Source organism: Arthrobacter sp. TMP15, from assembly GCF_039529835.1.
In the GTDB taxonomy this organism is placed as follows: Bacteria; Actinomycetota; Actinomycetes; order Actinomycetales; family Micrococcaceae; genus Specibacter.
In genome coordinates this window covers 2,588,412-2,645,591 of sequence record NZ_CP154262.1, presented here as the reverse complement: position 1 = coordinate 2,645,591, position 57,180 = coordinate 2,588,412, and the positions used below count along the sequence as shown (strand labels likewise).

The 57,180-nt window shown below is 57.5% G+C and carries 52 protein-coding genes, 1 tRNA gene and 1 riboswitch; of the genes, 30 read left to right on the top strand and 23 right to left on the bottom strand.

The genetic code is table 11. The annotated features are described in order from the left end of the window. Nucleotides 1-95 precede the first annotated feature (95 nt). The 3 genes from AAFM46_RS11830 to AAFM46_RS11820 form a co-directional block, all read right to left on the bottom strand. Complete coding sequence (locus AAFM46_RS11830) at nucleotides 96-803, bottom strand: hypothetical protein (protein ID WP_283528327.1); 708 nt, start codon at nucleotides 801-803, stop codon at nucleotides 96-98. Then, nucleotides 800-1,534 (bottom strand): hypothetical protein, encoded by a 735-nt coding sequence (locus AAFM46_RS11825; protein ID WP_343317964.1) that lies wholly within the window; start codon nucleotides 1,532-1,534, stop codon nucleotides 800-802. Before AAFM46_RS11825 ends, AAFM46_RS11830 begins: the two co-directional genes overlap by 4 nt. A 102-nt stretch (nucleotides 1,535-1,636) precedes the next feature. Then, nucleotides 1,637-2,029, bottom strand: a complete 393-nt coding sequence (locus tag AAFM46_RS11820) for a hypothetical protein (protein WP_283528323.1) — start codon at nucleotides 2,027-2,029, stop codon at nucleotides 1,637-1,639. Nucleotides 2,030-2,318: 289 nt separating this feature from the next. Here AAFM46_RS11820 and AAFM46_RS11815 point away from each other — a divergent pair, with 289 nt between their 5' ends. The 3 genes from AAFM46_RS11815 to AAFM46_RS11805 all read left to right on the top strand — a co-directional run bounded on the left by AAFM46_RS11815 (nucleotide 2,319) and on the right by AAFM46_RS11805 (nucleotide 4,817). Next, nucleotides 2,319-2,618, top strand: a complete 300-nt coding sequence (locus AAFM46_RS11815; protein WP_283528321.1) for a DUF4193 domain-containing protein — start codon at nucleotides 2,319-2,321, stop codon at nucleotides 2,616-2,618. Nucleotides 2,619-2,693: 75 nt separating this feature from the next. Continuing rightward, on the top strand, nucleotides 2,694-4,406 hold the full coding sequence (locus AAFM46_RS11810; RefSeq protein WP_343317962.1) for an AMP-binding protein: 1,713 nt from the start codon (nucleotides 2,694-2,696) through the stop codon (nucleotides 4,404-4,406). Between the two features lie 15 nt (nucleotides 4,407-4,421). Then, a complete protein-coding gene (locus AAFM46_RS11805; protein ID WP_343317960.1) occupies nucleotides 4,422-4,817 on the top strand; it encodes a YrdB family protein in 396 nt (131 codons plus the stop codon). Nucleotides 4,818-4,863: 46 nt separating this feature from the next. Here the strand turns inward: AAFM46_RS11805 and AAFM46_RS11800 are convergent, their stop codons facing one another. The 8 genes from AAFM46_RS11800 to AAFM46_RS11765 form a co-directional block, all read right to left on the bottom strand. Continuing rightward, on the bottom strand, nucleotides 4,864-5,619 hold the full coding sequence (locus AAFM46_RS11800; RefSeq protein ID WP_343317959.1) for a metal-dependent transcriptional regulator: 756 nt from the start codon (nucleotides 5,617-5,619) through the stop codon (nucleotides 4,864-4,866). Between the two features lie 16 nt (nucleotides 5,620-5,635). Beyond that, nucleotides 5,636-6,907, bottom strand: coding sequence for an Nramp family divalent metal transporter (locus AAFM46_RS11795; protein ID WP_343317958.1), 1,272 nt, complete (start codon nucleotides 6,905-6,907; stop codon nucleotides 5,636-5,638). A gap of 137 nt (nucleotides 6,908-7,044) precedes the next feature. Then, nucleotides 7,045-7,812 carry a class I SAM-dependent methyltransferase gene (locus tag AAFM46_RS11790; RefSeq protein WP_283528310.1) on the bottom strand — a complete coding sequence of 256 codons (768 nt, stop codon included), beginning with the start codon at nucleotides 7,810-7,812 and terminating at the stop codon, nucleotides 7,045-7,047. A gap of 73 nt (nucleotides 7,813-7,885) precedes the next feature. Next, on the bottom strand, nucleotides 7,886-9,298 hold the full coding sequence (locus AAFM46_RS11785; protein WP_283528308.1) for an aminotransferase class V-fold PLP-dependent enzyme: 1,413 nt from the start codon (nucleotides 9,296-9,298) through the stop codon (nucleotides 7,886-7,888). 44 nt (nucleotides 9,299-9,342) lie between these two features. Next, nucleotides 9,343-9,456, bottom strand: a riboswitch (SAM riboswitch). Nucleotides 9,457-9,543: 87 nt separating this feature from the next. After that, nucleotides 9,544-10,359, bottom strand: a complete 816-nt coding sequence (gene hisN / locus AAFM46_RS11780; protein ID WP_283528306.1) for a histidinol-phosphatase — start codon at nucleotides 10,357-10,359, stop codon at nucleotides 9,544-9,546. A gap of 83 nt (nucleotides 10,360-10,442) precedes the next feature. Beyond that, complete coding sequence (gene rsgA / locus AAFM46_RS11775; RefSeq protein WP_283528304.1) at nucleotides 10,443-11,561, bottom strand: ribosome small subunit-dependent GTPase A; 1,119 nt, start codon at nucleotides 11,559-11,561, stop codon at nucleotides 10,443-10,445. Between the two features lie 3 nt (nucleotides 11,562-11,564). Then, nucleotides 11,565-12,917 (bottom strand): 3-phosphoshikimate 1-carboxyvinyltransferase, encoded by a 1,353-nt coding sequence (gene aroA, locus AAFM46_RS11770; protein WP_343317957.1) that lies wholly within the window; start codon nucleotides 12,915-12,917, stop codon nucleotides 11,565-11,567. Between the two features lie 6 nt (nucleotides 12,918-12,923). Beyond that, on the bottom strand, nucleotides 12,924-13,439 hold the full coding sequence (locus AAFM46_RS11765) for a DoxX family protein (RefSeq protein WP_283528300.1): 516 nt from the start codon (nucleotides 13,437-13,439) through the stop codon (nucleotides 12,924-12,926). A gap of 205 nt (nucleotides 13,440-13,644) precedes the next feature. Between AAFM46_RS11765 and AAFM46_RS11760 the strand changes: the two genes are divergently transcribed. Then, on the top strand, nucleotides 13,645-14,400 hold the full coding sequence (locus AAFM46_RS11760) for a sigma-70 family RNA polymerase sigma factor (RefSeq protein ID WP_343317956.1): 756 nt from the start codon (nucleotides 13,645-13,647) through the stop codon (nucleotides 14,398-14,400). A 2-nt stretch (nucleotides 14,401-14,402) separates the two neighbouring features. Then, on the top strand, nucleotides 14,403-14,693 hold the full coding sequence (gene rsrA, locus AAFM46_RS11755) for a mycothiol system anti-sigma-R factor (RefSeq protein WP_283528296.1): 291 nt from the start codon (nucleotides 14,403-14,405) through the stop codon (nucleotides 14,691-14,693). Here rsrA and AAFM46_RS11750 read toward each other — a convergent pair. Beyond that, a complete protein-coding gene (locus AAFM46_RS11750) occupies nucleotides 14,690-15,244 on the bottom strand; it encodes a group III truncated hemoglobin (RefSeq protein ID WP_343317954.1) in 555 nt (184 codons plus the stop codon). The genes rsrA and AAFM46_RS11750 overlap by 4 nt on opposite strands. 6 nt (nucleotides 15,245-15,250) lie before the next feature. Next, on the bottom strand, nucleotides 15,251-15,754 hold the full coding sequence (locus AAFM46_RS11745) for a hypothetical protein (RefSeq protein WP_283528292.1): 504 nt from the start codon (nucleotides 15,752-15,754) through the stop codon (nucleotides 15,251-15,253). 172 nt (nucleotides 15,755-15,926) lie between these two features. On the opposite strand from AAFM46_RS11745, the gene AAFM46_RS11740 reads away from it, so the two are divergent. Beyond that, nucleotides 15,927-17,081: an IS1249 family transposase gene (locus tag AAFM46_RS11740; RefSeq protein ID WP_343320440.1), complete on the top strand. Its 1,155-nt coding sequence runs from the start codon at nucleotides 15,927-15,929 to the stop codon at nucleotides 17,079-17,081. A 409-nt stretch (nucleotides 17,082-17,490) separates the two neighbouring features. Here AAFM46_RS11740 and AAFM46_RS11735 read toward each other — a convergent pair whose 3' ends face one another. After that, entirely contained in the window at nucleotides 17,491-18,090 is a 600-nt protein-coding gene (locus AAFM46_RS11735; protein WP_283528290.1) for a GDSL-type esterase/lipase family protein, read from the bottom strand. 84 nt (nucleotides 18,091-18,174) lie between these two features. Beyond that, the gene (locus tag AAFM46_RS11730; protein ID WP_283528288.1) at nucleotides 18,175-22,017 is read right to left on the bottom strand and encodes a multifunctional oxoglutarate decarboxylase/oxoglutarate dehydrogenase thiamine pyrophosphate-binding subunit/dihydrolipoyllysine-residue succinyltransferase subunit; all 3,843 of its coding nucleotides are present in this window, start codon (nucleotides 22,015-22,017) and stop codon (nucleotides 18,175-18,177) included. A gap of 335 nt (nucleotides 22,018-22,352) precedes the next feature. Here AAFM46_RS11730 and AAFM46_RS11725 point away from each other — a divergent pair, with 335 nt between their 5' ends. The 10 genes from AAFM46_RS11725 to AAFM46_RS11680 all read left to right on the top strand — a co-directional run bounded on the left by AAFM46_RS11725 (nucleotide 22,353) and on the right by AAFM46_RS11680 (nucleotide 31,457). Then, nucleotides 22,353-23,852, top strand: coding sequence for a GuaB1 family IMP dehydrogenase-related protein (locus AAFM46_RS11725; protein WP_343317952.1), 1,500 nt, complete (start codon nucleotides 22,353-22,355; stop codon nucleotides 23,850-23,852). 118 nt (nucleotides 23,853-23,970) lie between these two features. Then, the gene (locus AAFM46_RS11720) at nucleotides 23,971-24,513 is read left to right on the top strand and encodes a gluconokinase (RefSeq protein WP_283528284.1); all 543 of its coding nucleotides are present in this window, start codon (nucleotides 23,971-23,973) and stop codon (nucleotides 24,511-24,513) included. 16 nt (nucleotides 24,514-24,529) lie between these two features. After that, nucleotides 24,530-25,051, top strand: coding sequence for a redox-sensitive transcriptional activator SoxR (gene soxR, locus AAFM46_RS11715; protein ID WP_343317951.1), 522 nt, complete (start codon nucleotides 24,530-24,532; stop codon nucleotides 25,049-25,051). Nucleotides 25,052-25,235: 184 nt separating this feature from the next. Continuing rightward, entirely contained in the window at nucleotides 25,236-25,814 is a 579-nt protein-coding gene (locus tag AAFM46_RS11710) for a flavin reductase family protein (RefSeq protein ID WP_343317950.1), read from the top strand. Between the two features lie 200 nt (nucleotides 25,815-26,014). Beyond that, the gene (locus AAFM46_RS11705; protein WP_343317949.1) at nucleotides 26,015-26,251 is read left to right on the top strand and encodes a hypothetical protein; all 237 of its coding nucleotides are present in this window, start codon (nucleotides 26,015-26,017) and stop codon (nucleotides 26,249-26,251) included. Next, nucleotides 26,252-27,598, top strand: coding sequence for a hemolysin family protein (locus AAFM46_RS11700; protein ID WP_343317947.1), 1,347 nt, complete (start codon nucleotides 26,252-26,254; stop codon nucleotides 27,596-27,598). After that, nucleotides 27,595-28,653 carry a hemolysin family protein gene (locus AAFM46_RS11695; RefSeq protein WP_343317946.1) on the top strand — a complete coding sequence of 353 codons (1,059 nt, stop codon included), beginning with the start codon at nucleotides 27,595-27,597 and terminating at the stop codon, nucleotides 28,651-28,653. Before AAFM46_RS11700 ends, AAFM46_RS11695 begins: the two co-directional genes overlap by 4 nt. Nucleotides 28,654-28,729: 76 nt before the next feature. Continuing rightward, nucleotides 28,730-29,674, top strand: a complete 945-nt coding sequence (locus AAFM46_RS11690; protein ID WP_343317945.1) for a zinc ABC transporter substrate-binding protein — start codon at nucleotides 28,730-28,732, stop codon at nucleotides 29,672-29,674. Next, entirely contained in the window at nucleotides 29,671-30,588 is a 918-nt protein-coding gene (locus AAFM46_RS11685; protein ID WP_343317944.1) for an ABC transporter ATP-binding protein, read from the top strand. The genes AAFM46_RS11690 and AAFM46_RS11685 overlap by 4 nt, the downstream gene beginning before the upstream one ends. Further along, entirely contained in the window at nucleotides 30,585-31,457 is an 873-nt protein-coding gene (locus AAFM46_RS11680; RefSeq protein ID WP_283528268.1) for a metal ABC transporter permease, read from the top strand. The genes AAFM46_RS11685 and AAFM46_RS11680 overlap by 4 nt, the downstream gene beginning before the upstream one ends. Here the strand turns inward: AAFM46_RS11680 and AAFM46_RS11675 are convergent. Further along, nucleotides 31,447-32,559, bottom strand: a complete 1,113-nt coding sequence (locus tag AAFM46_RS11675) for an AI-2E family transporter (RefSeq protein ID WP_343317942.1) — start codon at nucleotides 32,557-32,559, stop codon at nucleotides 31,447-31,449. The genes AAFM46_RS11680 and AAFM46_RS11675 overlap by 11 nt on opposite strands. A gap of 38 nt (nucleotides 32,560-32,597) precedes the next feature. Further along, nucleotides 32,598-33,008: a Fur family transcriptional regulator gene (locus tag AAFM46_RS11670; RefSeq protein ID WP_343317940.1), complete on the bottom strand. Its 411-nt coding sequence runs from the start codon at nucleotides 33,006-33,008 to the stop codon at nucleotides 32,598-32,600. A 117-nt stretch (nucleotides 33,009-33,125) separates the two neighbouring features. Between AAFM46_RS11670 and AAFM46_RS11665 the strand changes: the two genes are divergently transcribed. Then, the gene (locus AAFM46_RS11665) at nucleotides 33,126-33,782 is read left to right on the top strand and encodes an MBL fold metallo-hydrolase (protein WP_343317938.1); all 657 of its coding nucleotides are present in this window, start codon (nucleotides 33,126-33,128) and stop codon (nucleotides 33,780-33,782) included. A gap of 48 nt (nucleotides 33,783-33,830) precedes the next feature. On the opposite strand, the gene AAFM46_RS11660 is transcribed toward AAFM46_RS11665, so the two are convergent. Next, nucleotides 33,831-34,940 (bottom strand): PLP-dependent cysteine synthase family protein, encoded by a 1,110-nt coding sequence (locus AAFM46_RS11660; protein ID WP_343317937.1) that lies wholly within the window; start codon nucleotides 34,938-34,940, stop codon nucleotides 33,831-33,833. A 70-nt stretch (nucleotides 34,941-35,010) separates the two neighbouring features. On the opposite strand from AAFM46_RS11660, the gene AAFM46_RS11655 reads away from it, so the two are divergent. The 4 genes from AAFM46_RS11655 (at nucleotide 35,011) to AAFM46_RS11640 (ending at nucleotide 39,263) form a co-directional block, all read left to right on the top strand. Then, nucleotides 35,011-35,874 carry a sulfurtransferase gene (locus tag AAFM46_RS11655; RefSeq protein ID WP_343317935.1) on the top strand — a complete coding sequence of 288 codons (864 nt, stop codon included), beginning with the start codon at nucleotides 35,011-35,013 and terminating at the stop codon, nucleotides 35,872-35,874. Continuing rightward, nucleotides 35,871-36,920, top strand: coding sequence for an NAD(P)-dependent alcohol dehydrogenase (locus AAFM46_RS11650; protein WP_343317934.1), 1,050 nt, complete (start codon nucleotides 35,871-35,873; stop codon nucleotides 36,918-36,920). The genes AAFM46_RS11655 and AAFM46_RS11650 overlap by 4 nt, the downstream gene beginning before the upstream one ends. Nucleotides 36,921-36,952: 32 nt before the next feature. Then, a complete protein-coding gene (locus tag AAFM46_RS11645; protein WP_343317933.1) occupies nucleotides 36,953-37,381 on the top strand; it encodes an HIT family protein in 429 nt (142 codons plus the stop codon). Nucleotides 37,382-37,496: 115 nt separating this feature from the next. Further along, nucleotides 37,497-39,263, top strand: coding sequence for a BCCT family transporter (locus AAFM46_RS11640; RefSeq protein WP_283528251.1), 1,767 nt, complete (start codon nucleotides 37,497-37,499; stop codon nucleotides 39,261-39,263). 164 nt (nucleotides 39,264-39,427) lie between these two features. On the opposite strand, the gene hrpA is transcribed toward AAFM46_RS11640, so the two are convergent. From hrpA to AAFM46_RS11625, 3 genes are read right to left on the bottom strand one after another with little or no spacing between them, the layout of a single operon-like run. Beyond that, nucleotides 39,428-43,405, bottom strand: coding sequence for an ATP-dependent RNA helicase HrpA (hrpA, locus tag AAFM46_RS11635; RefSeq protein WP_343317931.1), 3,978 nt, complete (start codon nucleotides 43,403-43,405; stop codon nucleotides 39,428-39,430). 13 nt (nucleotides 43,406-43,418) lie between these two features. Beyond that, nucleotides 43,419-44,249 carry a hypothetical protein gene (locus tag AAFM46_RS11630; RefSeq protein ID WP_343317930.1) on the bottom strand — a complete coding sequence of 277 codons (831 nt, stop codon included), beginning with the start codon at nucleotides 44,247-44,249 and terminating at the stop codon, nucleotides 43,419-43,421. Nucleotides 44,250-44,294: 45 nt separating this feature from the next. Beyond that, nucleotides 44,295-44,831 (bottom strand): MarR family transcriptional regulator, encoded by a 537-nt coding sequence (locus AAFM46_RS11625; RefSeq protein ID WP_343317929.1) that lies wholly within the window; start codon nucleotides 44,829-44,831, stop codon nucleotides 44,295-44,297. Nucleotides 44,832-44,876: 45 nt separating this feature from the next. Here AAFM46_RS11625 and AAFM46_RS11620 point away from each other — a divergent pair, with 45 nt between their 5' ends. The 3 genes from AAFM46_RS11620 (at nucleotide 44,877) to AAFM46_RS11610 (ending at nucleotide 47,233) form a co-directional block, all read left to right on the top strand. Next, nucleotides 44,877-45,839, top strand: coding sequence for an EamA family transporter (locus AAFM46_RS11620; RefSeq protein ID WP_343317928.1), 963 nt, complete (start codon nucleotides 44,877-44,879; stop codon nucleotides 45,837-45,839). Continuing rightward, nucleotides 45,757-46,248, top strand: a complete 492-nt coding sequence (locus AAFM46_RS11615; protein WP_343317927.1) for a GNAT family N-acetyltransferase — start codon at nucleotides 45,757-45,759, stop codon at nucleotides 46,246-46,248. Before AAFM46_RS11620 ends, AAFM46_RS11615 begins: the two co-directional genes overlap by 83 nt. A gap of 142 nt (nucleotides 46,249-46,390) precedes the next feature. Continuing rightward, nucleotides 46,391-47,233 (top strand): alpha/beta hydrolase, encoded by an 843-nt coding sequence (locus AAFM46_RS11610; RefSeq protein ID WP_343317926.1) that lies wholly within the window; start codon nucleotides 46,391-46,393, stop codon nucleotides 47,231-47,233. Between the two features lie 72 nt (nucleotides 47,234-47,305). Here AAFM46_RS11610 and AAFM46_RS11605 read toward each other — a convergent pair whose 3' ends face one another. Together AAFM46_RS11605 and AAFM46_RS11600 are read right to left on the bottom strand one after the other, a co-directional pair. Continuing rightward, nucleotides 47,306-48,685 (bottom strand): GH1 family beta-glucosidase, encoded by a 1,380-nt coding sequence (locus tag AAFM46_RS11605; RefSeq protein WP_343317924.1) that lies wholly within the window; start codon nucleotides 48,683-48,685, stop codon nucleotides 47,306-47,308. Nucleotides 48,686-48,824: 139 nt separating this feature from the next. Beyond that, a tRNA-Arg gene (locus AAFM46_RS11600) sits at nucleotides 48,825-48,897 on the bottom strand. Between the two features lie 171 nt (nucleotides 48,898-49,068). Between AAFM46_RS11600 and AAFM46_RS11595 the strand changes: the two genes are divergently transcribed. The 6 genes from AAFM46_RS11595 (at nucleotide 49,069) to thrB (ending at nucleotide 57,049) form a co-directional block, all read left to right on the top strand. Further along, entirely contained in the window at nucleotides 49,069-50,352 is a 1,284-nt protein-coding gene (locus AAFM46_RS11595) for an MFS transporter (RefSeq protein ID WP_343317922.1), read from the top strand. A gap of 115 nt (nucleotides 50,353-50,467) precedes the next feature. Next, entirely contained in the window at nucleotides 50,468-52,120 is a 1,653-nt protein-coding gene (gene argS / locus AAFM46_RS11590; RefSeq protein ID WP_343317920.1) for an arginine--tRNA ligase, read from the top strand. 4 nt (nucleotides 52,121-52,124) lie between these two features. Beyond that, nucleotides 52,125-53,576, top strand: coding sequence for a diaminopimelate decarboxylase (lysA, locus tag AAFM46_RS11585; RefSeq protein WP_343317918.1), 1,452 nt, complete (start codon nucleotides 52,125-52,127; stop codon nucleotides 53,574-53,576). Nucleotides 53,577-53,624: 48 nt separating this feature from the next. Beyond that, nucleotides 53,625-54,950 (top strand): homoserine dehydrogenase, encoded by a 1,326-nt coding sequence (locus AAFM46_RS11580; RefSeq protein ID WP_283528642.1) that lies wholly within the window; start codon nucleotides 53,625-53,627, stop codon nucleotides 54,948-54,950. Continuing rightward, nucleotides 54,950-56,053: a threonine synthase gene (thrC, locus tag AAFM46_RS11575; protein ID WP_343317916.1), complete on the top strand. Its 1,104-nt coding sequence runs from the start codon at nucleotides 54,950-54,952 to the stop codon at nucleotides 56,051-56,053. Before AAFM46_RS11580 ends, thrC begins: the two co-directional genes overlap by 1 nt. Nucleotides 56,054-56,080: 27 nt before the next feature. Then, entirely contained in the window at nucleotides 56,081-57,049 is a 969-nt protein-coding gene (thrB, locus tag AAFM46_RS11570; protein ID WP_343317915.1) for a homoserine kinase, read from the top strand. The last annotated feature ends 131 nt before the right edge of the window (nucleotides 57,050-57,180 follow it).

The following is a 57,180-nucleotide window of genomic DNA, read 5'->3' as shown; positions in this document are numbered from 1 at the left end:
CTGCTCCAGGACGTACTGTGTTCACACATTCATTAGTATGTCAGAATCTAATGGATCCGTGTACATTTTTCCAGAGAGATTACTAAACGTTAACCTTATGCAACCACCGTTTGTTGGGCGCGGCGCCGGATATAGGACACCCAGACCAGAGCCAGACCCGATGTTATACACAGAATTGATGAGAAAGAGACGACTTTTACCAGTGCGTCCACATAAATTACCGAAATTTGCAGCGGAACATCAACGCAGACCAAAATGAATCCTAGGCACATCAAAGCTGCTGCAGCCCGGTCTAAGAACTCCCGGGGGGAAAATACCGCCTTGGCTGTGGGAACAATGAGGCAGCCTGCTGCGTACCCCATGTAGAGGAAGCCAAGCCACCCATAAACGGTCAAAGATGTCTGCGCAGGGATCCCAGAGAGCCCTGTGCTGGATCCTTGCGTATCAGCGATGAAGTACGTGATCCAGATGCCCGCTGAACAGCCAAGAAGCACGGCCACGCCAATGGGGCCGCGAACCAGGTAGTAAGCAGACTGTGAGTTGTAGGCGGCGGCGACCTTGCCAGCGAGTAGGAAGAAGGAGCCAAACAAGCTCAATCGAAGGATGACGTTGGCAATGTTGGCGCCGCCCAAGAGACCGTCGATGGGCAAGTAGATGGCCGGCAAGCTCAGTGCCACAGCCGTGGACATCAAAAGGAACACCCAAAACAAAGTACGGTTGCGGCCCTTGAGCATAGCCGGGAAACGCCACATTGTGCAGGCGATACAGGCTGCCAGAGCTGACCACTGCAAAATACTAATCATCCGAGGTTCTCCCAAACAATTTGAACCGCCGCTTTATCCTCTTCCGTGCGCCGTAGCACGCGGCTCAACGATTCCAGCCGCGCAGACGCCAGGGACAGCAATGCACTATTGGCCGTTCTGCGCAACGCTTCTTCACGGGAGCCAGGTAACCAACCAGCCTCCGCGGGGGTCAGAAATCCTGTGGCGACAAGTCCGTTGGTAAATCCCACCCCGGCGATTCGAGCGCTCGCGATGGCAAGTTGGACTGTGAGTCGATTCGCGCTGATTTGCGCCGACAAATTCTGGGGTGCAATACCGGCTTCGCTGGCAATTCTCTGGCGCAGTTCAGCCCTGCCTATAGCGTCAAGCCAATTGCGGACAGATGAGCTCGGTGGTGCCGGCGACAACTGCAAGGGGCTGGGACTGGATAAACTGGCTGCGGCCGTATTCCGGTTCAAAATTTCCTGAAGAAGGTCTGTATCGGAGATTTGACTGAGCAGTTCGGCACTGGTGGGAGGCTTCATTCCGGATGACAGGTCATTGAACGCAGGGAATGCTGCCAGTGCACTCACCACCGGCAGGTCAAGCGACCGGCTAATAGCAGCCACCGTGGCCGTGGATACACGCCCGCGCACTAGTTGTTGGGCAAGAGTGGAGCGCTTTATGCCTGCTGCCCGGCACACGGCAGCATGGCTGGTGGAGCCGGCTACAGCGCCCAGCCATTGTTGGAAGAGTCTCGCAGGCACAGTCACGGCCTGAACTCTACCCGATCAAGACGTGACCTTTAGTGGTCAAGACAGAAAGTAGCGGCTTAGTGCATGGAAAAGCTCCCACATCGCAGACACGTTCTCTACTTAGGGGTCTTGGGAGTCGACGATCCCGCGGAATCTACTGCCCACGCCGTCGTACTCGCTACGTCTCCAACCGGCAGGGACAGCAGGAAGCTCATCGTTCTCATGGAAGTCGCAAATGACGTAGGTGAAATCCGGCCACCACTTTTTTGGCCGCGCAACTTCAAGGAAGTCGCAGAGGTAGCAGCGCAAATCCACCCAGATTGGCCGCTTCCCCGTAGCATTAGCGCGGGATTGTGCCAGCCAGGCAGGGGGATCCGCGTCAATGGCTGCCACATCAGCGGAGCTCATCCGTGAGGGAATACCGTTGCGAGCAGCCATTTCCGGTGGAATGTTCAATGCTTGTGCCACTTGGCGCCGATTCAGCGAGGAGTGGGAGGAATAGTTGTTTGCCATGTCCTTCAAGGATAAGGCGAAGCTTGCCAAGAGGCGATTCACAAGCCCTGTCAAGAGGCGCAAGAGTGGTGCAAAGTGCGTGCATTGAGGGTGATAATCACCACTAGTGAGGAAATATATGCGCAACATTCTACAAAAATTCGCCGAGAATACACTAAATATTCAAGCCGTCCCCTATGCTGTGGGAAAACAACAGGTAATTAAGAGCGCAATTTCAGCTTTCAGGGGCTAGTATGAGGCGCTGAAACACACAGCCGATACCACGAGTACTCAGGAGTTTGAAAACCGCATGGCAACGGATTACGACGCACCCCGCAACAAAGACGAAGACCACGAGACAGAGTCGCTTCAGGCGCTCCAGGTACAGCGTGGCGGTGCTCAGACGGCGCACATCGACGTCGAAGATTCAGACACGGCCGAAGGCACAGACCTGCCCGGGGCAGACCTCTCCAATGAGGAACTGATCATCCAGGTCATTCCGGCCCAGGATGATGAGTTCACTTGTTCCTCCTGCTTCCTGGTCCGCCACCGCACCCAGGTGGCACGCGAGAAGAATGGTCTGCTCTACTGCAAAGACTGCGAAGGCTAAACAGCGTTTAACGAGGCGGCGGGGCTTTTACAACACCGCGCCCTGTGGTGGTGAATCGAGGCGGGGATGCAGATCATGAGCGTACGTGTGCAAGAGCTTTTAGATACTTTCGCGGTGCCAGGGGCCAATGCGGCCGAGCTGCTCTGCGACAGGCACCCCGCCACCGACACGGCGTTCACGGTCATAGCCGCCGATCTTGAGTTTAAAGACATCAGCTACGGCGAACTGCGCCAGAAATCTACGCAGTTCGCCGCTGCCTTGCGGGACCTCGGTGTCAAACGTGGTGACCATATTGCCACGCTCATGGCCAAGTCCGCTGAACTTGTTATTGCGCTGCTGGGCATTTGGCGCCTGGGCGCGGTGAACGTACCTCTCTTTACCGCTTTCGCTCACGACGCCATCGAATTCCGGCTTCAGGCCAGCGGTGCCTCTCTTGTGATTACCGATTCTGACCAGCGCAACAAGCTTCTCCCTCCGGGTGAAGTTCCCACCGATGCTTCACGTCCTGTAGTTGTTGCCCGTGGCGAAGCTTTCGGGTACGACCATGCTTTCACTGAGATGGTCTCGGGAACGGGCGCTTTCACAGGTTCCGGATCGACTCGTGAGACCGGACGGGCCTCCCAGGAGGAAAGTCACGACGTCGAATCCGTTGCCGTTGGTGGGGATGGCTCGCTGGTGCAGCTGTTTACCTCCGGCACAACAGGGTCACCCAAAGGTGTTTCCATTCCGCTCAACGCTGTGGCGTCCTTTGTTGGCTACCACAGGTTTGGTTTGGATGTTCGCGACGATGATGTTTTCTGGAACGTCGCCGACCCGGGCTGGGCCTATGGGCTGTACTTTGCGCTGTTGGCACCTATGGCCGCCGGTCACCGCTCACTCCTGCTCAGTGCAGGCTTCAGTCCGGAACTCATGTGGTCCGTCCTGGAAAAATTCGAGGTGAGCAACTTTGCGGCAGCCCCCACCGTCTACCGTTCCTTGCGTGCTGGATCAACGCCAGAGAGAAGCCACCTGCTACGCCGGGCCTCAAGCGCCGGAGAGCCGCTGACCCCTGATGTCATAGCGTGGGGCCGTGATGCTTTCGGTGTAGAAGTCAGGGACCACTACGGTCAAACGGAGCTTGGCATGGTTGCTGGAAATGCTTGGGCAGAGGGACTGCGTCAGGAACTGCGTCCCGGTTCCATGGGGGAGGCGCTGCCCGGGTGGAGCGTGAACGTGCTTGGCGACGACAGCGCTGAACTCGCTGCCGATGGTGAACCCGGACGGATAGCCATCAACGTCAAGAAGAGCCCTTTCATGTGGTTTACCGGCTATGTGCAAGCCCCGGAAAAAACAGCCGAACGTTTCAGCGCCGACGGTACCTGGTACCTCACAGGTGATGCAGGGCGTCGAGACGGCGACGGCTATATATACTTTTCTGCCCGTGATGATGATGTTGTCATCATGGCCGGTTACCGCATTGGCCCCTTTGATGTTGAATCGGTGTTGGCAACCCACCAGGCCGTTTCCGAAGTGGCCGTCATTGGCGCCCCTGATGAGATCCGTGGCGAAGTCCTTGAAGCCTTTGTTGTATTGGTGAATCCGGCGCAGGCATCGGATCTCTTGGCCAAAGAATTGCAGCAACTAGTCAAAACTGGTTTTGCTGCTCACGCTTACCCGCGGCGGATCCATTTCGTTGATCAGCTTCCAAAAACACCCAGCGGTAAAGTCCAGCGCTTTATCTTGCGTCAGCAACGTGCTGCAATGTCAGAGAGCGTGGCGACACAGAATGTGGCCGCTGATAATGGCTAGGAACGTGGAGGGATAGTGGGACGTCGCAAAGGGTCTGAGGTGAAACGGGCGCGCATTGATGTAGCTGCCCTCACTCCTGTGCTGGAAGTTGCCCTCGGAGTATTGGGTTTCGTCCTTGAAGTGGCGATGGTTGCGGCATTCTTGTTTTGGGGTTTCAAACAGGACAGCCCCTGGAACCTGATTCTCGGCTTGGGGATTCCGGCCGTGATTGTGGTGGGGTGGGGAGTCTTTTTAGTTCCCCGCAGCAAGAAGTATGTTGGCGAGCGCATTGGCAGTTGGGTATCGCTTGGGCTGTTCTTCACGGCAGCGGTGGCGCTGTTCAGTGCGGGTTCAACGGTCCTGGGCATTCTCATGCTTGCCCTGACGGCAGCACACTTTGCCGCAGGGACGTTCCTGGCAAAGCAGCGCTGAGGCCAACTTCTAAAAAGTGGCCACGGACCCTTGTGTAGGACCTGCTTTAGTGAGAAGCCGCATGGTTACTCATCAATGAGCCGCCAGTTAGATCCTGAACCGTGCACGTTGAATGGGATCCTACAGAAGTTAGCCACAGCGAGGCCGCAACCTCGTCCCCAAGAGTCAAGTCTGCGGCGTCGTCCGTGGAATCCAGAAAGTGCACGCTAAAACCCGAGCCGAAAGGAAGCCGGCCCAGAACCCGAAGTTGGGTGTCGAGGCCGATGGACAGCTTTTCCAGGTGACGCAGAAGCTCGGGGTCGTGGTCACTGATGCGACTAATGCGCCCGGTATGTCCGGGATCCAGCTCGTCAAGGCGATGCGATGGGGCCATGGTGATGCGGCCTTCGGCATCAGGGATGGGATCCCCGTGCGGGTCTCTTACGGGGTGGCCAAGTTTGGCGCTCATGCGCTCTATGAAATGATCCGAAACGGCGTGCTCAAGTTGTTCGGCCTCGTCATGGACCTCGTCCCAAGTGTAGCCAAGCTCGCGTACCAAGTACGTTTCCAGAAGCCTGTGCCTGCGGACCATGGATAACGCCAGCGCCAAGCCCTGTTCCGTGAGGTGAATGGGGCTATACGGTTGGTGGTCCACCAGGCCTTGGTCTTTTAGCTTGCGAACCATCTCCGAGACGGAGGAGTTCGCGACGCCTAGCCGGTTCGCCAGAGCCGTGGAAGTAATGGGTTTATCCTGCCACTCCGTGTAGGCATAAATGACTTTGACATAGTCTTCGATGCTTGAGGAGGTCAAAGTTTGTTTCACACTCCCAGCCTACCCGCTAGAGATGGCCGCTGAAGGTCAGCCACAGCAGGAGGGCATTCAACGCCACGATCAGTACAACGCTAACCAGCGCCGATAGGCGTAGTACCAACGAGTCCCTGTGCTCTCCCATGATTCTTTTGCTGGCGGTTAGGCGCAGGAGCGGGACGAGTGCAAACGGGATACCAAAACTGAGAACGATTTGGCTAACGATCAGGGCCCAGGTGGGGTCAATCCCCACAGAGAGCAAAATGATCGCCGGTATGAGACTGACGAGCCGGCGGGTCTGCAGAGGAATGCGGACTTTCAGGAGTCCATTCATGATTGTTGCCCCGGCGTAGGCGCCCACTGAGGTGGAGGCAAGCCCCGAGGCGAGCAAGCCGACGGCGAATACCACGCCGATCACTGGCCCCAAGCTGTTCACGATCGCGGTGTGGGCACCTTCAATGGTGTCAGTGCCAGAGGTTCCGCTCAATGTTGAGGCGGCTAGTAGGAGCATGCCAATATTCACTGCTCCGGCGAGGATCAGTGCCACCACCACGTCAAGCCGGGTGGCCTTGACGATTTGCCGGAGCCGGGCAGGGGTACTTCGGGCATCCGGATGCCTGTCCTTGGCCAACTGCGAGTGGAGGTAGATGGCATGTGGCATAACAGTTGCGCCAAGCATCCCAGCCGCTAACATGACGCTGCCGGCCCCCTCAAAACGCGGCACAAGGCCGCTGATCACACCTGCCGGGTCCGGGGGGCTGAGTACCAGACCGGCCAGGAACCCAATAGTGATGACCACGAGCAAGAAGATAATGACGCTCTCAAAGGGGCGCTGTCCGTGGCGGTTCTGGACTGTCAGAAGACCCATGGACGCTAAGCCCACAAGTAGGCCGCCTACGGGAAGCGGCAGCTGGAAAAGAAGGTGCAGTGCAATTGCCCCGCCCACCACCTCAGCTAAATCCGTGGCCATCGCAACAAGCTCGGCCTGCGCCCAGAACAGGCGGCGGCTACGGGTTTTTAGTCTTTCCCCCAAGTGTTCAGGAAGTGATTTACCGGTGACTACACCGAGCTTTGCTGACTGGTATTGGACCAGCATAGCCATGATATTGGCGGCTACCAGGACCCAAACCAGAAGATAGCCGTAACGTGCCCCGGAGGTGAGGTTCGCCGCAACATTGCCTGGGTCAACGTAGGCAATGGCTGCCACGAAGGCAGGACCCAGCAGCAGAAAGAGTCCTCCGCCTGGCTTGCGCAGTGGCTTGCGCAGTGGCTTGTTCTGGGTGTTGAGCGTCTCGGGGACCATTCTTTCCTTCGCACGTCCTAAATCGATCACTTAGGCCTGCCGAAATCATAGTCATATTTTCGGGTTGTTGTCGAGCTAACGCCGGGTATGGCCCTGGGCTGTAGTGCATACGGAGCTGCGTTGCACTGAAGTGAGGTCTACGCTTTCTGGGTGCGCCAGGTCTGGGTCAGGTAGGGCAGGGCCAGTTCCTCCCCAGGGGCATGGCCCAAATGGTCAAATAAATACCACCGCAGATTCGCCATGACCTTGGCCCGGATCTGCTCTGAGGCTTTAAGGTAGTAGCTACGCGATGTGGCAAGTTCCATAATCTCCTCGGGCGTTTGTGGTTGGACCCACCGTGTGGTGTGGCGCAACGGCGTGGCGAACTCCGGGCCCAGGGTGGGGCGGAAATCCGGCTTGAGCACATCCCCTGCGTGCATGATCCGGGCCAACCTGTGAACCCACGGCTGCCCTACGTCAAGCTGATTCCACACCAGCCCCAAGGTGCCTTCGGGGCGCAGCACGCGGGCAATCTCCTTGCTGGCGGCAAAGGGTTCGCACCAGTGCCACGCCTGGGCCACGACCACCAGATCCATGGCCGAGCCGGGCAGTTCAAGGTGTTCGGCAGTGCCTACCATCGCGGTGGCTTGCGGGAAGTCGAGGATAAGCTGCGCCAGCATATCCGCTGAAGGGTCGACCGCGGACAGCGACCAGCCGTGCTCTGCCAACAGCTGTGTGTATTTCCCCGTTCCGGAACCAACATCCAACACATCATGGATATGGGTGGCAGTTTCCGTAAGCCACGCGAGGGATTCCGGCGGGTAACCGGGCCGGACCTTGTGATACCTGCCACCGCCCTCCAGGAATGCCGCTGCCATACTCTGGCGCCGTTCGGCGTCAAAAACGGGTCCGCCGATCCCTGCCATAACCGCTCCTGAAATGTTGTGCTGTGTGGCGTATAACTTTACCGCGTCCGGCTCAGAGCCGGACGCTACCGGGCTAGTCGGTCAGGCAGGGAGCCGCACCTGCTGTGCCGGGGGTGTTGGGCGCCCAGTCAGGATAGCTACGGTTATCGTTTGCCGGGACCCACCGGCCGGAATCGATCACGTAGTCCCAGGACATGCCATCACGCAGGAGGGTCGTGATGCCGTCAAGGAGTCGCTGAGAGTCCTCCACACGTGAGCCCACCCCAAAACTGGCCCGGAGCGAGCCTGATGGAAGTCCCAGCCTGTTGAGCAGCGGATGTGCACAGAATTTACCGTCACGGACACCCACACCGTGTTCTGCCGATAAGTACGCGGCGACCAATCCGGCGTCGTACCCGGTAATGGAGAAGTTGACGACGCCGATGCTGCCGCAGTCTGGGTGCGAGTGCGCATCACTGAACAGGGAGTGAACATTAACACCCGCTATGTTGTTCAGGCCAGTGACAAGGTGCTTGCGCAGGAGTTGTTCGTGGTTGTGCCAGTCCAAGGGGTCAAGGGAGCCCAAAATAGCCGCGGCTTTGGCCAGTGTGGCGGCGCCCAAAACATTGGGGGAGCCGGCCTCATGCCGGGCAGGGCCATCGGTCCAGGTGACGGATTCAAGCCGAACCTCTTTCACGGCACCCCCGCCGGCCAGGTGGGGCGTGCCGGCATCGAGCCAGTCGCGGCGTCCTACCAGCACTCCAGCCCCAAAAGGTGCGTAGAGTTTATGCCCGGAGAAAGCCAAGTAATCGATTCCGCTAGCGGACAGATCAATGCGGCGGTGCGGTGCCAGCTGAGCGGCGTCCACAACAATGCGCGCCCCGTACCGGTGTGCCAAGGCGGCCAGCTCGTTCACGGGAAGGACTTCCCCGGTGACGTTGGAGGCGCCAGCAACCGCCAGCAGAAGCACATTACCTGCACGCAATTGTGTTTCTACCCGGGCCAAGGTCGAGGCGATGCTGTCGGCCGCCACAACGGAACGGTGTGGCAGGCCCTGCCATGGCAGCAGGTTGGCATGGTGTTCGATGTCCAGGTAAAGCACCTCACCGTGAAGGTTGGAGCGGCCATCGGCATACCCGAGGCGCTTCAAGACGCTTTCCACACACGTTGCCAAAAGGTTTAACGAATCTGTGGTGTTTCGGGTGAAAATAACCAAATCATCAGAGCGTGCACCCACAAAATCCGCCACAATCCTCCGCGCGTTCTCATAAGCTGAGGTGCTGACCTGGGAGGCGAAGCCGGCTCCTCGGTGCACGCTGGCGTAATAGGGCAGCACCTCGTTCAAGTGGGCCGCTACCTCGTTGATGGCCGGTGCGGAGGCTGCGTAGTCAAGGTTGGCGTAGCGCACATGCCCGCCGTGGATCAGGGGAGCCTGCAATTCATCACCCACAACGGGCAACAACGGCGATTCTATGAGGGAGTTTTTTTCCAACAGGGCGTTGCTCATCAAGGATTCCTTCGACGGAAGGACGCCTGGGGGGGGTGCCAAGCAGTCCGCGCTTGCCAAAACCGTTCCGGTCTGGCCAGGTCGTCACCCGGGGCACCCCGCCGCGAAAGGAGGGTTGCCGGCCAGCAAACCGGGGTTTAGCGCTGGCACTCGTGACCTATGCACAAGAGATTAGCCCAAGAAATCAGATAGTGCATTTGTTACGTTACATAAAGCGCCGCACTCACCTGCGCAACCTCGAAAAGTTAACCCAGCAAGTCATCCCAATTGGGATTCAAGCGTCGCAGCACCTCGGTGTGCAAAATGGAGTTGGTCGCCAGGGCATTGCCGCCAAAGGGGCCGTCTGCGCCCTCTAAAGAGGTGAAGCGGCCACCGGCCTCTGTGACGATAGGAACCAGTGCGGCCATATCGTATAGGTTCAGTTCGGGCTCACAGGCAATGTCCACACTGCCTTCGGCCACCATGCAGTAAGACCAAAAATCGCCGTAGGCCCGGGTACGCCAGACGTCGTCGGTAAGTGAGATGAACTCGTCGCGGTTGCCGCGCTCCGCCCAGCCTGTCAGAGACGAGTAGGACAAGGAGGCGTCCTTGAGCTCCGCGACGTTGGAGACCCGGATGCGTGTTGCAGCGGCAAGGGATTTGCCCATGTAAGCTCCTGTGCCCTGAGCCGCCCACCAACGTTTACCCAGTGCCGGGGCGCTGACAAGGCCCACAACCGGGACGCCTTCCTCAACCAGGGCAATCAGTGTGGCCCAGACCGGGACGCCGCGCATAAAGTTCTTGGTGCCGTCGATGGGGTCAATAATCCAGCGTCGTGACCCATGCCCGCTGCTGCCAAATTCCTCGCCCAACACGGCATCGCGTGGGCGCACTCTGGAGAGCTGGCTCCGGATGGACTCCTCGGCAGCCTTGTCCGCATCGGTCACAGGTGTCAGGTCAGGCTTGGTTTCAACTCTCAGATCGAGGGCCTTGAAACGGGACATGGTCAGCGAATCCACGCTGTCTGCAAGAACATGCGCCAGGCGAAGGTCATCGTTATACGTTTGGGGTGCGATCGTCATACGCTTCACGCTATCTGTAGTGAGAGAAAAATCCGGGATGACGCGTAGTGGCAGCGACCCCAAAAGCAGAGGCAGCCAAAGAGTTACTCTATGCTGCCCAGTTCTTTCGCCTCGGCACGGCCTTCAGTTCTATCGCTTGTCCCTAGCAGGCGGCGCAAGGAAGCAAGGCGGGCGCCTCCGGCGTCACCGGCAAACCCTGCAGCCACATAGGGGTCCAAGCCGCAATTGACGGCTACGCTGTTGTGCTTGCAGCCCCGTTCGCAGTTGTCGGTGCCGGGTTGTAAGTCAGGGAAGGCGGCCAAAATTCTGTCCGGATTCACATGGGCTAAACCAAAGGACCGGATGCCTGGGGTATCAATGATCCATGACCCTGGTACGCCGCCTTGGAGCTGCAGTGCCAAGGCTGAGGAGGATGTGTGCCGTCCACGGCCCGTGACGGCATTCACGCCACCGGTGGCTCGTTGTGAACCGGTCAGTGCATTGACCATGGTCGATTTTCCGACGCCTGAGTGACCCACCATCACGCTGACCTTGCCGTCAAGGTAGCCATGCAGCTGGGCAACAGCACCGCCGGCAAGCAGAGCGGAGTCGCCGTCGTCGCTGCGGGCGTCAATACCCGAGGCGCCATCGGCAGCTGTTCGGCTGATAATGACAGTCATTTCCAAGTGCTCGTAGTTGGCCAGCAGCTCGGCTGGATCCTTGATGTCGGTTTTGGTGATCAGGAGCAGGGGAGAGATGCCTGAGTCATAGGCGGCAACCAGCGCCCTGTCGATAAATCCGGTGCGGGGTTCGGGGTTGGCCGCTGCCACAACAATCACAAGCTGATCGGCGTTGGCCACCACCACCCGCTCCACGGGGTCGGTGTCATCGGCACTTCGACGCAGCAGGGTGCGGCGTTCCTCCACACGGACCAGCCGGGCCAGCGTGTCAGGTTTGCCCGTCACATCGCCTACCAGCGCAACAAAGTCACCGGCCACCACTGGATTGCGGCGAAGTTCCCTTGCCCGCGCGGCAATGAGGATGCGTTCAGTGGGTAAATCTTCGTCCACAATGGCCGTGTATCTGCCACGGTCAACCGTCACGATCCGGCCAATGACTGCATCCTCGTGGGCGGGTCTGTCCTTGGTTCTTGGCCGGCTGCCCTTCTTATTTGCCCTGACCCGGACATCAGATTCATCCCAGTTGCTGTAATCCCGTGCCATGTTCTATGCCTTTGTTTCAACCGCCGCGGCGACTCCAACAGCGGTCTGCGACACCATGGCCGCCCACATATTTGGAAACTCGGGCATGGTCTTGGCAGTTGTGGCAATATTCTCAACCTCGACGCCGGGAACGGCAAGCCCGATGATGGCGCCGGCCGTGGCCATACGGTGATCATGGTAACTGTGGAACACCCCGCCATGGAGAGCTGCCGGGTTGATGATCAGTCCGTCTTCGGTCTCCACCGCATTGCCACCCAGAGCGTTGATTTCAGCTACCAGGGCGGCCAGGCGATCGGTCTCATGTCCGCGCAGGTGTGAGATGCCGCGCAGGCGTGAGGGTGTGGAAGCCAGAGCACAGATCGCGGCTGTGGAAGGTGCCAACTCACTAGTGTCGGAGATATCCACACCCTTGATTTCCGGGCCACCTGTGACTGTCAGGACGCCGTCTTCAAGGCTGACAGTGGCACCGAACTGGGGCAGGATTTCACGCCACTTATCGCCAACCTGAGTCGTTTGAGTGGGCCAGTTCGGGATACGGACTGTGCCACGTGTTGCTAGGGCTGCTGCCAGAAACGGGCCGGCGTTTGAGAGGTCCTGTTCCAACGCCACGTCAAAGGCGGCAATAGCTCCAGGGAGCACAACCCAGTGGTTGGGGGTGGAGTCATCAACTGCGACACCCATTGAACGCAGAATTTCCACTGTCATGGAAATATGGTCCACGCTGGGGACAGACTCACCGATGTGCTCAAGGTGCAGACCGTTGGTGAATCGGGGAGCGACCAGCAAAATAGCTGAGATGAACTGCGAGGAGTCACCCGCATCAACCTGTACGTGGCCACCGGCAACAGCACCTGTACCCTGCACTGTGAATGGCAGGAAACCGTCCTCGCCATCCTCCACCCGAACGCCAAGTCCTTCCAGTGCCGCCACAATGGGCGCCATGGGACGGCGAAGTGCGGCGGGGTCCCCGGTGAACTTCACCTGGCCGGCAACGAGGGCCGCTAACGGCGGGACGAAGCGCATGACAGTACCTGCAAGGCCACAGTGAACCTCTGTGGTCTCTGTGGGTTCTGTGGCCTCTGTGGTGGGGGTCAAATCCGTGGGAATAGGCGTGACCACCAGATCGGGTACCTCCTGCGCTCCGGGAACTTCTTTGATGATCGCTCCCAAGGCACGTAGTGCCCCGATCATGAGATCAGAGTCCCGGGATTGCAAAGGCGCACGCAAACGGCATTCACCCTCGGCAATGGCGGCCAGCACCAAATACCGATTGGTCAGCGATTTAGAGGCCGGAATGGTGACTGTGGCATCAAGGGGTGCGGTGGAGAAAGGTGCGGGCCAGTGGGAGCTGGTCATGGATAGTTACTGTCCTGTCACTTCGTGGGCCAGTGTGCGGACCGACTTATCCGCAGATTTAAGCTTGGATTTAGCGGTCTTTTTGCCACTCTGAAGCAGCTTCTCGGTACGCCACGCCAGTCCGGGACGCCCAGCCGTATCAACACTTGCCAGAAGCGCGCCGCCAATCAAACCAATGTTCTTGGTCAGTTGGTTGCGCCGGTGGGAGCGGTTTTCTTTGGTGCTTGTCTCAGCATTGCGGTACTCAACCACTGTGCCCAAACCAGCTGTCAAGGCCAAAGCAACGGCAGCGGGCCGCGAAAATTTCCCAAACGCCAGCAAAATCCCTGCACCTACTTGGGTGCCAGCAAGCACTCGGGCCAGGTTCTTTTCGCTGACCTCAACAGGCAGGGCCGCGCTGAGCGGGCGCAGCACCGGCGCCAACTGCGCCGTTGTCTGGTCTGCGTGACGCAGACGGTCAAGGCCGGACAAGATAAACGAAGACGCCAGCATGGGGCGGGCGAGTACGCGAACAATGGACAAGTGAGCCTCCTTATTGATGCTTTTAGCCTCCCTGAGTCACGGCCGGGGCCGCTTTGCGGAAGGCTAATGCTGTGTCTAAGTCTCCCACGACTCTTTCGCTGATGCGGTGTTTGCGGAATATACGACGCCGTTGCCCTGTTTACATCTGTAATGGCGGCCTGAGTTGAGGCTGGCCAAGAAACATTTGAAGCGAGGGAAGGCCGTAGTGCAAACACTGATCCAAGCTGCACCCGTGAAGCAGGGTCTGAGCATAGACTCAGGAGTGATGAACATTTCCGAGCCTGAGCAAACCACTAACTCCGAGCCCGCATCCACCACTCTAAGTGCCGTGGGTAGTACAGATGTGGCTGAAGTTGATGTTGCCAACGAGAGCGCTGATGCCAGGCGGGCGCGCTTTGAACGCGATGCCATGGTGTACGTGGACCAACTGTATTCAGCCGCCATGCGTATGGCCCGCAACCCCAGTGATGCTGAGGATCTGGTCCAAGAGGCGTACACGAAAGCATTTTCTGCTTTTCACCAGTACAAACCGGGTACAAACCTAAAAGCATGGCTGTACAGGATCCTCACCAACACCTACATCAACCTGTACCGCAAGCGGCAGCGCGAGCCGCTGCAATCGAATTCGGACAGTGTTGAAGATTGGCAATTGGCACGAGCCGAGTCACACACTTCGCGGGGGCTCCGTTCGGCAGAGGCCGATGCGCTGGATCATCTGCCGGACTCGGACGTGAAAAAAGCCTTACAGGCGATCCCTGAGGAATTCCGGCTGGCAGTTTATTTTGCCGATGTTGAAGGCTTCGCCTACAAGGAAATCTCAGAAATCATGAACACCCCCATCGGTACAGTGATGTCTCGCTTGCACAGGGGGCGGAAACTTTTGCGTGAAATGTTGGCCGACTATGCCGTGGAACGCGGATATGTCAAAGGAACCAACCAAATGACTGAAACGGAGAATTAACCATGGGCGACTGCCAAAGCCTGGGCGATTGCGACGACGAACGCATCGTGCGGATTTATGAATACCTTGACGGAGCGTTGTCCTGTGATGACCTCAGCGAGATCAAAGACCATCTTGACGGGTGTTCTGACTGCTCGCAGGAGTATGACCTTGAGTGCGTCATTCGCTCAGTTGTGAAGCGCTCCTGTAAAGAAGCTGCCCCTGAGACTCTTAAAGCTGCAATCCTTGCCCGCCTGCACGAAGGCAAGCTGCACGAAGGTAGGCCGCACGAAGGTAAGCCGGCCCAGGTTTAGCTAATACCGGCGGAAGGTTCCTGAATGTCTAGTTTGGGCTCTGCCGGGCGCATGGAAATCGTACTGTATTGACTTGCGGACCTGCCCGTCACACGACGGTGCAGGGAACCGCCAATCAGGTGCGCCTGGACCTTTGCCATCTCAGCCTTTTCGCCAATGAAGAGATCATCCACCGTGTTGGTCCACAATTGCAGCCACCGGTTGAAATGTTCAAGTGTGAGCGGTTCTTTGGCATGAATGTCAAAGTGGATTGCCAGTGCATTGCGCTTGTAAAGGCCCGCTTTGAACAGCACTGTTGTCCAGAAGTCGGCCATGATGGGCATATGCCGGGCTAGATCCATGTGAACAACATCCGTGAAGATGTAACCTATCAGCTCATCTGAGAAAGCTCTGGTGTAGAAGGTCTCTACAAGGAGCAAGGCGTCGGCCCTGTCCGTGATATCTCTGCGGGTATGGCCCAGTCCCGGATTGTTAGAGGGTTTTGGGTGCGCCGGGTTGTAAGCGTCGAGGTTTGAGGCCGTTCGGCCTGTATTCAAAGCAGGGTTATTCATGGTTTTCTAGCCCGCCACGGCCAAGATAATCAGTATCCCTGCCATGGGTAGGGAAACCGTTTTGAGGAATTCCAAGCCAATGTACGCAATGTGTGTCAGGGTAGCAACTTTGGCCTTTACGGCTGTAGTTCCCGTATGTGTCAAAGCCGTATCTGCCAGTGCACTTGTGCGCTTGTTCATGGCTGGCCGGAGAACTAACACCTGCAAAGTCAGGGCCAGTACCGCCAGAATAATGAAAATACCGGCAGGAACGCTCACGAGCTCTTGTTCTTGTGTCCAGGCACATAATAAAACAACCATCAGAGCCACCTCGATGAGATTCAGCACCTTAAACACCAACCGGCCAATGCCTACGCCTAAGGCATGAGTCATCCCAGGTGCCCGGAATTTAAGCGGTGTTTCAATGAAGGATATGCCGGTGATCAGGCCAAACCAGACGAATGGCACCATAGCGAGTAAAACGAGGGCGAGCATTTCTGAGCTTTCTACCGGCTGGGACTTTTCTGACAAGTCCACCTTATCTTTGAAACAGTTTTTTCCTTGTTTAATAAACTGCTTGTTTGCTCACATCACAATTGACGGCACTTCCGGGTTAGCGGCCATAATGTGTGTATGCAAAGTGGCTTTTGACCAGTAATCATATGGGATGCAGGGCCTTGTACATGCTTTGAAAGCATGTATGGTGACAGTTCCCAAGAACCACCCCCGTTGTGGTGTATGTGCTCAGAAGCTTGTGAAGAACGGTTCGACCAGTGCAGGTAAAACCCGGTGGCGGTGTAAATCCTGTGGTGCTTCCAGTACTCAATCCAGGGTTGATATGAGCAAGAAAGCAGAGTTCGCCGCTTTCCAGTCATGGATCACTGGCAAGACCCGTCAGGACGCCCATGCCAGCTCATCACGGACCTTTCGGAGACAGAGTGCTTGGTGTTGGAACGTGGCCCCACAAGCCCCTGTGACCGGGGAAATTCACCCGGTGCTCATGCTCGATGGAACGTACTTCAACGGCTGGTGCGTGCTCATTGCTTACACCGGTGATCACGTTGTTGGCTGGCAGTGGTGCGATCGGGAAAAACATGCTTCCTGGTCAGCGTTACTCAAGCAACTCCCGGCCCCTGCCATGGTCGTCATCGACGGGCACAAAGGCCTCGAGAGTGCGTTGGGTCAGCACTGGCCAGAAACAAGAGTGCAGCGGTGTTTGTTTCATATTCAACAGAACATCCGTACCCACCTCACGATGCGTCCGAAACTCGATGCTGGCAAGGAATTACTGGCCCTAGCGAAGGCTTTAACACCGATCCAGTCCCTGGATCAAGCCGCTGTGTGGGTCGGTGAGTTCGCGTCCTGGGAAGCACGCTGGGAGAAGTTCTTGAAGGACCGCACCTACGCGAAGAAGAACGGTGAAAGGCCCTCACACGTGCGGGCAAACCAGAACTGGTGGTTCACGCATCTTCGTCTGCGCCAAGCCCGTGGAACACTAGCCACAGTCCTGCAGAACGATCATCTGTTTACTTGGCTCACCCACGCCACCGAAGACCAGAAACTCCCTAGGACAACGAGCCCGCTCGAGGGTGGGATCAATGCTGGCTTGAAGCACCTTCTTCGGGACCATCGAGGTCTTAGCGATGATCATGCCAAACGAGCCGTGGACTGGTACCTCTACCACCACACCGAGGCCCCTAAAGATCCCTGGGACCTAGTGAAGGCCCACCACTGGCAACCAAAAAAGAAGAAACGACAAATGGTTCACGAGCCCATCGGCCCTGCCCTCTACGACACAGCCTTCAGCCCAGAAGACGGCAATGGAATTCAACAAGGATGGGGCGGAAGAAGCCACTGACACGCCCGGGCTGTACACACATTTTGGCCGCTAACCCGCAATGGAATTCAACAAGGATGGGGCGGAAGAAGCCACTGACACGCCCGGGCTGTACACACATTTTGGCCGCTAACCCGCACTTCCGGGCAGACTAGTGGGCGCACTGCCGAGAGGCCAAACAAAAAGCCCGCTCCACCAAGTAGTGGAACGAGCATTTGTTTTTTTAGTCAAGAATTAAGCGTTGGGACGCTTACCGTGGTTAGCGGCGCTACCCTTACGATCCCGACGCTTACGTGAACGCTTGGACATAGTAGTCTCCAATCATCTAGAAGATCTTTAAAAACGATCCTCACCAAGTTTCGCATATGTGGCGCAGACACACCTAACCGAGAAGGTAGTTGATGGTGAGCGCTACAGCCGGTTTGGCACTTTAAACCGCTTCAGGCAGATCAAGCCACTGGTACCAGCCACGGTGCAGTACCAGCCAGGCCATGAGCCCGTAGCCGGCCTGGCCGGGGGAGCCGGCGTTGGCCGCTACATCGTTACGCCACTGTTCGTGATTTTGCAAAGGGGCAAAAGTGTCAACGTAGTGGTGCTTGCGCCGCGTTGTGACGTCGGCAAAGGCGGCGTTGAGGTCTGCCAGCTTGCGGTTCAACACAGGATCAAGTGAGGGTGGCGGGCCCACCACAAACACAGGGATGTTCAGCTGCGTAGCTCCGTCAAGAATGTTCGCCAAGTTCAGCCGGGACCGTGCCGTGGACAAGCCGTACTCAATGTCCCGTCCGGACAGACCTATGACAAGACGGTTCTCATGGAAGTCATCAAAACGTCTGCCTGCTTCATGCAGCCACCGGCCAGCCAACGCTTCGGTGCCCTCCCGCGGGGCCGCCAACACAAAGGATTCGATCAAGACTGAGTCGGCAGGGGTTCTGGCAAGGACACGTCCAAGCCAGCCCAGGGCGCGAGGATCGCCCACACCTGCAACCAACTCATCCCCTACAGCCACTATTCGCAGTTCCCGCTTCTCCACGGCGCCCCTCTTCTTATTGCATAAATTTGGAATACAAATAACTGATGCCCGGTCTGATCGCGCAGACCGGGCATCACTATTGTTTTAGCTACGTTCAAACGCCTGTTTGACAAGCATCGTCAACTCGACTGCGTGGTTCTTAGCCGAACCCGTTGCAGTTGCGGCCGAAGCCGGACGCGAGACAAGGCTTAGCTTCTTCTCTAGCATGGGAGCCAAGTTCAAACCCATGAACGGCCACGGACCCTGGTTGGCTGGCTCATCCTGAGCCCAAACAACGTCAGCGTTGGGGTACTTGGCAAGTTCTGCCTTGATTTCTTCCAAGGGCAACGGGTACAGCTGCTCTACGCGGATGATGGCAAGCTTGTCATCCCCTGCCTTATCCCGTGCCGCCAGCAGGTCGTAATACAAACGTCCCGAGACCAGAAGAACACGGTCCACTGCGTTGTTATCCAACGCGGCGTGCTCACCTATCACCGTGCGGAAGCCGCCCTGGGTGAAGTCTTCAACCGAGGAAGCTGCTGCCTTCAGACGCAACAGTTGCTTGGGCGTGAAAATAATCAACGGCTTGTGTGGGCGGCGGTATGCTTGACGCCGCAGCAAGTGGAAGTGCGATGCCGGCGTGGTTGGGTTGGCCACGATCATGTTCTCTTCGGCGCACATTTGCATGAAGCGTTCAATACGGGCGGAGGAGTGGTCCGGGCCTTGGCCTTCATAGCCGTGCGGCAACATCAAGACCAAGGACGAACGCTGTCCCCATTTCTGCTCGGCTGAGGAGATGAACTCGTCAATAACGGTTTGGGCGCCATTGACAAAGTCACCAAACTGGGCTTCCCATACGACAAGCGCATCCGGTCGTTCAACCGAGTAACCGTATTCGAACGCCATGGCGGCATATTCGCTGAGCAATGAATCATAGATCCACAGTTTGCCCTGATCCTCGGAGAGATCCCTGAGTGGGGTCCACACCTTGCCGGTGGCGCGGTCGTGGAACACTGCGTGGCGCTGCACGAAGGTGCCGCGGCGGGAATCCTGTCCGGCCATGCGGACAGGGACACCCTCCATGAGGAGGGAGCCAAACGCTGCGAGTTCACCAAAGCCCCAGTCAATGTTGCCCTCGCGGGACATGGTTTCCCGCTTTTCCAGCAGTGGTTTGAGCTTGTTGTGGATCTCGAAACCTTCAGGAACAGCAAGGTGCACTGCTCCGATTCGGGCCAGCGTGTCCTTACTGATGGCGGTGACCGCCGGATCGTTCGCTGCCGTATCGGCTTGCTGGGCGGAGGGACGTTCCAGATCAGAAATGGACTGTGAATCCTTGGTGATGATCGGGATCGGAGAAGTTTGGGCGGCGTGGGTTTCAGCGAACACGCGTTCAAGGCGTTCCTGGTAGTCACGCAGTAACTGTGTGGCTTCCTCTTCGGTGATGTCACCGCGGCCAATCAAGGCTTCGGTGTACAGGCGGCGCACTGAGCGCTTAGCTTCGATGAGGTTGTACATCAGCGGCTGAGTCATGGAAGGATCATCACCCTCGTTGTGCCCGCGGCGGCGGTAGCAAACCATGTCAATGACAACGTCCTTGCGGAAGCGTTGCTGGAATTGGTAGGCCAACTGGGCTGCGCGAACCACAGCCTCAGGGTCGTCGCCGTTGACGTGGAAAACAGGTGCCTGGATCATCTTTGCCACATCGGTTGAGTACACCGAAGAGCGTGATGATGACGGCGCGGTGGTGAAACCGACTTGGTTATTCACAACTACGTGAATGGTTCCGCCTGTGCGGTAACCGCGCAGTTGGGACAGGTTCAGTGTCTCAGCAACTACACCCTGACCGGCGAAGGCAGCGTCGCCGTGGATCATGATGGGCAGAACCGGGAAACTCTCACCCTGATCCAGGCGATCCTGTTTTGCCCGAACAATACCTTCCAGGACACCATCTACGGCTTCCAGATGTGAAGGGTTTGCGGCCAAGTAAACCTTGGTCTCATTGCCGGCGTCGGAGGTGAATGTTCCTTCAGTACCCAAGTGGTACTTGACGTCACCGGAGCCTTGAACGCTGCGAGAATCTTGTGTGCCTTCGAACTCACGGAAAACCTGTGCATAGGTCTTTCCTGCGATGTTGGTCAGCACGTTCAAACGGCCACGGTGCGCCATACCTATGGCGACTTCATCCATTCCGTCATCAGCAGCATCGGAAATGATGGAGTCCAGAAGCGGAATCAATGACTCGCCGCCCTCCAGGGAAAAACGCTTCTGACCCACAAACTTCGTCTGCAGGAACGTCTCAAACGCTTCGGCTGAGTTCAGCTTGGAGACAATGCGCAATTGCTCTTCGCGGCTGGGCTTGGAGTAGGGGTGCTCAAGCTCATTCTGGAACCACTCGCGCTGCTCCGGCTCCTGGATGTGCATGTATTCAACACCTGTGGTGCGGCAGTAAGCGTCACGAAGGACTCCGAGGATGTCTCGCAGCAACAATTTTGCTTTGCCGCCGAATCCACCGGTGGGCCATTCGCGGTCTAGGTCCCAGAGTGTCAGACCGTAGCTGAGTACGTCGAGGTCGTGGTGCTTGCGCTGAACGTATTCCAACGGGTCGGTATCAGCCATCAAGTGGCCACGCACGCGGTAAGAGTGGATCAGCTGCTGGATGCGGGCAACCTTGTTGATCTGGTCTGCGGGGTCAACCTGCAGGTCAACGCTCCAACGAACAGGCTCGTAAGGGATGCGCAGTGATTCAAAGATCTCATCATAGAAGTTCTCGGCACCGAGCAGGAGCTGGTGTATCTTCTTGAGGAACTCACCGGACCCGGCACCCTGGATGACGCGGTGGTCATACGTGGAGGTCAGCGTCAGAATTTTCGAAACAGCGTTCCGAGCAATGATTTTGGCGCTGGAGCCCTGGTACTCGGCAGGGTAGTCAAGGGATCCGACGCCGATGATGGCTGCCTGGCCCTTGGATAGCCGAGGCACTGAGTGAACAGTACCGATGCCACCGGGGTTGGTGAGCGAGACGGTGGTGCCTGAGTGGTCATCAGCTGTGAGTTTTCCGGCGCGGGCGCGCTTGATCAGATCCTCATAGGTGTGCCAGAAACCAGCAAAGCTCAATGTCTCAGCTTTTTTGATATTCGGGACAATCAAAGAACGTGTGCCGTCCGGCTTTGGCATATCGATTGCAATACCAAAGTTCACATGCGGAGGTTGGACAGCTACGGGCTTGCCATCAATCTCATCGTAAGAAACGTTCATTGACGGGAACGCAGCCAATGCCTTGATGACAGCGAAGCCGATCAAGTGTGTAAAGGAGACCTTGCCGCCGCGAGAGCGGCCCAGGTTGGAGTTAATGACAACCCGGTTGTCGATCAAGAGCTTCGCCGGAATGGCGCGCACGCTTGTGGCTGTGGGTACTTCCAAACTGGTGACCATGTTGGCCGCGATGGCCTTAGCTGCACCACGCAAAACAGTCTTAACAGACTCTTCCGGGACGGACTTGTCCTTGGCGGTCTTGGGCAACTGAGCCGGGATGGGTGTGCTGCCAGTGCGTGCGGCATCCTTGGCAGGTGCCGGTGGACGCGAAGCCGTGGGTGCCTTGGGTGGGGACGGCGGTGCTGCCGGTGCGGCGGGAGTTGGCGCCGGGGTGGTACTGGGAATTGGAGTGCTTGGAGCCGAGGCGCTTGAAACCGGTGTACCGGTAGCGCCAGCAGGTGCGTCCGGGGCAGTCTTTGCGCCGACTACCGGAATTTGGGCCGTTACCGGGGTGGAACTCTTGGCGGTGTGGCGCCCGTTGCCGGCTGCGTCATCAGCGGCGAAACCTTCAAAAAGTGGCCACCACTTTGTGTCCACGGAATTCTTATCGCTCTTGTAGCGCTCATACAGTTCATCGACGAGCCACTCGTTGCCGCCAAATTCTTCGGGTAGACGGTGGATGGATTGCTCTGGCACGTGTATTACGCCTCTTCCATGAGTTCTTGTTGCCCGCTGAACAAGGTTGCAAAAAACTAGCGACACCCGAATCTGGCGGATGCTGACTGCGCAACCCTGCGTAGCCTATTCGAAAGTGGGTGGGGTCCAACAAACCCTATCCGCGTGTAAGTCTAGTAAGCATGGTGGCCTGTAGGCCAATCTACGCCGCGGCGCGTCTCTTAGATAAGAAAAAAGGTGCAAATTTTTGCGGTGAACGGTATCGCTTCGTGGCTAGACTCTTACGCGGGCGCCCTGTTTGCGCCCCGTCAGCCGCTGCCGGCACTCAGCAGGGGCCCTTTTTCCCAGGGAGTGTCATGCGTTTTCTTAACCAGCCTGCAACAGAGTTGACCTATTCAGACGTGTTTTTGATTCCGTCGCGTTCCACCGTAACCTCGCGTTTGGATGTTGACCTTGCCAGTGGCGATGGTACTGGCACCACTATTCCGTTGGTGGTGGCTAACATGACGGCTGTCGCTGGGAAGCGAATGGCCGAGACCATTGCCCGGCGCGGCGGGATGGCCATTTTGCCCCAGGACGTTCCCTTGGAAGTGCTTGAAAGTGTTAGTGCTTGGGTGAAGACGCGAGACGCTTTATTTGAAACGCCGCTGGTCATGACAGCCGGAGACATTGTTATTGATGCCGTGCACCTGATGAGTAAACGGGCCCACAATGCGGTGGTGATTGTTGATGGTCTTGATTTTGTTGGTGTTGTGCGTGGCGTTGACTGCGAGGGTGTGGACAGGTTCTCCTCTCTGTCTTCGGTGATGCGTTCAAACGTACTGACGCTGGACGCTGCACCGTTCGATGAGATCCGGGCGCATGCGGATGCCGGCGATCTTGATTTCGCTGCCGCGAAATCGCTCACTGATGAGGCGTTGCGTGAAGCATTTGCTGTGTTGGATGCGGCGGGAACAGACTACGCGCCAGTTTTGCGCGCGTCGCAGGTTGTTGGTGTGCTGACCCGAAGCGGTGCCCTGCGCTCAACCATCTATCAACCGGCACTGGACGCATCAGGGAGGTTGCGGTTGGGCATGGCCGTGGGTATCAACGGTGACGTTTCAGCAAAAGCCGCTGCCCTGCTCGAATATGGGGTCGATGCGCTGGTTGTGGACACGGCCCATGGGCATCAGGAAAAGATGATGGACGCTGTGCGCGCCGTGCGTGCGCTCTCACCTGCTGTGCCCGTGGCGGCTGGCAACGTGGTGAGCGCCGCCGGGGTACGCGATCTGGTCGAGGCGGGAGCGGACATCATCAAAGTAGGTGTTGGGCCCGGTGCCATGTGCACCACGCGGATGATGACGGCGGTTGGCCGGCCCCAGTTTTCGGCTGTGCTGGAATGCTCCACGGCGGCTGCCGGGCTGGGGGCTCATGTCTGGGCCGACGGCGGCGTACGGTATCCGCGGGACGTTGCCCTGGCGTTGGCTGCGGGGGCCAGTCAAGTCATGATCGGGTCTTGGTTTGCCGGTACCTATGAGAGTCCTGGTGACCTGCAGGTAGATGCGGGTGGCCGCCAGTACAAGGAGAGCTTTGGTATGGCTTCTGCACGGGCCGTGCAAAACAGAACATCCCGTGAAGGGGCGTTTGAGCGGGCCCGCAAGGGATTGTTTGAGGAAGGCATCTCCACTTCGAAAATGTATCTGGACCCCGCCCGTCCCGGCGTGGAGGATTTGTTGGATATGATCACCGCCGGTCTGCGCAGCTCCTTTACTTACGCAGGAGCCGCCTCGCTGGCGCAGTTTAGGGAGCGTGCCATTGTGGGGGTGCAGTCCGCCGCCGGTTATGAAGAAGGACGGCCGCTGCCACAGAGCTGGTAGACTCGCCGGCCGTTAGTGTTGGTGCAATCTCAACCCGTGGCGTCGCAGTGACAGCCAGGCATTCCGGCAAGAGCCGGGGTTAACGTGATCTGCATCAACATTTGATATAAAAGTGACTATGGATACCTCGGAGTCTGCTGTTAAAACTGTTGCCGTAAAGCCCCAAGTTGTTGTCATGGGAGTCTCCGGCTCCGGCAAAAGTACGATTGGCGCCTTGGTTGCGGACGCCATGAACATTCCCTTCCTAGATGGCGACTCGCTGCACCCCATCGCCAACATTAAAAAGATGGCCGACGGGGCCGCTCTGACCGATGAAGATCGGTGGCCGTGGCTGGAAATTGTCGGGGACGAATTGGCGCAGGCTTCTGCCAAAGGAGTGGTGATCGCTTGCTCTGCCTTGAAGCGCCGGTACCGCGACGTGATCCGCGCCAAGGCGCCAGAAACAATTTTCCTGCATTTAAATGGCTCCTTGGACGTCTTAAGCTCCAGGCTCGAGGGCCGCTCAGGCCACTTCATGCCACCGGCCCTGCTGGTTTCCCAACTCGCTGCGCTTGAACCGTTGGAAGCAGATGAAAATTCTGTTGTCATTGACATTTCCGCCAGCGTCACGGCGATTCTTGCGCAGGCGCAGGCGGATATCAGGCAAGTTTTGGCCCAGTGATTCGGAGGTATCTCTTGTGGTGAAGGCTAACTCTGTGGTGAAGGACGACGACGAGCATGCCGTCAGTACTGACGAGGAGTTAAGCGTGGGTCAAGTTGCCCAACGTGGCGCAGTTAGTGTGTCTGCCTTGCACTTCTATGAGCGGCAAGGACTGATCTTCAGCACAAGAACGACCGGAAATCAACGTCGCTTTCGACGATCGGTGCTGCGACGTGTCGCAGTCATCAGGGCCGCCCAGCGGGCAGGCATCCCGCTTTCCTTAGTTGCGGCCGTTTTTGAAGAATTACCGCATCAAGGAGTACCTTCTCAGGCTGATTGGCAGCGCCTGTCCGAGCACTGGCAAGGCGAACTTGATGCCCGCATTGCCGCCTTGGAAAAATTGCGTGGAAGTTTGGGTGGCTGCATAGGGTGCGGCTGCCTGTCATTAGCGGAATGCCGTTTCGTGAACCCGGAAGACCACGTTGCGCAGAAGGGACCAGGCGCCCGCGCCTTCGATCCCACGTTCGGCCATGAAACACCAGAGCCGCCTCGACTCTAGCGTCCGGCTGCGCGTCCAGACCGGCTGCGCGTCCAGACCGGCTGCGGCCAGACCCATTGCAGACCAGTATGGGTGTGATGGGCGTCATGGCAACCCGGCTTGACCTTAACTAAGGTTGAGGTTCTATCCTCGAATGAGGATCTTGCCTTTTCGGCTGGACACGGTGAGAGGATTTTAATCAATCATGACTGTGCAAGCACAGAGAGTCCCTGTAGTAGCCACGTTTGTGGAGAGCGTGGACTCCACGGTTCTTACACACACCCGAGATTTGGCACATGATTTCAAAGCTGCTTTTGGCGGCCACCCTGCCGGAGTTTCTATTATCACGGCCGATTCTCTGACCGGCCCCGTAGGGATCACTGCTTCATCGGTGGCCTCGGTGTCCGCGGAACCTCCGCTGCTGGCCTTCTCCCTCGCTGCCGCCAAGGGTTCCGCGGCTGCTCTTGCCGTAGCGGACACAGTGGTGGTCCACCTCTTGACATCCGATGACTTGGAACTCGCGAAAACCTTTGCAAATTCTGCTGCCGAGCGTTTCGGCGAAGCAATGGCGTGGTCCACTCTGGCAACCGGAGAGCCCTTGCTCTTGCACGGCGGATACGCGCTGCGCTGTAAAGTTCTGAGCCGCACACCTGCCGGAGGATCATTATTGTTGGCGGCGGAAGTGGTGGAGATCATCGCACCGGAAAACACTGGCACACCCATTGTTTACCACAGCCGCACCTTCCATGCGTTGGGGCAGCACAGCCTCCTGCCCGGGTACTAACGCCTTGCACCTGTCAACGGATAGGCAAGATATTCACGGCAGGTAAGTAATACTCAAGGCTGGCAAGATAGTCACGGCGGGTAAATACGGCTAAGAAGAAGTACGCCGTATCCTCACTGCAATTTCCCAGCTGCTGTTCATGCACGCTTCATGCCAGCTTTTGCTGAGGAGGCGGGGTGCTGAGGTAGACTTGAAATCCTATGAAAAGTAAATCTAGGGGCCGGCGCAACGGCTTGCAGAGCATCGAAATTGCTTCCTGTAACCGCGTTGACAATGCCGGCACCCCCCGCACCAGTGACCACAGTTCAGAGACGCCGGCAGCAACTCCGGCCGCGGTCGGCCCCAGCGCCGACCACCCTCCGCCGGCGGCCAACCCCCGCCTTCGCGCAGTAGCGCAGCTCGCGTTAGGCAACGCGATCTCTCGGGGGGAGCTGTAAATGGAATGGATACTTTTGGCAGCAGGTCTGCTGCTGATCCTTGGCACCGGATTCTTCGTTGCCGTTGAATTTTCCCTTGTGGCCCTTGATCAATCAACTGTCCAGCGCGCCGTCAATAGCGGCGATAAGGCAGCCCAGCCTCTTCTGCACTGTTTGAAATCGCTGTCCACGCAACTTTCCAGTTGCCAGTTGGGTATTACCTTGACCACCCTGCTGACTGGTTTCCTCATGGAACCCTCCTTGGGCGTCTTGTTGGCTGGACCTTTGGGCGCAGTTGGCGTTCCGGAGCCGGCAATTACTGGCGTTGCCCTTGCCCTTGCCATGCTGATTGCCACGCTTTTGTCGATGCTGATTGGCGAGCTTGTCCCAAAGAACATGGCCATTGCCAAGTCTCTTGAAATTGGCAAGCTAGTTGCCAGGCCTCAGCTGGTTTTCACTGCCATCTTCAAACCGGCAATCGTGGTTTTGAATGGCTTCTCCAACAAGGTCTTGAACCTCTTTGGAATGGAGGCCAAGGAAGAAATTTCAGGCGCACGATCTCCTGCCGAACTTGCCTCCTTGGTCCGCCGCTCGGCAGCTATGGGAACACTGGATGTGGGAACGGCAACTTTTATAGCCCGTACCTTGAGCTTTTCCCAGCGCACAGCCGCTGATGTCATGACCCCTCGCATGCGGGTTGAAACTATTGAAAGTACCAAATCAGTTGATGAGATCATTGACGTCGCCAGGCGCACCGGATACTCCAGATTTCCCGTCATCGGGGAGTCAGCTGATCAGATCCTCGGTGTTGTGCACCTGAAAAAGGCTGTCTCGATTCCATTCCACAAAAGATCAGACATTGAAGTGGGCGCCATCATGACTGATGTTTTGCGCGTCCCCGAAACCGTGCATCTTGACGCACTGATCCTTGAACTGCGTGAAGGAAACCTGCAGATGGCTGTTGTGCAGGATGAATACGGCGGCACGGCCGGGGTCACCACACTTGAGGATCTAGTGGAGGAGATTGTTGGGGAAGTTTCCGATGAACACGACAGGGTCAAACCCGGGATTCTTTTGGCGGCCGACGGCACGTGGTTCTTCCCAGGGCTTATGCGTCCGGATGAGGTCTCCGAACGTATTGGCCCGCTCACCGTCCCTGATGAGGCCGGCTATGAAACTGTTGCCGGCTTCATGATGGCTGAGCTGGGCCGCATCGCCACTGTTGGTGACACCGTGGCAGTAGAAGGTGGACTGTTGGTGGTTGACAGGGTGGAACGACGCCGGATAGATAGGATCCGTTTTATTGCGGCGCCTTCCCCCGATGCGAACGAAGTAGACGGCTCGGCCGGAGCAGGTGATTCCCTGTGAACCCCTGGGTAGGAATTCTCTGGCTCATAGTGCTGTTGTTCGGCAATGCTTTCTTTGTGGCAGCTGAATTTGCTGTCATGACAGCCCGGCGCAGCCAGATTGAGCCGCTGGCGGATGCCGGCTCCAAACGTGCCAAAGTCACCCTGGGTGCTATGGAAAACGTCTCCCTCATGCTGGCCTGTTCACAATTGGGTATCACTGTGTGTTCCCTCTTGATTCTGAACGTCTCCGAGCCTGCCATTCATCACCTGTTGGCTGCTCCACTGCATACAGTGGGCGTGGCGGATAACGTGGCCAGCCCCGTCGCTTTTGTCATCACGTTGGCTTTGGTGACCTTTTTGCACGTGACCTTTGGGGAGATGGTTCCCAAAAATATGAGCGTGTCAGCGGCGGACAAGGCAGCACTTTTGTTGGCTCCACCACTGGTGCTTATCAGCAAGGTGGTGCGCCCCGTTATTGTGGCTTTGAACTGGACCGCGAACCATATAGTGCGGTTGTTTGGCATTGTTCCCCAAGATGAGGTCTCCTCCAGCTTTACTTTGGAAGAGGTGCAGTCAATTGTGCAAGAATCGACGCGAACCGGGCTGGTAGATGACCAGACGGGGCTCATCACCGGCGCCCTTGAGTTCTCCTCTCAAACTGCGCGCGGCATCATGGTTCCACTGACAGATTTGGTGACCCTGCCTGCCGCCGCTACCCCCGTCGATTTTGAGCACAAGGTTGGCAAGACCGGGTTCTCGCGGTTCGTCTTTACGGATGCAGAAGGGGCCTTGCTGGGATACCTGCACTTGAAAGACGTGCTGCGGATTCCGGTTGAACGGTATCAAATGCCGATCGGCGAAGCCCGCGTACGCTCCATGGTGAACTTGCAATCCAATGAAGAAATTGAGGATGTGCTGGCAACCATGCAGCGCACCGGTTCTCATATGGCACGGGTTATTGACGAGCACGAGCAAACCATGGGTGTCTTGTTCCTGGAGGACGTCATTGAGCAGCTGGTCGGTGAGATCCGTGATGCCACGCAGACCCATATTCAGGAGCGCAGAAAAGCTTGATGCGAATGATTCCTAATATGCGCTATGCTAATTGTTATTAGTAACAGTTCTCATTAGCGCTCTTTGAAGGAATCTTATGCTCCACAACCGCCGCACACTGCTTCTGCTGGGCGCCTCCCTGGCCCTGACCCTGACTGTGGGGGCTTGCAGTGGCGGCGGAGGTGGAGGCGGCGCAGGTGGAGTCGGCGCTGACCAAACTACTGATGGCACTGTCTCGGTGGTGGCTACAACCAGTGTGTACGCAGATGTTGCCCAAGCCATCGGTGGTGAGTACGTGCGCGTCCATGCCATCATTTCCAGCGCCAATGCTGATCCGCACGGATACGAGGCCAACGCACAAGACAAACTAGCTGTCTCCAAAGCTCAGATTGGCATTGAGAACGGTGGCGGTTATGACGATTTCTTCCCCCAGCTAGCCAAAGGGCAGCTGGATGCGGAAAACATCATCAACGTCAGCGAGCTTTCCGGATTGGATAGTGGAGCAGACTTTAATGAACACGTCTGGTACTCACTACCCACCATGTCCAAACTCGCCGATCAGCTTGTGCAACGCTTTTCCGCTGCTCTGCCAGCAGAGGCAGCCAGCTTCGCCACGCACGCTGATGAGTTCAAAGCACAGTTGAAAGAGCTTCAAACACGTCTCATCGATGTGAAAAAGGCGTACAGCGGAACCGCTGTTGCCATCACTGAGCCTGTGCCCATGTATCTGCTCGAGGAGGCCGGTTTGGTCAACACGACCCCGGCTAAATTTACCGAAGCAGTTGAGAATGGCGCGGACGTTCCTGCAGCGACAGTAGCGGAAGTCCTCTCGCTGATCGCGTCTGGAAAAATCGCGTTGTTGGCTTACAATCAGCAAACCGAGGGGCCGCAAACCAGCCAGATTAAGACGGCATGCGAGGCCGCAGGAATACCTGTCGTGAATTTTGCTGAGACCCTCCCGGAAAACACCCACTATGTAAACTGGATGCTTGCCAACGTCTCACATTTGGAGCAGGGACTGAAAACCATGGACGCCAAATGAGCGCACCGGTCCAACCCGTGATCACGCTCAAACGTGGCACCTTGAAATACGGGACGCGTACCCTCTGGCAGGACCTGAACCTAGAGGTACGCCCCGGTGAATTCCTTGCCGTTCTAGGCGCTAATGGAAGCGGTAAAACCAGTTTCCTCAAAATCCTTCTGGGACTAACTCCGCTGAGTTCCGGGCTGCTAACAGTGGATGGAGCGCGCGCCAAACGTGGCAATCGCAGTATTGGTTACGTTCCCCAGCAAAGAAATTTTGCGCTCGATACTGCACTGCGAGCCCGTGACCTTGTAGGGCTTGGCGTGGACGGTGATAAGTGGGGTTTTCGCATCCGCGGCAAGGCGTACCGCAAACGTGTGGATGAGTTGCTTCAAAAAGTGGGTGCAACCAGCTACGCACATATCCCTGTGGGAATGCTTTCAGGCGGTGAACAGCAGAGACTGCGAATCGCCCAGGCCATGGCAGCTAATCCCAAAGTCTTGCTGTGCGATGAACCGCTGCTCTCCCTTGACATGCATCATCAAAAGGCAGTCAGCGCTTTGGTGGGTAAACAAGCCAAGGACAACGGAACTGCCGTGGTCTTTGTCACCCATGAGATCAACCCGATCTTAGAACACGTGGACAGGGTGCTGTACCTGGCCGGTGGCCGGTTTACGCTGGGCACCCCCGAAGAAGTTATGCGCTCCGAAGTGCTCTCAAAGCTGTATGGCACTCAAGTGGAGGTACTTAATGTGGCAGGCCGGCTGGTTGTTGTGGGCCGGCCCGACTCAGTCATTGATGGACATACCCAAGGCCAACACGTGGAGCATGCGCATCGAGAAGCTAGCCATATCGCAAGCACTTCACCCGACGCGGGCAGCCCTGACGGCTTAGCACGGGTAGAACGCATGCATAGGCAGGAAAATTCATGAATTGGCTGGATTTTAGCGACGCAGTTTTTAACTTCACCAACTACGGCGAACTCCTTCCCCTGTTCAGGGACACTTTGCTCGCCGGTGCCATTCTGGGCGTTGTAGGCGGGCTCATTGGCACATTCGTCATGATGCGCGACCTTGCTTTTGCCGTTCACGGGATAGCAGAACTTTCTTTTGCCGGAGCAGCTTTTGCGCTGTTGATCGGCGCGGATGTCATCTTTGGATCCCTTGTTGGCTCAATCCTTGCGGCTTTATTGCTGGGAGTGATGGGGGTCCGGGCTCGTGAAAAGAACTCTGTCATTGGCGTCATCATGCCTTTTGGGCTGGGACTTGGAATCCTATTTTTATCCCTTTATGAGGGCCGCGCCGCCAATAAATTTGGTTTGCTCACAGGTCAGATTGTCTCGGTTGACACCACCGCGCTCTCCGTTCTGGCTGGCACGGCGCTTGTGGTTGTGGCAGGGCTGGCGCTGATCTGGCGGCCGCTGACCTTCGCTAGCGCAGACCCAGACATTGCTACGGCGCGTGGGGTTCCCGTACGGAGCCTTTCGCTGGCCTTCATGTTCTTGCTGGGCATCGCCGTTGCACTTTCGATTCAAGTGGTTGGGGCGTTGCTTGTACTGGCGTTGTTAATTACCCCAGCTGCAGCCGCCCTGCAGGTCACGGCGGCGCCGCGTATGGTGGTGCTGCTGAGCGTGGCTTTTGCCATGATCTCAACTGTTGGCGGCATCATGCTGGCACTGGGTGGCAGTATCCCCATCAGTCCCTACGTGACAACGCTGTCCTTTGTGATTTACCTGATCTGTAAAGTGGCCGGTGCCTGGCGCAGGCGTCGTGGTTGGGCAACGCGAGCGGTTAGCGCCTAGCCCGGGCTGGTATCACCACTTCACGAATGATCAAGATGATCCCGGCTGAGATGGGGATCGCCACCAGGGCCCCGGCCAGGCCAAGAAGTGTGCCCCCGGCCAATGCAGAGATCAGTACGATTGAGCCGGGCACATGAACGGCTTTACTCATGACTTTTGGCGTAAATACATACGCTTCAAGCTGCATGTAGACAAGCATCGCAATCAAAACGATCAGGGCAGCAGTGGGTGAGGTGAACAAAGCCACGATTGTCATCAACGCCGTGGTCAGCACCGTTCCCACTAAAGGAATCAAGGTAACGAAGAGGGCCAGGGTTGCAATGATGACGGCATAGGGGGAGCCCACCACCGTAAGCAGAATAAAACTATAGACGGCGTTGATCGCGGCAAGAACCGCCATGCCGCTAAGGTAGCGGCCAATCGAGTCCATGATCCGCTCGGCATAGCTGATCACTGTTTCGCGCTTGGATGCGTCGATGAGCGAGTAGCCGGCTTTCTTCATGGTATCCAGCGTTGCCACAAAGTAGATCGTTAAGATAAAGATGAATAGACCCGTAGAGAAACCACTGGCAAGCGCCACGCCTACGGCAAGCGCACCTCCACCAACCTGAGCCCAAATCTTCGGGTCAGTCAACAAGGAGTTGACCCAGACAAGGGCCTGCTGAGCCATTCCGTTGGTTTTCTTATCAAGGTCATCGAACCACCCATCCGTTTGCATCGCCTGAACCTGTCCCGGCAGGGTAGCGACTAGATGGTTTGACTGTTCAACAATGAGAGGGGTGATCAAGGCAACAAGGCCCACAACAACGAGTATGAAGAGCAGGATCACTGTCAGCAGCGACATGGCCCGGCTCAAACCCTTGCGTTGAAACCAGCGGACAAGCGGGTCCAAACCGAGGCTAATGAACAGGGCAGCAAAGACTGCAAAAAGCACATTGGTGAGGTTGCTGATTGTGAACGCCAGCAGCAGAGCTACTAGCACCCCAAGAGTCACTGTGAAACCCCAACGGAAAGGGCTGCTGACAAACATCGACGGCGCTAGGGTGCGCGCTCCTTTGAGCTCGGTAGCCGAGGTTTTGTGGGAACGTTCATTGCGGTTCATGGCATTAGTATGCCAGTTCACATCAACGCCTAGCGAGTCTATCTCTTGGCCGAGCACTCCGGGCAGAGACCGTAGATTTCCACTGTGTGCTGAACTTGGGTGAAACCGTTTTCTTGGGCGATCCTGGCCGCCCAGCTTTCCACCGCCGGCGCCTCAACCTCTACGGTTTTGCCACAGTTTCTACATAGCAGATGGTGGTGGTGGTTTGTGGCGTTGCAGCGACGGTAAACGGCCTCACCGTCACTGTTGCGCAGGGTATCCAGTAGTCCCTCTTCGGCCATGGACGCCAAGATCCTGTAGGTTGTGGCCAGGGAAACCCGGGTACCTTGCCCATGCAGTTTACGGTGCAGTTCCTGCGTGCTGACAAAGTCATCCAAGGTGTCCATGGCGGCGCTGATAGCGATGCGCTGCTTGGTGACGCGCTGCTCCTTCACCGGGACATCTGACATTGTGCCAACTCATTTCCTCGTTGCGGGATTCAATCAACCAGCCTAGCGCACCTGCAGGGGAACATTTGTGCGGGCATTCCATGGTGGGGCGGGGGGAGTCAGGCATATGCTGGCAGCATGTTGCTCACAAAGTACACCCACGCTTGCGTTCGCCTTGAGCAGGATGGCCGCGTGTTGGTCCTGGACCCGGGTGTTTTCTCCGAGTCGGCCACAGCCCTTGAAGGCGCCGACGCTGTGCTCATTACCCACGAACACGCCGATCATTACGACGGCGAGGTGCTGGCTCACGCTCTGGCCAACGCACCAGCGTTACTGGTTTACGCCCCGGCTGGTGTGGCTCGGGACCTGAGGATACGGGCCTCTGGCTATGAAGGACGGATCCTTGACGCCGCTGCCGGTGATACTTTTGCTGTTGCAGGATTCGCCGTGCAATGTTTTGGCGGTCAACACGCAGTAATCCATCCCTCGATTCCGGTTGTGGCCAACGTGGGGTACTTAATCGACGATGACCTCTACCACCCCGGAGATTCGCTGATAGTCCCCCACGGGGTGAGTGTGGGTACGCTTTTGGTGCCGGTTCACGCGCCCTGGTCAAAAGTCTGTGAAGTGGTTGACTTTGTTGTCTCGGTCCGGGCCCCGCACGCCTTTCAGATCCACGACGGGCTGCTTAACGAGCAGGGATTGGCGTTCACGGAGTCCCATATCGCCAGGATTGGCGGACTTCATGGAGTGAAGTTCCGGCACCTGCACGCCGGGCAATCGGTGGAAATCTAGCCTGAACACTTCAGGAAAGCACGCCGAGGATCCTTGAGCGGCAGTGGCTTAGCCGTGCCAAAGACCACTGGCAAAAAAGTCCTCGATGGCCTGCAGATGGGGTGCCGGATCCAGCCCCTTCTCGCCCAGCCATTGCGCGTTGTTGTAGCTGCCACCGTAGCGTTCGCCGCCGTCGCACATCAATGTCACAATGCTGCCACCTTCACCCTTGGCAATCATCTGCGCCACCAGCTGCCATACGCCCCACAAATTTGTGCCGGTGGAGGGTCCTGCATGCAACCCTGTCAGGTGTTCAAAGTGCATCATGGCTGCCACGGATGCGGCGTCAGGAATTTCCATCATGGTATCAATCACGCCAGGGACAAAACTGGGCTCCACTCGCGGGCGCCCAATGCCTTCGATCCGGGAAGAGTTTCCTGTGACAATGGAAAGATCCCCAGATTTCCACGCCGGATAAAACGCTGAACCCTCGGGATCAACCACGGCAAGCTGGGTGCTGTGGCCGTGGTAACGAATGTAACGGCCAATCGTGGCCGAAGTACCGCCAGTGCCGGCACCAACAACCACCCAGCTGGGATCAGGGAACCGCTCATGCTCCAACTGATTGAAAATGGATTCGGCGATGTTGTTATTGCCACGCCAATCGGTGGCCCGTTCGGCATAGGTGAATTGATCCATGTAGTGGCCGTTGTGTTCGGTGGCAATGGCTGTGGCTGCCGAATACACCTCATCGGCCTGATCAACCAAGTGGCAGCGCCCACCAAACTGCTCAATTAAGGCAATCTTTTCCGGGCTTGTGGAACGGGTCATCACGGCAACGAAGTCCAGGCCAAGCAGTTGCGCAAAATAAGCTTCAGAAACCGCTGTGCTGCCGGAGCTCGCTTCCACCACTGTGGTGCCCTCATGAATCTGCCCATTTACCAGTGCAAACAGGAACAGGGACCTGGCCAAGCGATGCTTTAAGCTGCCGGTCCTATGGCACGACTCATCCTTCACATACAGGTCAACGCCCCACTGCGCAGGCAGCTCGATCTTGTACAGATGGGTGTCAGCTGAGCGGTTGTTCTCGGCCTGTACTTTACCAATCGCGGTACGGGTCCACACCCTATCCGCGTGCGCTGTGGACACGGCGGAAGTGTTCGATGCTGTTGGGTTCATAAAACCAAGTGTATGCACTGGCGTAGATTTGTTCGTGGAGTCCGTTTCCTCAACGACCAAGGAGCCGCAAATGTCAGTTCTGATCAGTGTTGCAAACCTCAACGACCGGTTGAGTCAAAACAAACGAACAGTGCTGCTGGATGTGCGGTGGGCGCTGGGGGACCCGCACGGCCATGAGCATTACCTGGCCGGGCACATTCCCGGTGCCGTCTTCGGGGACATGAATTCTCAACTGGCATCCCACGGGGTTCCCCAGGATGGCCGCCACCCTTTGCCCGCCGAGGCTGACTTTGCCCACACAGTCCGCATGTGGGGCATCAATGAAAATGACACAGTCGTGGTTTACGACGACTCCGGCGCCACCGCGGCTGCCCGTGCCTGGTGGCTCTTGCGCCACGCGGGCTTGGCGAATGTTTACTTGCTCGACGGCGGGCTGGCAGCTTGGCGTTTGGCTAAACTGCCGCTCGAAGACGGTGAGGTACAGCCGGAGCCGGGCAACGCCGTCGTACATTTTGGGGCGATGGAAACCATCGATAGTGATGGTGCAGCTAACTTCGACGGGGTGTTGTTGGATGCCAGGGCAGGGGAGCGGTACCGGGGCGAAGTGGAGCCGATTGACCCGAGAGCCGGGCATATTCCCGGCGCTGTCAGTGCGCCAACAGCCGAAAATTTGGCGCCGGATGCCTCATTTTTAGCGGCGGATAAGCTGCATGTCAGATTTACGGCATTGGGAGTAGCCCCTGGAAGTTCCGTGGCTGTTTATTGCGGTTCTGGCGTCACCGCCGCGCATCAGATCGCTGCCCTTGAAATAGCCGGCTTCAAGGCGGCACTTTATCCGGGGTCGTGGTCTGCCTGGTCAAACCAGGGCGAGCGGGCGGTAGAAACTGTTCCCACTGTTGGGATGGACACCAACGGCGATAGGCTTGGTCCATGACCCACGTAAAAGCATATGCAGCTCAATCACCCACCTCCGGGCTCACGCCCAGCACCATCGAACGCCGTGAACCAGGTGCCCACGATGTTGAAATTGCTATTGAATTCTGTGGACTGTGCCACTCTGATGTGCACAGCATCCGCTCGGAATGGGGAACCACAAAGTACCCGCTGGTACCCGGGCATGAAATTGTTGGCATTGTTAGCCGCGTTGGCGATTCCGTGGAGGGCTTCACTGTGGGCCAGCGCGTTGGTGTTGGCTGCATGGTTGATTCCTGCCGGGAATGCGACTCATGCTTGGAAGGCTTTGAGCAGTACTGTGAAGTTGGCATGGTTGGTACCTACGGTGCACCGGATAAACGCAATGGTTCAGTCATCACCCAAGGCGGCTATTCACAAGCCATTGTTGTGGATGAAAACTATGTTTTGCACATTCCCGAAGGCATGGACCCGGCAGCTGCAGCACCTCTGCTATGTGCCGGCGTCACCACCTACTCACCACTGCGCTACCTGGATGTCCAGGACGGAGACAGTGTGGGTGTGATTGGTTTGGGCGGTCTTGGCCACATGGGTGTGAAGATCGCCAAGGCACTCGGGGCCAAGGTTACTGTTTTTACAACCTCTCCGGCGAAGGTTGATGCCGCTCTGGCCCTTGGTGCAGATAACGTGGTGATCTCCACCGACAGCGATTCAATGGCCGGGGCAAAGCATACATTGAACGCCATTTTGGACACTGTGGCTGCGGTTCACGATCTTAACCCTTACCTGCGAACGCTGGCCCGTGACGGTGCGTTGATCCAGTTGGGTCTGCCGTCGGAAGAGATGCCGGCTGTGGAACCGGGGCTGCTGATTCGCAAGCGTCTCGCTTACGGCGGTTCCTTGATTGGCGGGATTGCTGAGACCCAGGAAATGCTTGACTTCTGTGCCGAACACGGTGTTGTCTGCGATATTGAAATGGTGTCAGCCAGCGAATTGGACAAGGCCTACGACCGGATGGTTGCCGGTGACGTCAAATACCGATTCGTGCTTGATGCAAGCACTCTTTAACTCTTCTTTTCACCTTCTTTAGGGAGTAATTCTTGAGTACTTTGTTCAGTAAAATCATCAATGGCGAGATTCCCGGCCGATTCGTCTGGAAGGACGCAGACTGCGTGTCATTTCTGACCATTGGTCCTTTGACTGATGGACACGTGCTGGTTGTGCCCCGGTTGGAAGTGGACAAGTGGACGGATGCAGCACCGGAGCTTGTGAGCAAGCTAATGCTGGTTGCTCATACGATTGGCCAGGCCCAACTAGCCGCCTTCGACGCTCCTCGCTCAGGACTGACCATCGCCGGCTTTGAAGTTGAGCACCTGCACGTGCACGTCTTCCCGGCCTACGGTATGGAGAACTTCGATTTCGAAACAGTTGATAACGCTCCGGAGCCAGCGGTTATGGACGCCAACGCTGAGAAGATTCGTGTTGCGCTGCGCGCGGCCGGTCACGAGGAGTTCGTTCCAGCTTCCTAGGTGAGGTGAAACGGCTCACTTGAGGGAGAAAGAAATCCCGTCATGGCGGTGGTGTGAGTATTTCTCCTTGTTTTAAACTTGGTATGGCGGAAACAAATTCGCTTATGCTGGAAAAATGTCAGAAACAAAATCTAAGCCTCGGGTCCATCGCTGGGTCTTTTGGCCCACAGCCGTGATCGTCATATTTTTCACGCTGTTTGCCATCATCACCCCCAACGCCGCAGAGACACTGTTTTCTGGGATCCAAAGCACAATTGTCGGCTACTTTAACTGGTACTACGTGCTGCTGGCCACCGCTTTGGTGATCTTCTGCCTCTGGGTGGGTTTCGGTAAGTTTGGCGATATTAAGCTCGGCAAGGACGACGACGAACCGGAATTCTCGGTTGGTTCCTGGTTTGCCCTGCTCTTCGCCGCCGGAATGGGAATCGGTTTGGTGTTCTACGGGGTCAGCGAACCCTTAAGTCACTATGCCTCCCCCAAACCGGGCACCACCGGTTCCCCCGGCGAGCTGGCTCAGCACGCTCTCTCGCAGACCTTCCTGCACTGGGGAGTCCACGCCTGGTCCATCTACGTAGTCATCGGGCTGGCCTTGGCTTACGCCATCCATCGACGCGGACGGCCAATATCGATCCGCTGGACGCTGGAACCTCTGCTCGGAAGCAGAGTCCGCGGAGGGCTGGGCAACGTGATTGACGTTATCGCTTTAGTCGGTACGATCTTTGGTGTGGCCACTTCACTGGGCCTTGGCGTGCTGCAAATCAGCGCGGGATTGGAAAGCGCCGGGCTGATCACTTCTTCAATGTTCATTGACCTTGTCATCATTGCGGTGGTGACCTGCCTGGTGTTGTTCTCGGTTCTCTCGGGTGTGGGCAAAGGTATGAAATGGCTCTCGAACACCAACCTCATCCTGGCCGGTGTTTTTGTAGTCTTCCTGCTGGTGGTTGGACCCACACAGTTCCTGCTGCGCAACTTTGTGCAGTCCACGGGCAACTACCTGCAGAATTTTGTGGGGATGGCTTTCAACGTTAGTGCATTCACCGGCGCGGAGGGCGAAGCCTGGCAGTCAACGTGGACCACGTTCTACTGGGGCTGGTGGATATCCTGGGCACCTTTTGTGGGTATCTTCATTGCCCGGATTTCCAAGGGTCGCACGGTGCGCCAATTCGTGGCCGGAGTGATTCTGGTACCGACCCTACTCACAATGCTGTGGTTCAGCGTGCTCGGTGGAACGGCGCTGTATTCTGAGCTCTCCGGCAAGGGCGGGTTGGTGGGCCCTGACGGAACAGTTGATGCCGCTGGTGCACTGTTTGCCATGCTGGCTGAGGTACCTGCAGGAGGGGTGCTTACCATCGGAGCGATCCTGATGATCGTGATCTTCTTCGTGACCTCAGCCGACTCCGGCGCTTTGGTCATGGGCATGATCGCCAGCGGTGGGGAAGTGGAACCAAAGCCGTGGATCCGTATTTTCTTCACCTTGGCCACATCGCTGCTGGCCAGTGCATTGCTGCTGTCCGGTGGACTGAACGCCTTGAAAACGGCAGCGATCATCATCGCCTTGCCTTTCAGCTTGGTGCTGATCCTGATTTGTTGGTCAACCTACCGGGCGTTCTCCCGTGAGTCCCGCGCTTACGAGAAGGCTAGGCGCATGGCCTTCCTTGAGCACATCGGAGATTTCTATGGCCTGGAAGTTGAAGGCCCTAACCAGGATTCGCCACTACTGAACTTGCGTTCGCTCACCACCCGGATTCGTGGACGTCTTCAACCAGAACGGCGGCCGCGCATGGACCCGTTTGGTCATCAGTCTCAGGACTTGAAACCCACCGATGCAGTGGAAGCTGACGCTGGGGCCCTTAGCGGTGATGTTTCTGAACAGGAACAGTAGCGTCACCGTTCGGCACTGATCCACTGATGCACTGAAGGATTCAGGGATGCACTGAAGGATGAGGGCTGGCGCTTCGCGGAAAGCGAAGTGCCAGCCCTTTTGGCTGCCTCAAAGGTCTATCCACTCTGGCTCAGGACTTGGGTGGCTGCGCAGCACACGTGAAACTAGGCCATTGCTTTGCCCAGTGCCACCCGGATTCGTTTCTCGGAAACCGAATACGCTGTTCCAAGCTCCACGGCGAACAAACTAACCCGCAACTCCTCGATCATCCACCGCACGTGTTCCAGCCCGGCTGTTGAACGCTGCCCGGGCAGCAAAGCTGCCATGGCGTCGTCGTACTCGTCTTCAAGACGTTGCACGGCAGCCATTGAGGCCGTGTCGCGAGGAACGTTGCTGGGTAGTCGCTCCAATCGGCGCTCAATCGCTGTCAGATAACGCGGCAGCTGGCTGAGTTGGGAAAAACCTGTCTTTGCCACAAAGCCGGGATAAACCAGCAGATCAAGCTGTTCGTTGATGTCATTCAGGGCGCTGATGAGGGGCAAACTGGTGGAATCCCGGAGCGCCTTGCGAATGCGTAGATTGGCCGCCAAAACCCTTTCCACCACGGCAGTCACCGAGAACACCGAGTCGAAAAGCTCCGCCCGGATCACTTCATACAGGGCGTTGAATTCCTTGTCCGTCCACGGTAGCTGTGCAGGGGTGAGCTTATCTATGGTGGCCAACGTGCAATCGGCAATCAGCTCTGTGACGGAGCCGTGTGGATTTTGGCTGAAGGTGAGTTTTTCCGTGTTGCTAAGGTGGTCCAGCACATAGCGGTCAGGAGAAGTCACACGCAGTGCCAACAGTCTGATGACGCCGCCGCGCATGGCAGATTCCTGCACGTCCTGACGCTGGAAAACGCGCAGTCCCGCTGTTGCCCCCTCGTCTACCAAAGCTGGATAACCCGTCACGGTATGCCCGGCCACCAAACGCCTGACTTCGCGTGGCAAGCTTCCAACACTCCACTCGGTGAGCCCGGAACGTTCCTGGATACCCGTGCTTTCTGACCCAGGTTTATCTGACCCAGAGCCACCTGGTACCGTGCCCGCTGGCACCGTTGGCAGATTAGCTGCACCGTTCTTTCCGGCGCTGGCAGCGCTGGCCGGAGTGTTCAGCGGAGCCCGCCCAGCCTGCGTGGTCTTGGGCGTGGCACCCAATGATTCGGCGATGGCCCGACGTGTGGCTCCTGCCAGGGTTGACGCCAATGCTGAGAGGTCCTGGCCCTCCTCCAAGATTCGATTATTTTTATCCACCACGGAAAAGGTCATGCGCAAGTGCGTGGGCACGGCATCCCAGTTCCACGACCCCGGCGGAATAACATGACCCTTGATGCGCCGCAGTGCTAATTCCAGCGAGGGCTCAAGAGCGTCCACCGACGGATCGAAGTCAGCTGCCAGAGCGGCCGCTGCCTGCCGGGCCACATCAGGGGCGGGGATGAAGTTCTTCCGAACCGCCTTGGGTAAGGATTTGATTAACGCCGTCACAAGTTCGGCGCGCAACCCCGGAATCTGCCACCTAAACGGCGCCTCAGGGAGTTGGTTAAGGAACAACAACGGTACCTGGACGGTCACGCCGTCGGACGGATTCGGGGCTGAGCCTGGCGCCGTAGGGTGAAATTCATAGGACAGCGGCAGCTCAAACCCGTCCTGGTTCCATAACTTGGGGAATGCCGCTTCATCAAGTTCGGGTTCCTCCGCCATGACCAAATGGGAGTCAAGGTCTAATAGCGCGGGGGACTCATGCCGGGCCCCTTTCCACCACTTGTCAAAGTGCCGCTCGGAAACCACCTCCGAACCCACACGCTCGTCATAGAAATCAAAGAGCGTCTCATCATCCACACGTAGATCACGCCGGCGCATGCGGGTTTCCATTTCTTCAACCTCAGCCAGCACAGCCTGGTTGCGGTGGAAGAACTTATGATTGGTGTGCCAATCGCCCTCCACCAGTGCATGCCGGATGAACAGTTCACGGCTGAGTTCGGGATCGATCCGGCCATAGTGAATGCGCCGGTCGGGGACAATGGGCACCCCATATAGCGTGACCTTTTCATGCGCCATGACAGAGCCCATTTTCTTGGACCAATGTGGCTCACTGTACGTATGCTTGACCAGATCCGGAGCTACCTGCTCAGCCCACAGCGGATCAAATTTGGCTGCTACACGAGCCCAGAGTCGGGAAGTTTCCACCAGTTCTGCAGCCATGACCCAGTCTGGGGATTTCTTGAACAGGGCAGAGCCCGGAAACACCACGAACTTTGTCCCGCGAGCGCCGGCATATTCGCGTTTACGCTGATCATAAAGACCAATATGGCTCAGTAAACCTGTCAGCAGACTCATATGGATAGCGTCATGGTTGGCCACCGGGTCAATGTCATTGCCTGATACTTTGATCTCCAACGACTTCGCCATTTGCTTAAGCTGTGTGAACAAATCTTGCCACTCACGAACCCGCAAGTAGTTAATAAATTCGGCCTTGCACAGGCGCCGGAACGCGCTTGAGGAAAGCTCTTTCTGCTTTTCCTTGATGTAGCGCCACAGGTTCAGGAAACCGGTGAAATCAGAATTCTCATCCTGGAAGCGTTTGTGTTTCTCGGTGGCCAGTTGCTGTTTGTCTGTGGGACGCTCGCGGGGGTCCTGGATGGTGAGGGCTGCTGCAAGGACCATGACCTCGGCAGCCACGCCCCGTTTGGCGGCTTCAACAATCATCCTGCCCAACCGTGGATCCACCGGCAGTTGGGAGAGTTGCCGGCCCACGGCGGTGATGGAACCTTGCGCGTTGACGGCACCGAGTTCGCGCAGCAACGTTACACCGTCAGTGATGGCACGGGAGTCTGGCGGTTGTACGAACGGGAACTTTGCCACATCCTTGGGTCCTTGCGCCACACCCATGGCCGTCATTTGTAAGATCACGGCAGCCAAGTTGGTGCGCAGGATTTCAGGATCCGTAAACTCACTGCGCGCGTTGTAATCTTCTTCGGAATACAGGCGGATGCAGATACCATCCGAGACGCGGCCGCAACGCCCTGAGCGCTGGTTGGCGGAGGCCTGCGATACGCGTTCAATAGGAAGGCGCTGAACCTTTGTTCTGTGCGAATATCTGGAGATGCGGGCCGTACCCGTGTCAATGACGTATTTGATTCCAGGCACGGTCAGTGAGGTCTCGGCAACGTTGGTGGCCAACACAATTCGCCGACGGCTGCCCGGGGTGAACACAGCATGCTGTTCGGCCAGTGACAGGCGTGCAAAAAGTGGCAGAATTTCAGTGTTGCGTAGCCTTGGGTTGGTTTTCACCCGTGCCGAGAGCGCATCTGCGGCATCACGGATTTCGCGCTCGCCGGAGAAGAAGATCAAAACATCCCCGGGCGCCTCTTTGGCTAATTCATCCACCGCATCGCAGACGGCATCCAACGGATCCCGGTCTTCCTCACTGTTGCCGCCGTCCAACTGGGGGTCGGTACGCGAGTCCTCCCCGTCGAGGTCCTCCCCGGTGGCAGGGCCACTCAACGGCCGGTAGCGGATGTCAACCGGGAAAGTGCGCCCGGAGACCTCGATGATGGGTGCCGGAGCTGTGGGGGAGGCGAAGTGGGTGGCGAAGCGCTCCGGGTCAATCGTGGCGGAGGTGATAATAATTTTCAAATCCGGGCGCTTGGGCAGAATCTGGCGTAAATAGCCAAGAATGAAGTCAATGTTAAGTGAGCGCTCATGAGCTTCGTCAATGATGATGACGGAGTATTTGCGCAGAAGGCGGTCGCGCTGGATCTCTGCCAACAAAATGCCGTCGGTCATGAGTTTGATTTTGGTTTTGGGGCCAACATGGCCGGTGAAACGAACCTGGAAGCCCACTTCCTCGCCGATCTCGACGCCAAGTTCGCTGGCAATGCGTTCCGCCACCGTGCGGGCGGCGAGACGGCGAGGCTGCGTATGGCCAATCAAGCCCTGCTCCGCGAGCCCTAGTTCCACACACATTTTGGGGATCTGGGTGGTCTTTCCGGAACCCGTTTCCCCGGCGATGATGGTGACCTGGTTGGCGGCGATGGCAGCCATGATGTCCTCGCGGCGCTCAGAGACAGGCAGCGCGGGATGATAGGTAATAGTGAAAGTCATGGTGCCATCCAGTTTATGCCGATTGTGTTCCCGGAGCCGCTTCCAGGGTTTTGGCACGGATACTCAACCCGTCCTTGGCCGCCAACCCCAGTTGCACAGCCCCCGCAAGTGCGAAGGCCCCGCCGCCACCAACGCAGGCGATTCCCCACCAGGTGGAGGTGGGTGTGAACAGGTCTGGACCGGAGAAGATTAACGTTCCACCTAAGTAGGCAAGCAGTGAGCCGCTGGTGAATCTGGCCGTGATCGTAGCGGATATTGCCCGCCAGCGAAGGTCGAAGGCAGCCATCCGGGGATCTGGCAGCGAAAGGGTGGTGGAGAGCCTGCGTAGCGCCAAGAGCATTGAGCCCAGCAACGCCAACCCGGCCAGCCCCAGCGCAATGCTGTTGCTCCACGTGGGAAACGTGGATGAGGCAAGAGGATGGAGCACCAGGTACGCGATGAAGAGAATAAGTGCCGCGATAGGCAAGAGCAGTATGTGCCCGGCGGCTAATGGTTGTCCAGGAGTTTCCGGGAGCTTTCCGGCAGGTAAGGCGGAATACATCAGGAGCCCGCCGCTGGCAGACAATCCGGCAGTGAGGGCGATTGTTAAACCCGCTTGGCCACTCAAACCGACAGAGACACGGACCAGGGCTGCAAACATGACCAAGGCAAAGATGATGGCGGCTACAGCACGCAATTGTGCACGCTGCATGGCCTTATTTAGCTGTACAGCCGAAACGGGTGTTGCTGCCCGGCCTGCGGCGATGGCTAAGGGGGCCTTCTTTGTGGAAATCCACGAGGCGGTGGCAGTGACTGCCCATGCCAACACAGCGAGAATGGCCAGCGCCGCGATCAATTTGGTCATGGCGAAAGTCTTTCACGAATATTTCCCGCCCCCAGGCACGCTCGCTCACTCCACGTTGTGTTGTGGCGCACGCTCGCTCACTCCACGTTGTGTTGTGGAGCACGCTCCTTCTTCCAGGAGCTGCAGCAGCGCAGCAAGCTGTGCCTGCTCGGACTTTGTCAGTGAGCCCATGATGGCGTGTTCAGTAGCCAGATGATCCGGCAAGCTTGCTTCGATGAGGGTGTGTCCGGCGGCAGTCAGCGTCACCAGTGTGCCGCGCCCATCGTCAGGGTTGGCGGCTCTGGTGAGAAGTCCTCGGGTTTCCAGCTTATTGAGCCGTTGGGCAACGGCGCTGGAGGAAATCATGGCATCTTGTGAAAGTGCCCCAGGTGCCAGGCTGTATGGCGGTCCGCTGCGCAGGAGCGTGGCAAGTACGTCAAACGTTGAAGCGTCCATGTCATGCTCGGCGAACGTGGCGCCAAGACGGGCATCTACGGCAGCCGAGGCGCGGCCAAGCCTGCCAATGACAGCCATGGGCGAAACGTCCAAATGCGGTTTCTCTGCACGCCATTGGGCGAGGATGCGGTCTAGTTGCTCTGGCATAGACCCACCTTAGCAATTCGCTAAGCACTTAGCTAAGAGAGCTAAGTGCTTAGTAAAAATTTGGGACTTGTCATCGTCACTTCACTGGCTCCGATCCTTTGGGGGACCACCTACCTGACCACCACGCTGCTACTACCCGAGAGCCGACCGTTGCTGGCGGGCGTCTTACGTGCCTTGCCCGCGGGACTGTTGCTCCTTGCGCTGGCTCGCCGGTTGCCACAGGGCTCCTGGTGGTGGAAATCGTGGATTCTGGGAATGCTTAACATTGGTATGTTCTTCGCGCTGTTGTTTGTTGCCGCGTATCGTCTTCCCGGGGGAGTGGCTGCCATTGTTGGTGGCATTCAGCCGTTGCTCGTTGCATTGCTTGCCAGCAGGGTGCTCCACGAGAAGCTCACGCCTAGACGCCTTGTAGCGGGTGCCACAGGAGTTTTTGGCGTGGCATTGATCGTCCTGCAATCTCAGGTGCGCCTGGATGGGCTCGGACTGGCAGCAGCAGTTGGGGGCACAGCGTCCATGGCTGCCGGAACTGTACTTGCCAAGAAGTGGGGCCAACCCAGCTCACGCTCGGGTCAACCGGAATCTGCGCTCACCACCACGGCTTGGCAACTACTTGCCGGGGGAATCTCGTTGACTTTGCTGATGCTCGCCTACGAGGGCTTGCCTACCCAACCGTTAAGCGTGCCAAATATGATTGGCTACCTTTACCTGACACTTATGGGCACGGCGTTGGCCTACTTTTGTTGGTTCCGGGGATTATCTAAACTTCCAGCCGGATCGGCTGCGTTCTTGGGTCTGCTCAGCCCGGTGGTAGCAATTGTGCTGGGCTGGCTGCTAGTTGGTCAAAGTCTGAATCTGTGGCAGATCCTAGGTATCCTCGTGGTGTTGGTGTCCATTGTTGCTGGCATCAGCCGGAAAGGATCACAGCATGTCACTAGCAAGTTTCGCGCTCGCAGACAGGAATTTTCGGCTGCGCAGGGCGGTAGAGGACGACGTCGGTCCGATCGTTGAGCTGTTGGCCCAAGACTCGCTGCGGGCAGCTGTTGATTCAGCCGAACCGGAGCGGCGAGCTTCATATGTGGCGGCTTTTCACGCCATAGATGCCGATCCGGCCCATGTGCTGTGCGTGGTGGATGATGCCAACTCTCACGTGGTGGCGACTATGCAGCTGACCTTTTTGCCAGGGCTGGCTCGAGGTGGGGCAACCCGGCTGCAGATTGAAGCAGTTCGGGTGGATCAAGGGCTTCGTGGAGCGGGTCTGGGCAGCGCCATGATTCGCTGGGCCGTGGCCGAAGCAAGCCATAGAGGCGCCACTTTGGTGCAACTAACGAGCGATCATTCCCGTACCGAAGCGCACCGCTTTTACGAGCGGCTGGGTTTCACTCAATCCCACGCGGGTTTCAAAATGTTTCTGAACTAGATGGCATCGCAAGTACGGGCTTTGGCGACGGGCCGCCATGGATCATGCAGGGAACATCATTGACAGTGAAACGTACGTTCTCTAGCGTGATGAAAGGATGCGTGCACTGCCGTTGCGCACTTCGTTAGGAAGGAATCTCAGCATGGGCTACATCACTGTTGGAAAAGAAAACAGCACCACCATCGAGCTTTACTATGAAGACCAAGGCACAGGCCAGCCAGTTGTGTTGATCCATGGGTACCCACTGGATGGGCACAGTTGGGAACGGCAAACACGTGAGTTATTGGATGCGGGCTACCGGGTCATCACCTACGACCGCAGAGGATTCGGGCAATCCAGCAAGGTTGCCATGGGATATGACTATGACACCTTCGCCGCAGATTTAAATACCGTCCTTGAAACCCTTGATCTGAAGGATGTTATCCTGGTGGGCTTTTCCATGGGCACAGGTGAGCTTGCACGGTACGTAGCCAAGTATGGACACGCACGAGTTAAAAAGCTTGCGTTCCTATCCTCTTTGGAGCCGTTCCTGCTATCCGGAGATGACAACACCGGGGGAGTTCCCCAGGAGGTCTTCGACGATATTGTGGCCCAGGCCAAGGGCGACCGATTCGCTTGGTACACCAATTTCTTCTCCGGTTTCTATAATCTTGAGGAAAATCTGGGTTCAAGGATTAGCCAAGAGATGGTGACTGCCAGCTGGAACACAGCTGTTTTGAGCGCTCCAGTTGCGGCGTACGCCGTAGTGCCAGCGTGGCTGGAAGATTTCCGCGGCGATGTTGAAGTTGTTCGAACCAGCGGAAAACCAGCGTTGATTCTGCACGGCACCAAGGACAACATTCTTCCGATCGAGGCAACAGCACGGCGTTTCCGCAAGGCACTGCCAGAAGCAGACTACGTTGAAGTGGAAGGTGCACCCCACGGTTTGCTGTGGACGCATGCAGAGGAAGTAAACACCGCATTGCTGGCATTCTTCGGCAAATAATTCTTCGGCAAATAATACAGCCAGCTGCTTCCCGGAATCCGGGATCAACTGCGGGAAGTAGCTGGCGCAAAACTAGATGCCGTTGGCTTTGGAATGCCGGATTAACTGCTGATACCAGTAGTAGGAGTCTTTTGGTGTGCGTCGCTGTGTTTGGTAGTCGATGTGAACAAGCCCAAACCGTTGGGAAAAACCCGCAGCCCATTCGAAGTTGTCCATAAGTGACCAGTGGAAGTATCCACGCACATCAACTCCTGCCTCCATTGCGGCTGCCAATGCCTGTAGGTGGGCGTCTGTGTAATCGATCCTGCGTTGATCCGCTACCCGGCCCTGTCGATCTGGACCGTCGTTGATGGCAGCCCCGTTCTCCGTTATGTAAATTGGTGGTAGTTTCTCGCCATATCGGGCTTTGAACCCGAGTAGTAATTCGGTGAATGCCGCCGGCACCACGGGCCAGTCAAAATCTGTCCGAGGGTAACCCTCCAATTCCCTGAGTGAGAATGGCAGTGACTGATCGATCCTGTGCCCGTCAACCAGCGCGGATTGACCTGAAGTGGGTGCGCCCACCAGGGTGGGATTGTAGGAATTGATGCCATACCAATCTAGGGGTGCGCAGATGATGGCCAAATCGCCATCGGGAATGGCCGGCAGGAATGGCGCCAAAACCTCCGGATAGGCTCCTGCGAGAATGGGATCGGCAAAGATCCAGTTGGCAATGTTGTCATACAGGCCAGCTGCCTGAACGTCCTCCTCCGCCATGCTCGCTGGCCAGGTGACGCCGTGATTGTTGGCGATGCCAATGTTCCCGGCCCCGGCAGAACGCAATGCCGCCACCCCGAGTCCGTGGGCCAGCAGCAGATGATGAGCTGCAGGCAAGGCATCGAAGCCTAGCGCGAGCCCTGGTGCATGAATACCTGCCCCATAGCCCATAAGTGTCAAGGCTGCGGGCTCATTGATGGTGATCCAGCGGGAGACCCGGTCAGAAAAACGCTCACCAACTATTTGTGCATAATCAGCGAATCGCTCTGCCGTGTCTCGGTTCATCCAGCCGCCGTCCTGTTCCAGCTCCAGTGGGGTATCCCAGTGGAAAAGAGTGGGGCTTGGCTCAATACCTGCTTCTAGGAGTCCATCAACCAACCTGTCATAAAATTCCAACCCCAATGGGTTCGATGCGCCTTTGCCTTCTGGCTGAATGCGGGACCAGGAGAAACTGAAACGGTAGGCGTCAACACCTAGCCCCTTCATGATCTTGATGTCCTCGGGGTACCGGTGGTAGTGATCGCAGGCAACCTCACCCGTGTCGCCATTTGAGATCCTGCCCGGCTGGGCCACGAATGCATCCCAACTGGAAGGTCCTCGCCCGTCCTCCCTGGTGGCACCCTCGATTTGGTATGAGGCGGTGGAAACGCCCCAGAGAAAGTCGCTCGGAAACGTGGGAAATTCCTGCTGGCTCATGTTAACCCTTCAGCGTCGTCGATGCGGATGAGCCTCCCGGATACCGGGCCGGAAGTCAAGGGTGAGCGCACGTTCAAAGATGAAAAAAATGGTGTCCGGTCCTGTGAAATATTTCACAGGACCGGACACCATTAAAATGTGCCCTCGATAGGATTCGAACCTACGACCTTCCGCTCCGGAGGCGGACGCTCTATCCCCTGAGCTACGAAGGCGCGGCAACCGTGGCTGCCAAAGGGAACGAGAAAGAGCTTAGCAGGTGTGAGGGGTTGGAGGTAAACCGGGAAGGCGAGTGCTTTCTTCGAATCCGACGGGTGAGCCAGGGCACCCCGATTTCCCGGCTTGAGCCCGGCAACTAAGGGTAACGTTGGGGCAATGGTGAGAATATGAACGCGAAAAAACAGCAAAAAATGTGGCTTTTCGCAGCCGGCATTATTCTCACAGCTTTGACCCTGCGCGGTGCCGTCACGGTGGTGCCGCCGCTGATCTCAACCATTGACACCGATTTACCGCTGAGCCCGGCAACGATCGGCATCCTGGGCATGCTCCCCACCGCGGCGTTTGGGCTTTTCGGTTTCCTCACGCCCTATGTCATCCGGCTTGCATCATTGGAAAAGCTCATCGTGGCCTCCATATTGCTGGGAATCGTTGGCCAAGTGGCCCGTGTCATGGTCCCCGGCACGCCACTTTTTCTGGTCTTTTCGGTTGTGGCTTTCGGTGGCCTCGGCGCCGGAAATGTGCTCCTGCCACCTCTGGTAAAGAAGCACTTCCCCACCAAGATCGGCCTCATGACAGCCGTTTACGTCACGGCAATTTCCATCGGCACAGCACTGCCCGCGCAGCTCGCCGTGCCAATGGCTGATGCCACCAACTGGCAGTTCTCGTTGGCCTCATGGGCGGGCATCAGCACCATTGCCCTTATTCCTTGGCTTATGGCCCTCTTTTCTCAACGCAATACTCCGGTGCCACCTTACGTGGGTCAACCGCCGGCCGCCGGGGATCAGCCGGACGCGCCCGTGCAGGGTCCGGAGCTGGAAGTGTACTCAGCCGTTATTGCCCCGGCGCCAAAGATGAACTTGTGGCGCTCACCTACGGCGTGGGGCTTGACGTTCATGTTTGGCTGCACGTCACTGAATACATATGCGATGTTTGCGTGGTTGCCGGAAATTCTCTCCCAAGCAGGACTCGATAGAGCCCATGCAGGGTCAATGCTTGCGCTCTTTGGCGCGCTGGGCCTGCCTTTGAGCCTGTGCATACCGATTATTGCGGCCAAGATGCGTAACCCATTTCCGGCCGTAGTGGTGATGCTTGGCTGCTTCGTTATTGGCTACCTGGGTTTGTTGCTTTCTCCAGCCACCGGAACCTGGATCTGGGTGGTGTTCACTGGTTTGGGGCCGGGGACGTTCCCGCTGGCCTTGCTGCTGATTAATCACCGAACCAGAACTCATGAAGGCGCCGGTGCGTTGTCCGGCTTCGGCCAAGGCATGGGCTACACCCTTGCTTGCACAGGCCCGTTGTTCTTTGGCTTGCTACGTCAATGGACGGGCTCATGGACGGGTCCCTTTGTGTTCCTTTTTGCTACCTTGTTTCTCCTGGGCACCGGGGCATGGATTATTTGCCGGCCCAGAATGCTTGAAGACGACTTCGAACCGCGGGCGGCTACTTCCTAACACGGCGGCAACTCCGTGCGCAGCGGAAGTGTCCGCCATAAAAAGTTGTGCCACAAACTGAACAAAACATCGGCGGATTGGGGGAGGATGCGGGCGGAACCGTACACTTAGGACCGTGACTCCTGAAGAACTTTCCACCGCCATTACCTCCTGCCTCAAAGAAGCCGTCGACGCCGGTGAACTCAGTGTTCCTGCCTCGGCCCTACCCACGGAAGTGCGCGTTGAGCGGCCTAAAAGCCGCGAGCACGGCGACTGGGCAACGAATATTGCTTTGCAGCTGGCCAAACCAGCCGGTGTTCCGCCACGGAACATTGCGGCGATCCTGCAAACGCGACTGGGCGATATTCCGGGTGTGTCCAAGGTGGATATTGCCGGACCAGGCTTCTTAAACATCACCGTTGACGCTGCGGCCGCTGGCGAACTAGCCAAGGCGATCGTGGAGTCCGGAGAGAACTTTGGTACCAACACTGCCATGGCAGGAACCAAGATCAATTTGGAGTTTGTCTCGGCCAACCCCACCGGACCCATCCACCTAGGTGGCACCCGCTGGGCAGCCGTAGGTGATTCCTTGGCACGTATCTTCATCTCCCAAGGTGCGGATGTAACCCGTGAGTACTACTTCAACGATCACGGTAATCAGATCGATAAATTTGCCCGCTCATTGCTCGCCAGTGCGCAGGGGGCTCCTGCTCCCGAAGATGGCTACGGTGGAGCGTACATAGAGGATATTGCCAAAGATGTCATGGCCAAGAATCCTGGCATTCTGGAATCAGCGGACCCGCAGGAAGAGTTCCGCGCCCAGGGCGTGGAACTGATGTTTGCGGCTATCCGCTCCTCACTGCATGATTTTGGCGTTGACTTTGACGTGTACTTCCACGAAAATTCCTTGTTCCAGGATGGTGCGGTGGAGGAGCTCCTTGACCAGCTCAAGGGGTCCGGGAATATGTACCTCAAGGACGGCGCCTGGTGGCTGAACTCCACCGACTACGGCGATGACAAGGACCGGGTTGTCATTAAGAGTGACGGCAACGCCGCCTACATAGCTGGTGACATTGCCTACTTCAGGAACAAGCGCGAGCGCGACTTCGACCTGTGCATCTACATGCTTGGCGCCGACCACCACGGCTACGTAGCCCGGCTCAAGGCGGCCGCTGCAGCCATGGGCGATGACGCCAACCGTGTTGAGGTGCTCATTGGCCAGATGGTGAATCTGGTCCAGGACGGCAAGCCCGTACGCATGTCCAAACGGGCGGGCACAGTGGTCACCATGGAGGACCTGGTTGATGCTGTGGGTAATGACGCAGCCCGCTATTCTTTGGCCCGCTTCTCCAGTGATTCCAACATCGATATTGACTTGGACGTGCTGACTAAAAAATCCAACGAAAACCCCGTGTTCTACGTGCAGTACGCTCACGCTCGCACCTGTGCTGTGGGGCGCAACGCGGCTGCGGCCGGCATTGAGCGCAGCAGTTTTGACGCGGCGGCGTTGAACCATGCCACCGAATCCGAGCTGCTTGCTGTTCTGGGTCAATACCCCGGGGTGTTGACCCAGGCTGCCACGTTCCGCGAACCGCACCGTGTGGCCCGCCACCTGGAAGTCATTGCCGGCGCCTACCACCGCTGGTACGACGCCTGCCGGGTGACCCCCATGGGCGAAGAAACCATCACCGATGTGAACCGCACCCGTCTGTGGCTCAACGACGCCGTGGGCCAGGTTCTTGCCAACGGGCTCTCACTGCTGGGCGTCCACGCCCCGGAACGGATGTAGGACTATGAGCCAAACAAAGATTGCCGGCGCCGAGCTGGCACCGAAGTGGCTACCGGCCGCTGGAGACCTGAACACCTTATTGCCCGTCATGTGGTCGCACGACGTCGAACGCGGCCAAAGTGGCGAAGTCACCATCAGCGGTGTGCCCGTTAGCGAGTTGAAGGCAGAGTTTGGCACACCATTGTTTGTCATGAGTGAAGATGATTTCAGGGCCCGTGCACGCATGTTCAAGACGGCATTCGATGACGCCTTCAAGGACATCTGTGGCGGTGTGGACGTTTACTACGCTGGCAAGGCGTTCCTGTCCATCGAGGTGGCTCGTTGGGTTGACGCGGAAGGTCTGCGCCTTGACACCTGTTCCGGCGGCGAACTGGCACTGGCTCGCAGGGCCGGGCTGCAAGGTGCCAACTTAGGGCTGCACGGCAATAACAAATCCGACGCTGAGATTAGGCGGGCGCTGGATATGGAGCTGGGCCGCATCGTGGTGGATAGCCTCCATGAGCTCAAACGCGTTGCAGAGTTGGCAACTGCTGCGAACACCACGGCCAACGTCATGCTCCGGCTCACCCCGGGAGTGCACGCCCACACCCACGAATCCATCGCCACGGCGCACGAGGACCAAAAATTTGGGCTCTCCTTCATTGCCGAAGACCCCGAAGCGCACGGAATGAGCGCAGCAGAGGCAGCCTCCAAGCTGGCAGTGGAAGCAAAGAGCATCAATTTCCTTGGCTTCCACGCCCACATTGGCTCACAGATTTTTGAGCCGGAAGGCTTTGAAATTGCAGCCCGCAAACTGCTGCACTTCACCAGCGAAATCCAAAACAAGTACGGCATCACGCTGCCCGAGCTTGACCTGGGTGGCGGCTACGGCATTGCCTATACTGCGGTGGATACCCCGCGCCCAGCTGGGGAAATCGCAGTGGCGATGGCCGCCGTCGTCCGAGACACCTGTGCTGAACTGAACATGAACGCTCCGCGGATATCCATTGAACCGGGCCGCGCCATTGTTGGCAGCACAACGTTCACCCTGTATGAGACCGGGACGCTGAAAACCGTGCAGGTTGAGGTCGCTGGCCAGCCTGATGTGACGGCCCCGCGCCGTTATGTGTCGGTGGACGGTGGCATGAGCGATAACGCTCGTCCGGTGCTTTACGACGCCGATTATTCAGCAATTCTGGCTAACCGTGCCTCCGGCGCCACCCCTGCGCTGTCCCGAGTGGTGGGCAAACATTGCGAGAGCGGTGACATTGTTGTTAGAGATGTATATCTGCCCAATGACGTGGCGGCCGGGGATCTGCTGGCAGTTCCGGGAACGGGCGCGTATTGCTGGGCACTTGCCAGCAACTACAACTACGTGCCCCGGCCGCCCGTAGTAGCCGTAAGAAACGGCACCGCACGCTTGATTGTGCGGGGCGAAACAGAAGACGATTTACTGGCACGCGATTTAGGGGCCTAGAGACCTTTGACAGAGCGCAATACCGTGGAGAATTCAGTATCCACCCACATCAAAACCCTGAAGGTGGCGCTCCTTGGCGCAGGAAATGTGGGCTCGCAAGTTGCCCGCATTCTACTTGAGGACAGCAACACTTTGGCCGCTCGGACAGGAGCCCGGCTTGAGCTTGTCGGCATTGCCGTGCGCAACCTTGGAACTGTCCGAGATTATGCCGCGCCCCAGGAGCTTTACACAACGGATGCCTCGGCACTGGTTCGTGAAGCGGACATCGTCATTGAGCTCATGGGCGGCCTGGAGCCGGCCCGCACGTTGATCCTGGAAGCTATTGAACATGGTGCCGCTGTTGTGACAGGGAACAAGGCGCTGCTGGCAGTTGACGGACCCACCTTGTACGAGAAGGCCGACGCCGCTGGTGTCCAGCTCTCCTACGAGGCTGCCGTAGCTGGTGCCATCCCGATTTTGCGCCCCATCACTGACAGCCTGGCCGGGGATAAGATCACCCGCGTCATGGGCATAGTCAATGGCACTACTAATTTCATTTTGGACGCCATGGATTCCACGGGCGCCGAATTCTCCGATGCCTTGGCTGAGGCTACCCGGCTGGGCTATGCGGAAGCGGATCCTACCGCCGATGTGCAGGGCCTGGACGCAGCAGCCAAAGGCGCGATTTTGGCCTCGCTGGCATTCCACACCCGCTTTGCACTTGAGGATGTGCATTGTCAGGGCATCACCTCCGTAACAGCCACCGACATTGCTGCAGCAAAAGATGCCGGTTATGTTATCAAGTTGCTGGCCATTGCCGAGAAGATCACGGAAACTAACGACGCCGGTGAGCTCACCTCCGGCGTATGCGTCCGCGTGCATCCCACACTTCTTCCCCGTGAACACCCGTTGGCTGCTGTGCGTGGGGCGTTCAATGCGGTATTTGTGGAAGCGGAATCAGCCGGAGAGCTCATGTTCTACGGACCAGGCGCCGGCGGTTCCCCCACTGCCTCGGCCATCATGGGCGATGTTGTATCAGCGGCCCGCCGCCTAGTGCTGGGTGGGCCCGGCCGGACAGATTCAACCATTGAGGTCCTGCCGGTGCTTCCCCTGGAGGCCGTATCCACGCGCTACTACATTGATTTAGATGCAGCAGATCAGCCGGGGGTTCTCTCAAAGATTTCCGCACTCTTCGCCGAGAACGGTGTATCAATTGAATCGATGCGCCAAACAGTTCACCGGGAAAGTGGTGAACGCGATGGAGACGGCGCAGCCGAGCTGCGTATTGTCACTCACCGAGCAAGCGAGGCTGCCTTGGCAGCAACCGTTGCAGCCATCAATGGCCTAGACGTCATAAATTCAGTTACTAGTGTCTTGAGGGTGGAGGGAGTCTAATGGCTCACCAGTGGCGCGGGGTTGTCCGCGAATATGCAGAGCGTTTGCCTGTCACGGCAGAAACTAAGATCATCACCTTGGGTGAGGGCGGAACACCGTTGGTGTTTGCGCGGCATCTTTCTGAACTAACCGGTTCCAAGGTGTATTTGAAGGTGGAAGGAATGAACCCCACAGGTTCATTCAAGGATCGCGGCATGACAATGGCCATGACAGCCGCCGTTGCATCCGGAGCCAAAGCTGTTGTGTGCGCCTCCACGGGCAACACCTCTGCTTCAGCGGCTGCCTATGCCAAAGCTGCAGGGCTGACCTGTGCCGTGCTGGTTCCCGAGGGTAAGATCTCCATGGGTAAACTCAGCCAAGCAGTGGCCCATGGGGCCACCATTTTGCAGGTGGACGGTAACTTCGATAACTGCCTCGATGTAGCCCGTAAGCTTGCGGATTCCTACCCGGTCTTTTTAGTTAACTCGGTTAATCCCGCCCGCATTGAGGGCCAGAAGACTGGTGCCTTTGAAGTGGTGGACGCACTAGGGGATGCGCCGGATTACCATGTGCTGCCCGTGGGCAACGCCGGGAACATCAGCGCCTACTGGAGGGGCTACCGCGAGTACGCTGCCCCGTATGAGAGCGCAACTGCGGGAACACTGCCAGCAGTGTCCACCCACACACCCATCATGTGGGGCTTCCAAGCAGCTGGTGCGGCACCCTTCGTGGCCGGTCACCCCATCACCGAACCCGACACCATTGCCACGGCCATTCGAATTGGCAACCCGGCATCATGGGACATGGCGATTGCTGCAAGGGATGAGTCCGGCGGGCTCATCGAAGCGGTCACCGATGAGGAAATTCTTGCCGCGCACCGCTGGCTTTCAGCTAAGGAAGGCGTGTTCGTTGAGCCCGGTTCGGCAGCAGGCGTTGCGGGACTTATCAAGAAGCACGCGGCCGGAGAGGTTCCCACAGGCAAGACATTCGTCATCACAGTCACTGGGCACGGACTCAAGGACCCTGATTGGGCGCTGAAAAACGCAGACGGCAGCTCAGCGGCTCCACAGTCGGTTGCCTTTGACGTGGTTACAGTCGCCGATGCTCTGGGCCTGACAGACTAGCCGCACACCATCATGACAGGCACCTCCATGACTTCCTCGATTCTAAAAACGCCCGCCATTGGGGCTAGCGTGACGGTGCGTGTTCCAGGCACAAGCGCAAACCTTGGGCCGGGCTTCGATTCTTTAGGCTTGGCAGTATCGCTGTATGACACCCTGAACATCGAAACCCTGGCCGCCAATGAGCTGGAGTTTGAACTCAGCGGAGAAGGGATTGCGGACCTTCCACGAGATGCCAGCCACCTGGTTGTTAAGACTATTGATCTGGTGTGGGCACGCCTGGGCTACAGCCGTCACGGACTGCGGGTCACAGCAGCCAATGTGCTCCCACACGGCCGTGGTCTAGGCTCCTCGGCCTCGGCCATAGTGGCGGCCATTATGGCCGCCAATGCTTTGGTGGAACCGGAGGATCGGCAAGACAAAGCCTGGATTCTGCAGTTGGCCTCAGAGCTTGAAGGTCACCCGGATAATGTTGCCCCGGCAATATATGGTGCCGTCGCCGTCTCCTGGCAGGAAGGCTCGGGATACGCCAGTGCCAAGGTCACGCCGTCGTCCATGGTTATTCCTGTGGTGGCAATCCCGAACGTTGAACTGAAAACTGAACAGGCCCGCGGAATGCTGCCGGCTATGGTCTCTCACGCTGACGCGGCGGCTAATTCAGGCCGGGCCGCGGTGCTGATGCATGCGTTGACGAAGGATCCGTCTTTGCTCTTTGCTGGCACGCGGGACTACCTGCACCAGGACTACCGGGCTGCGGCGATGCCGGAGAGTGCCGCTCTTGTTCGGCAATTGCGGGCGGAGGGTTTCGCAGCTTTTATTTCGGGAGCGGGTCCAACCGTTATGGTGCTGGCCAATGGCGGTGCCGAAGCGGAGCGTATTGTGGGCTACATCACAAAAAAGGGCGGGAATTTCCTGAATTCGTCCGAACACGGCGTGTCCTGGCGAGTATCGCGGCTTCAGATTGACCTTGAAGGTGCTAAAGTGGAAGTACATCCGTAGCCCATAAATGCTTTCCCTGAATGGCTGCCATCTGGCCAGTGCGGAAATAAACTTTGTTTATAGGACACTTGATGCCACTCTAACGGTCTGTGCGTTCTTGCACGGTGGCCGCTGGATCAACGCATGGCAGC

What these genes read in the sequence shown, in the direction of transcription:
- hisN (WP_283528306.1), bottom strand. Translation starts at nt 10,359, where the DNA reads ATGACGATCGCACCCCAAACGTATAACGATGACCTTCGCCTGGCGCAT.
- AAFM46_RS11830 (WP_283528327.1), bottom strand. Translation starts at nt 803, where the DNA reads ATGATTAGTATTTTGCAGTGGTCAGCTCTGGCAGCCTGTATCGCCTGC.
- rsrA (WP_283528296.1), top strand. Translation starts at nt 14,403, where the DNA reads ATGGGCGACTGCCAAAGCCTGGGCGATTGCGACGACGAACGCATCGTG.
- AAFM46_RS11795 (WP_343317958.1), bottom strand. Translation starts at nt 6,907, where the DNA reads ATGGTCCCCGAGACGCTCAACACCCAGAACAAGCCACTGCGCAAGCCA.
- AAFM46_RS11625 (WP_343317929.1), bottom strand. Translation starts at nt 44,831, where the DNA reads ATGCCAGAGCAACTAGACCGCATCCTCGCCCAATGGCGTGCAGAGAAA.
- AAFM46_RS11615 (WP_343317927.1), top strand. Translation starts at nt 45,757, where the DNA reads ATGTCACTAGCAAGTTTCGCGCTCGCAGACAGGAATTTTCGGCTGCGC.
- AAFM46_RS11750 (WP_343317954.1), bottom strand. Translation starts at nt 15,244, where the DNA reads ATGAATAACCCTGCTTTGAATACAGGCCGAACGGCCTCAAACCTCGAC.
- AAFM46_RS11790 (WP_283528310.1), bottom strand. Translation starts at nt 7,812, where the DNA reads ATGGCAGGGATCGGCGGACCCGTTTTTGACGCCGAACGGCGCCAGAGT.
- thrC (WP_343317916.1), top strand. Translation starts at nt 54,950, where the DNA reads ATGGCTCACCAGTGGCGCGGGGTTGTCCGCGAATATGCAGAGCGTTTG.
- AAFM46_RS11820 (WP_283528323.1), bottom strand. Translation starts at nt 2,029, where the DNA reads ATGGCAAACAACTATTCCTCCCACTCCTCGCTGAATCGGCGCCAAGTG.
- AAFM46_RS11785 (WP_283528308.1), bottom strand. Translation starts at nt 9,298, where the DNA reads ATGAGCAACGCCCTGTTGGAAAAAAACTCCCTCATAGAATCGCCGTTG.
- AAFM46_RS11810 (WP_343317962.1), top strand. Translation starts at nt 2,694, where the DNA reads ATGAGCGTACGTGTGCAAGAGCTTTTAGATACTTTCGCGGTGCCAGGG.
- AAFM46_RS11640 (WP_283528251.1), top strand. Translation starts at nt 37,497, where the DNA reads ATGTCAGAAACAAAATCTAAGCCTCGGGTCCATCGCTGGGTCTTTTGG.
- AAFM46_RS11650 (WP_343317934.1), top strand. Translation starts at nt 35,871, where the DNA reads ATGACCCACGTAAAAGCATATGCAGCTCAATCACCCACCTCCGGGCTC.
- AAFM46_RS11710 (WP_343317950.1), top strand. Translation starts at nt 25,236, where the DNA reads ATGACTGTGCAAGCACAGAGAGTCCCTGTAGTAGCCACGTTTGTGGAG.
- AAFM46_RS11700 (WP_343317947.1), top strand. Translation starts at nt 26,252, where the DNA reads ATGGAATGGATACTTTTGGCAGCAGGTCTGCTGCTGATCCTTGGCACC.
- AAFM46_RS11670 (WP_343317940.1), bottom strand. Translation starts at nt 33,008, where the DNA reads ATGTCAGATGTCCCGGTGAAGGAGCAGCGCGTCACCAAGCAGCGCATC.
- lysA (WP_343317918.1), top strand. Translation starts at nt 52,125, where the DNA reads ATGAGCCAAACAAAGATTGCCGGCGCCGAGCTGGCACCGAAGTGGCTA.
- hrpA (WP_343317931.1), bottom strand. Translation starts at nt 43,405, where the DNA reads ATGACTTTCACTATTACCTATCATCCCGCGCTGCCTGTCTCTGAGCGC.
- AAFM46_RS11630 (WP_343317930.1), bottom strand. Translation starts at nt 44,249, where the DNA reads ATGACCAAATTGATCGCGGCGCTGGCCATTCTCGCTGTGTTGGCATGG.
- AAFM46_RS11680 (WP_283528268.1), top strand. Translation starts at nt 30,585, where the DNA reads ATGAATTGGCTGGATTTTAGCGACGCAGTTTTTAACTTCACCAACTAC.
- aroA (WP_343317957.1), bottom strand. Translation starts at nt 12,917, where the DNA reads ATGACCAGCTCCCACTGGCCCGCACCTTTCTCCACCGCACCCCTTGAT.
- AAFM46_RS11720 (WP_283528284.1), top strand. Translation starts at nt 23,971, where the DNA reads ATGGATACCTCGGAGTCTGCTGTTAAAACTGTTGCCGTAAAGCCCCAA.
- AAFM46_RS11610 (WP_343317926.1), top strand. Translation starts at nt 46,391, where the DNA reads ATGGGCTACATCACTGTTGGAAAAGAAAACAGCACCACCATCGAGCTT.
- rsgA (WP_283528304.1), bottom strand. Translation starts at nt 11,561, where the DNA reads ATGGCACGGGATTACAGCAACTGGGATGAATCTGATGTCCGGGTCAGG.
- AAFM46_RS11815 (WP_283528321.1), top strand. Translation starts at nt 2,319, where the DNA reads ATGGCAACGGATTACGACGCACCCCGCAACAAAGACGAAGACCACGAG.
- AAFM46_RS11705 (WP_343317949.1), top strand. Translation starts at nt 26,015, where the DNA reads ATGAAAAGTAAATCTAGGGGCCGGCGCAACGGCTTGCAGAGCATCGAA.
- AAFM46_RS11690 (WP_343317945.1), top strand. Translation starts at nt 28,730, where the DNA reads ATGCTCCACAACCGCCGCACACTGCTTCTGCTGGGCGCCTCCCTGGCC.
- AAFM46_RS11725 (WP_343317952.1), top strand. Translation starts at nt 22,353, where the DNA reads ATGCGTTTTCTTAACCAGCCTGCAACAGAGTTGACCTATTCAGACGTG.
- AAFM46_RS11655 (WP_343317935.1), top strand. Translation starts at nt 35,011, where the DNA reads ATGTCAGTTCTGATCAGTGTTGCAAACCTCAACGACCGGTTGAGTCAA.
- AAFM46_RS11665 (WP_343317938.1), top strand. Translation starts at nt 33,126, where the DNA reads ATGTTGCTCACAAAGTACACCCACGCTTGCGTTCGCCTTGAGCAGGAT.
- AAFM46_RS11685 (WP_343317944.1), top strand. Translation starts at nt 29,671, where the DNA reads ATGAGCGCACCGGTCCAACCCGTGATCACGCTCAAACGTGGCACCTTG.
- AAFM46_RS11660 (WP_343317937.1), bottom strand. Translation starts at nt 34,940, where the DNA reads ATGAACCCAACAGCATCGAACACTTCCGCCGTGTCCACAGCGCACGCG.
- AAFM46_RS11595 (WP_343317922.1), top strand. Translation starts at nt 49,069, where the DNA reads ATGAACGCGAAAAAACAGCAAAAAATGTGGCTTTTCGCAGCCGGCATT.
- thrB (WP_343317915.1), top strand. Translation starts at nt 56,081, where the DNA reads ATGACTTCCTCGATTCTAAAAACGCCCGCCATTGGGGCTAGCGTGACG.
- AAFM46_RS11605 (WP_343317924.1), bottom strand. Translation starts at nt 48,685, where the DNA reads ATGAGCCAGCAGGAATTTCCCACGTTTCCGAGCGACTTTCTCTGGGGC.
- AAFM46_RS11675 (WP_343317942.1), bottom strand. Translation starts at nt 32,559, where the DNA reads ATGAACCGCAATGAACGTTCCCACAAAACCTCGGCTACCGAGCTCAAA.